The 55,801-nt window shown below is 62.4% G+C and carries 54 protein-coding genes and 8 tRNA genes (1 of these 62 cut by a window edge); 17 read left to right on the top strand and 45 right to left on the bottom strand.

Going from position 1 to position 55,801, the window contains the following annotated elements; all coding sequences use genetic code 11:
* Positions 1-302: the final stretch of a cytochrome c biogenesis protein DipZ gene (locus tag GJ699_RS24590; RefSeq protein WP_154381317.1), read on the top strand. It extends 1,624 nt beyond the left edge of the window; only the last 302 of its 1,926 coding nucleotides appear in the window; the start codon falls outside the window, past its left edge; its stop codon occupies positions 300-302.
* A 13-nt stretch (positions 303-315) separates the two neighbouring features.
* The gene (gene msrA / locus GJ699_RS24585) at positions 316-1,014 is read left to right on the top strand and encodes a peptide-methionine (S)-S-oxide reductase MsrA (RefSeq protein ID WP_154381315.1); all 699 of its coding nucleotides are present in this window, start codon (positions 316-318) and stop codon (positions 1,012-1,014) included.
* Here msrA and GJ699_RS24580 read toward each other — a convergent pair whose 3' ends face one another.
* Positions 1,015-1,995 carry an alpha/beta fold hydrolase gene (locus GJ699_RS24580; RefSeq protein WP_195763642.1) on the bottom strand — a complete coding sequence of 327 codons (981 nt, stop codon included), beginning with the start codon at positions 1,993-1,995 and terminating at the stop codon, positions 1,015-1,017.
* A 94-nt stretch (positions 1,996-2,089) separates the two neighbouring features.
* On the opposite strand from GJ699_RS24580, the gene GJ699_RS24575 reads away from it, so the two are divergent.
* Both GJ699_RS24575 and GJ699_RS24570 read left to right on the top strand, forming a co-directional pair.
* Positions 2,090-2,719 (top strand): hypothetical protein, encoded by a 630-nt coding sequence (locus GJ699_RS24575; protein WP_154381311.1) that lies wholly within the window; start codon positions 2,090-2,092, stop codon positions 2,717-2,719.
* 14 nt (positions 2,720-2,733) lie between these two features.
* A complete protein-coding gene (locus GJ699_RS24570; protein WP_154381309.1) occupies positions 2,734-3,495 on the top strand; it encodes a hypothetical protein in 762 nt (253 codons plus the stop codon).
* On the opposite strand, the gene GJ699_RS24565 is transcribed toward GJ699_RS24570, so the two are convergent.
* The 3 genes from GJ699_RS24565 to earP form a co-directional block, all read right to left on the bottom strand.
* The gene (locus GJ699_RS24565; RefSeq protein WP_154381308.1) at positions 3,492-5,093 is read right to left on the bottom strand and encodes an amidase; all 1,602 of its coding nucleotides are present in this window, start codon (positions 5,091-5,093) and stop codon (positions 3,492-3,494) included. The two genes, GJ699_RS24570 and GJ699_RS24565, sit on opposite strands and share 4 nt — an antisense overlap.
* A gap of 141 nt (positions 5,094-5,234) precedes the next feature.
* Complete coding sequence (locus tag GJ699_RS24560; protein WP_154381306.1) at positions 5,235-5,810, bottom strand: elongation factor P; 576 nt, start codon at positions 5,808-5,810, stop codon at positions 5,235-5,237.
* 112 nt (positions 5,811-5,922) lie between these two features.
* Positions 5,923-7,059 (bottom strand): elongation factor P maturation arginine rhamnosyltransferase EarP, encoded by a 1,137-nt coding sequence (gene earP, locus GJ699_RS24555; protein WP_154381304.1) that lies wholly within the window; start codon positions 7,057-7,059, stop codon positions 5,923-5,925.
* A 153-nt stretch (positions 7,060-7,212) separates the two neighbouring features.
* Here earP and GJ699_RS24550 point away from each other — a divergent pair, with 153 nt between their 5' ends.
* The 3 genes from GJ699_RS24550 to GJ699_RS24540 all read left to right on the top strand — a co-directional run bounded on the left by GJ699_RS24550 (position 7,213) and on the right by GJ699_RS24540 (position 10,364).
* Positions 7,213-8,118, top strand: a complete 906-nt coding sequence (locus GJ699_RS24550) for a hypothetical protein (RefSeq protein ID WP_154381302.1) — start codon at positions 7,213-7,215, stop codon at positions 8,116-8,118.
* Positions 8,119-8,188: 70 nt separating this feature from the next.
* Positions 8,189-8,491: a hypothetical protein gene (locus GJ699_RS24545; RefSeq protein ID WP_154381300.1), complete on the top strand. Its 303-nt coding sequence runs from the start codon at positions 8,189-8,191 to the stop codon at positions 8,489-8,491.
* A 10-nt stretch (positions 8,492-8,501) separates the two neighbouring features.
* On the top strand, positions 8,502-10,364 hold the full coding sequence (locus tag GJ699_RS24540) for a S8 family serine peptidase (protein WP_154381298.1): 1,863 nt from the start codon (positions 8,502-8,504) through the stop codon (positions 10,362-10,364).
* Between the two features lie 45 nt (positions 10,365-10,409).
* Here GJ699_RS24540 and GJ699_RS24535 read toward each other — a convergent pair.
* From GJ699_RS24535 to apbC, 18 genes are all read right to left on the bottom strand, one after another.
* Positions 10,410-10,485 (bottom strand) — tRNA-Glu (locus tag GJ699_RS24535).
* 35 nt (positions 10,486-10,520) lie between these two features.
* Positions 10,521-10,596 (bottom strand) — tRNA-Glu (locus GJ699_RS24530).
* 113 nt (positions 10,597-10,709) lie between these two features.
* Entirely contained in the window at positions 10,710-14,471 is a 3,762-nt protein-coding gene (locus tag GJ699_RS24525) for a DUF3857 domain-containing protein (protein ID WP_154381296.1), read from the bottom strand.
* 147 nt (positions 14,472-14,618) lie between these two features.
* Positions 14,619-15,191, bottom strand: coding sequence for a GNAT family N-acetyltransferase (locus GJ699_RS24520; RefSeq protein WP_154381294.1), 573 nt, complete (start codon positions 15,189-15,191; stop codon positions 14,619-14,621).
* A gap of 6 nt (positions 15,192-15,197) precedes the next feature.
* A complete protein-coding gene (locus tag GJ699_RS24515) occupies positions 15,198-15,704 on the bottom strand; it encodes a hypothetical protein (protein ID WP_154381292.1) in 507 nt (168 codons plus the stop codon).
* Positions 15,705-15,708: 4 nt separating this feature from the next.
* A complete protein-coding gene (locus tag GJ699_RS24510) occupies positions 15,709-16,032 on the bottom strand; it encodes a low molecular weight protein tyrosine phosphatase family protein (RefSeq protein WP_371867665.1) in 324 nt (107 codons plus the stop codon).
* A gap of 109 nt (positions 16,033-16,141) precedes the next feature.
* Positions 16,142-16,217 (bottom strand) — tRNA-Glu (locus tag GJ699_RS24505).
* A 36-nt stretch (positions 16,218-16,253) separates the two neighbouring features.
* Positions 16,254-16,329, bottom strand: a tRNA-Ala gene (locus GJ699_RS24500).
* Positions 16,330-16,375: 46 nt separating this feature from the next.
* Positions 16,376-16,451, bottom strand: a tRNA-Glu gene (locus tag GJ699_RS24495).
* A 36-nt stretch (positions 16,452-16,487) separates the two neighbouring features.
* Positions 16,488-16,563: transfer RNA gene (locus GJ699_RS24490), tRNA-Ala, on the bottom strand.
* Between the two features lie 40 nt (positions 16,564-16,603).
* Positions 16,604-16,679 (bottom strand) — tRNA-Glu (locus tag GJ699_RS24485).
* Positions 16,680-16,712: 33 nt separating this feature from the next.
* A tRNA-Ala gene (locus tag GJ699_RS24480) sits at positions 16,713-16,788 on the bottom strand.
* Positions 16,789-16,873: 85 nt separating this feature from the next.
* Positions 16,874-18,295 carry a glutamate--tRNA ligase gene (gltX, locus tag GJ699_RS24475; RefSeq protein WP_154381288.1) on the bottom strand — a complete coding sequence of 474 codons (1,422 nt, stop codon included), beginning with the start codon at positions 18,293-18,295 and terminating at the stop codon, positions 16,874-16,876.
* 29 nt (positions 18,296-18,324) lie between these two features.
* Entirely contained in the window at positions 18,325-18,732 is a 408-nt protein-coding gene (locus GJ699_RS24470; protein ID WP_154381286.1) for a VOC family protein, read from the bottom strand.
* A gap of 108 nt (positions 18,733-18,840) precedes the next feature.
* Positions 18,841-19,956 (bottom strand): alanine racemase, encoded by a 1,116-nt coding sequence (locus GJ699_RS24465; RefSeq protein WP_154381284.1) that lies wholly within the window; start codon positions 19,954-19,956, stop codon positions 18,841-18,843.
* A gap of 40 nt (positions 19,957-19,996) precedes the next feature.
* Positions 19,997-20,614 (bottom strand): TetR/AcrR family transcriptional regulator, encoded by a 618-nt coding sequence (locus GJ699_RS24460; RefSeq protein ID WP_154381282.1) that lies wholly within the window; start codon positions 20,612-20,614, stop codon positions 19,997-19,999.
* Positions 20,614-21,000: a DUF4399 domain-containing protein gene (locus GJ699_RS24455; RefSeq protein WP_154381527.1), complete on the bottom strand. Its 387-nt coding sequence runs from the start codon at positions 20,998-21,000 to the stop codon at positions 20,614-20,616. The genes GJ699_RS24460 and GJ699_RS24455 overlap by 1 nt, the downstream gene beginning before the upstream one ends.
* Positions 21,001-21,012: 12 nt before the next feature.
* Positions 21,013-22,101 carry an iron-sulfur cluster carrier protein ApbC gene (apbC, locus tag GJ699_RS24450; RefSeq protein ID WP_154381280.1) on the bottom strand — a complete coding sequence of 363 codons (1,089 nt, stop codon included), beginning with the start codon at positions 22,099-22,101 and terminating at the stop codon, positions 21,013-21,015.
* A gap of 66 nt (positions 22,102-22,167) precedes the next feature.
* Between apbC and metG the strand changes: the two genes are divergently transcribed.
* The 3 genes from metG to GJ699_RS24435 all read left to right on the top strand — a co-directional run bounded on the left by metG (position 22,168) and on the right by GJ699_RS24435 (position 25,261).
* Entirely contained in the window at positions 22,168-24,366 is a 2,199-nt protein-coding gene (gene metG / locus GJ699_RS24445; RefSeq protein WP_154381278.1) for a methionine--tRNA ligase, read from the top strand.
* Positions 24,367-24,376: 10 nt separating this feature from the next.
* Entirely contained in the window at positions 24,377-24,856 is a 480-nt protein-coding gene (locus GJ699_RS24440) for a GNAT family N-acetyltransferase (protein WP_154381276.1), read from the top strand.
* Positions 24,857-24,946: 90 nt separating this feature from the next.
* The gene (locus tag GJ699_RS24435; protein ID WP_154381274.1) at positions 24,947-25,261 is read left to right on the top strand and encodes a hypothetical protein; all 315 of its coding nucleotides are present in this window, start codon (positions 24,947-24,949) and stop codon (positions 25,259-25,261) included.
* A gap of 17 nt (positions 25,262-25,278) precedes the next feature.
* Here GJ699_RS24435 and GJ699_RS24430 read toward each other — a convergent pair whose 3' ends face one another.
* Together GJ699_RS24430 and GJ699_RS24425 are read right to left on the bottom strand one after the other, a co-directional pair.
* Positions 25,279-26,220: a pyridoxamine 5'-phosphate oxidase family protein gene (locus GJ699_RS24430; protein ID WP_154381272.1), complete on the bottom strand. Its 942-nt coding sequence runs from the start codon at positions 26,218-26,220 to the stop codon at positions 25,279-25,281.
* A 3-nt stretch (positions 26,221-26,223) separates the two neighbouring features.
* On the bottom strand, positions 26,224-26,847 hold the full coding sequence (locus tag GJ699_RS24425; RefSeq protein ID WP_154381270.1) for a glutathione S-transferase family protein: 624 nt from the start codon (positions 26,845-26,847) through the stop codon (positions 26,224-26,226).
* 109 nt (positions 26,848-26,956) lie between these two features.
* On the opposite strand from GJ699_RS24425, the gene GJ699_RS24420 reads away from it, so the two are divergent.
* A complete protein-coding gene (locus tag GJ699_RS24420; RefSeq protein ID WP_154381268.1) occupies positions 26,957-27,862 on the top strand; it encodes a LysR family transcriptional regulator in 906 nt (301 codons plus the stop codon).
* Here the strand turns inward: GJ699_RS24420 and GJ699_RS24415 are convergent.
* Together GJ699_RS24415 and GJ699_RS24410 are read right to left on the bottom strand one after the other, a co-directional pair.
* Positions 27,859-29,541, bottom strand: coding sequence for a hypothetical protein (locus GJ699_RS24415; protein ID WP_229262283.1), 1,683 nt, complete (start codon positions 29,539-29,541; stop codon positions 27,859-27,861). The genes GJ699_RS24420 and GJ699_RS24415 overlap by 4 nt on opposite strands.
* A 75-nt stretch (positions 29,542-29,616) precedes the next feature.
* The gene (locus GJ699_RS24410) at positions 29,617-30,519 is read right to left on the bottom strand and encodes a DMT family transporter (RefSeq protein WP_154381266.1); all 903 of its coding nucleotides are present in this window, start codon (positions 30,517-30,519) and stop codon (positions 29,617-29,619) included.
* 107 nt (positions 30,520-30,626) lie between these two features.
* Here GJ699_RS24410 and GJ699_RS24405 point away from each other — a divergent pair, with 107 nt between their 5' ends.
* From GJ699_RS24405 to panC, 3 genes are read left to right on the top strand one after another with little or no spacing between them, the layout of a single operon-like run.
* Positions 30,627-30,836, top strand: a complete 210-nt coding sequence (locus tag GJ699_RS24405; RefSeq protein ID WP_154381264.1) for a DUF3460 family protein — start codon at positions 30,627-30,629, stop codon at positions 30,834-30,836.
* A gap of 18 nt (positions 30,837-30,854) precedes the next feature.
* On the top strand, positions 30,855-31,844 hold the full coding sequence (locus tag GJ699_RS24400; protein WP_229262282.1) for a segregation and condensation protein A: 990 nt from the start codon (positions 30,855-30,857) through the stop codon (positions 31,842-31,844).
* Between the two features lie 26 nt (positions 31,845-31,870).
* Positions 31,871-32,710: a pantoate--beta-alanine ligase gene (gene panC, locus GJ699_RS24395; protein ID WP_154381262.1), complete on the top strand. Its 840-nt coding sequence runs from the start codon at positions 31,871-31,873 to the stop codon at positions 32,708-32,710.
* Here panC and GJ699_RS24390 read toward each other — a convergent pair.
* From GJ699_RS24390 to flhD, 16 genes are all read right to left on the bottom strand, one after another.
* Positions 32,707-33,144, bottom strand: coding sequence for a hypothetical protein (locus GJ699_RS24390; protein WP_154381260.1), 438 nt, complete (start codon positions 33,142-33,144; stop codon positions 32,707-32,709). The two genes, panC and GJ699_RS24390, sit on opposite strands and share 4 nt — an antisense overlap.
* 65 nt (positions 33,145-33,209) lie before the next feature.
* The gene (locus GJ699_RS24385) at positions 33,210-34,421 is read right to left on the bottom strand and encodes an EAL and HDOD domain-containing protein (protein ID WP_154381258.1); all 1,212 of its coding nucleotides are present in this window, start codon (positions 34,419-34,421) and stop codon (positions 33,210-33,212) included.
* A gap of 78 nt (positions 34,422-34,499) precedes the next feature.
* Entirely contained in the window at positions 34,500-34,889 is a 390-nt protein-coding gene (gene cheY / locus GJ699_RS24380; protein ID WP_028104141.1) for a chemotaxis response regulator CheY, read from the bottom strand.
* 123 nt (positions 34,890-35,012) lie between these two features.
* A complete protein-coding gene (locus GJ699_RS24375) occupies positions 35,013-36,083 on the bottom strand; it encodes a protein-glutamate methylesterase/protein-glutamine glutaminase (protein ID WP_154381256.1) in 1,071 nt (356 codons plus the stop codon).
* Positions 36,084-36,104: 21 nt separating this feature from the next.
* Positions 36,105-36,704, bottom strand: a complete 600-nt coding sequence (gene cheD, locus GJ699_RS24370) for a chemoreceptor glutamine deamidase CheD (protein WP_154381254.1) — start codon at positions 36,702-36,704, stop codon at positions 36,105-36,107.
* Positions 36,705-36,713: 9 nt separating this feature from the next.
* Positions 36,714-37,577, bottom strand: coding sequence for a CheR family methyltransferase (locus GJ699_RS24365; protein WP_154381252.1), 864 nt, complete (start codon positions 37,575-37,577; stop codon positions 36,714-36,716).
* A gap of 76 nt (positions 37,578-37,653) precedes the next feature.
* Positions 37,654-39,387 carry a methyl-accepting chemotaxis protein gene (locus GJ699_RS24360; RefSeq protein WP_154381250.1) on the bottom strand — a complete coding sequence of 578 codons (1,734 nt, stop codon included), beginning with the start codon at positions 39,385-39,387 and terminating at the stop codon, positions 37,654-37,656.
* Between the two features lie 109 nt (positions 39,388-39,496).
* Complete coding sequence (locus GJ699_RS24355; protein WP_154381248.1) at positions 39,497-39,991, bottom strand: chemotaxis protein CheW; 495 nt, start codon at positions 39,989-39,991, stop codon at positions 39,497-39,499.
* Positions 39,992-40,000: 9 nt separating this feature from the next.
* A complete protein-coding gene (gene cheA / locus GJ699_RS24350) occupies positions 40,001-42,184 on the bottom strand; it encodes a chemotaxis protein CheA (protein ID WP_154381246.1) in 2,184 nt (727 codons plus the stop codon).
* A 45-nt stretch (positions 42,185-42,229) separates the two neighbouring features.
* Positions 42,230-42,595: a response regulator gene (locus GJ699_RS24345; protein WP_154381244.1), complete on the bottom strand. Its 366-nt coding sequence runs from the start codon at positions 42,593-42,595 to the stop codon at positions 42,230-42,232.
* 35 nt (positions 42,596-42,630) lie between these two features.
* Positions 42,631-43,179, bottom strand: coding sequence for a chemotaxis protein (locus GJ699_RS24340; RefSeq protein ID WP_154381242.1), 549 nt, complete (start codon positions 43,177-43,179; stop codon positions 42,631-42,633).
* 23 nt (positions 43,180-43,202) lie between these two features.
* Complete coding sequence (gene motB, locus GJ699_RS24335) at positions 43,203-44,153, bottom strand: flagellar motor protein MotB (RefSeq protein WP_154381240.1); 951 nt, start codon at positions 44,151-44,153, stop codon at positions 43,203-43,205.
* Between the two features lie 37 nt (positions 44,154-44,190).
* A complete protein-coding gene (gene motA, locus GJ699_RS24330; protein ID WP_154381238.1) occupies positions 44,191-45,051 on the bottom strand; it encodes a flagellar motor stator protein MotA in 861 nt (286 codons plus the stop codon).
* A 131-nt stretch (positions 45,052-45,182) separates the two neighbouring features.
* The gene (locus GJ699_RS24325; protein ID WP_154381521.1) at positions 45,183-45,905 is read right to left on the bottom strand and encodes a class I SAM-dependent methyltransferase; all 723 of its coding nucleotides are present in this window, start codon (positions 45,903-45,905) and stop codon (positions 45,183-45,185) included.
* Positions 45,906-45,963: 58 nt separating this feature from the next.
* Positions 45,964-46,512, bottom strand: coding sequence for a flagellar transcriptional regulator FlhC (gene flhC, locus GJ699_RS24320; RefSeq protein WP_154381236.1), 549 nt, complete (start codon positions 46,510-46,512; stop codon positions 45,964-45,966).
* A gap of 16 nt (positions 46,513-46,528) precedes the next feature.
* Complete coding sequence (gene flhD, locus GJ699_RS24315; RefSeq protein WP_154381234.1) at positions 46,529-46,846, bottom strand: flagellar transcriptional regulator FlhD; 318 nt, start codon at positions 46,844-46,846, stop codon at positions 46,529-46,531.
* Positions 46,847-47,394: 548 nt separating this feature from the next.
* Here flhD and kynU point away from each other — a divergent pair.
* The 3 genes from kynU to GJ699_RS24300 are packed head-to-tail and all read left to right on the top strand — an operon-like array spanning position 47,395 to position 50,182.
* On the top strand, positions 47,395-48,645 hold the full coding sequence (gene kynU / locus GJ699_RS24310; protein WP_154381232.1) for a kynureninase: 1,251 nt from the start codon (positions 47,395-47,397) through the stop codon (positions 48,643-48,645).
* Positions 48,646-48,664: 19 nt separating this feature from the next.
* On the top strand, positions 48,665-49,516 hold the full coding sequence (kynA, locus tag GJ699_RS24305; RefSeq protein ID WP_154381230.1) for a tryptophan 2,3-dioxygenase: 852 nt from the start codon (positions 48,665-48,667) through the stop codon (positions 49,514-49,516).
* Between the two features lie 54 nt (positions 49,517-49,570).
* Entirely contained in the window at positions 49,571-50,182 is a 612-nt protein-coding gene (locus tag GJ699_RS24300) for a CHRD domain-containing protein (protein ID WP_154381228.1), read from the top strand.
* Here the strand turns inward: GJ699_RS24300 and GJ699_RS24295 are convergent.
* From GJ699_RS24295 to GJ699_RS24285, 3 genes are all read right to left on the bottom strand, one after another.
* Complete coding sequence (locus GJ699_RS24295) at positions 50,175-52,136, bottom strand: CocE/NonD family hydrolase (RefSeq protein WP_154381226.1); 1,962 nt, start codon at positions 52,134-52,136, stop codon at positions 50,175-50,177. The genes GJ699_RS24300 and GJ699_RS24295 overlap by 8 nt on opposite strands.
* A gap of 112 nt (positions 52,137-52,248) precedes the next feature.
* A complete protein-coding gene (htpG, locus tag GJ699_RS24290; RefSeq protein ID WP_154381225.1) occupies positions 52,249-54,159 on the bottom strand; it encodes a molecular chaperone HtpG in 1,911 nt (636 codons plus the stop codon).
* Between the two features lie 69 nt (positions 54,160-54,228).
* A complete protein-coding gene (locus GJ699_RS24285) occupies positions 54,229-55,692 on the bottom strand; it encodes an aminotransferase-like domain-containing protein (RefSeq protein ID WP_229262289.1) in 1,464 nt (487 codons plus the stop codon).
* Positions 55,693-55,801 lie beyond the last annotated feature (109 nt).

Raw genomic sequence — 55,801 nt, 5'->3', positions numbered from 1 at the left:
AGCCAGAGCAAATCACGCTACAGCAGGCCAACGGCAGCATCGTCTACCGCTTCCATGCGCGTGACCTGCACCTGGTGCTCGGCCCGACCAAGGACGGCAAACCGGTGCGCTTCCGCGTCACCGTCGACGGCGCCGCGCCGGGCCAGAACCACGGCAGTGACGTGGCGGCCGATGGCAGCGGTGTGATCGACAGCCAGCGCCTGTATCAGCTGGTGCGTCAGTCCGGCAACGTGACTGATCACACCTTCAACATTGAATTCCTCGATCCCGGCGTACAAGCCTACGCCTTCACCTTCGGTTAATTGGAGAGCCAACATGAACAGCATCAGCAAAAAACTGGGCGGCGCGCTCGCCCTGCTTACCCTCGCCGCCTGCCAGCAGTCGGCCATATCGGCGGAATCCGCCGTGGTGATCGCCGCGCCGGCGGTCGACGAACCGGCGCGCACCGACCATAGCGCCACCGCCGTCTTTGCCGGCGGCTGCTTCTGGGGTGTACAGGGCGTGTTCCAGCACGTCAAAGGCGTGACCAGCGTGGTGTCCGGGTACACCGGCGGCGATGCCCGCAACGCCAGCTACGAAGCGGTAGAACGCGGCGACACCGGCCACGCGGAATCGGTGAAGATCACTTACGATCCGACGCAGATCAGCTACGGCAAGCTGCTGCAGGTGTTCTTCTCGGTGGCGCACGACCCCACGCTGCTGAACCGCCAGGGGCCGGACAGCGGCACCCAGTACCGCTCTGCGATCTTCCCGCAGTCGCCAGTACAGTTCAGCGTCGCGGAAAAATACATCGCCCAGCTGAACGCATCGCATGCATACAGCAAGCCGCTGGCGACGCGGATTGAAAACGGCAAGCAGTTCTACCCGGCCGAAGGCTATCACCAGAACTACCTGACGCTGCATCCGAACGATCCCTACATCGTCTTCAACGACCTGCCCAAAGTGGTCAACCTGAAGCGCATCGCACCCGACCTGTACCGGGCGGATGCGGTGCTGGTACGCCAGGCGATGTAATCAGCGAACCTGGTGCACCACTTCCAGCACGGCGCTGACCACCGCTTCAGGCTTCTCGCCTTGAATCACGTGGCCGGCGCCGGCCACCACCCGCTGCGAAGCGCGCGGCGACAGCTTGGTGAACTCTTTCTGGATCGCGAAATTCTCATCCTCGACCGTCTTGTTCAAGGCAGTCTGCGGTTCCCCCGGTATCGCATAAGGGCTCACGCCGCGCGTCAGCACCAGCACTGGAATATCACCAAACGGTCGGCGCAGTTTGCGCAACTGCTCATCGCTGGTGCCCATGGCGGCGTATTCGTCGACGTTGGCCTGCCAGTAGGACGCCTTGCGTTCAGACGCGAGTAAAGCGGCGCCCAGCTTGGGGCCGAAGGTCTGCAGCGGTTCACCTATACAGTTACGCTCTGCCTCGCTATCTGTATCGAAACCCTTGCGAGCGGCATCCAGACAGTAAGTGCCCTGCCCGGCCACCATGGCATAGATCTGCCGGATCTTGCCGCCGCTGGCGCGATCCAGGCGATCGGTTTCGTCTTCATGCTGCGCCTCGACCAGCACCAGCCCTTTTACCTGCTCGGGGTGGCGATAGGCATAGACCTGCACATTGGCGCCGCCCAGCGAATTGCCAACCAGGACGTAAGGCCCTTTTTCGCCTGCGGCGCTCAGCAGCTTATGCAAATCCGCCGCCACACCCTCCGCCGTATTTGGCTGCGTGGCCGGGTCGCTGAAACCGAAGCCGGCGCGGTCGAATACACAGGCACGCGTTTGCCGCGCAACTTCCGGCTGCACGCGATACCACGCCCATCCGGCATCGCCAGCGGCGGCGTCAAACACCACCGTTACAGCACCCTGGCCGCTGCAATACAGATTCATCTTGCGGCCGCCGCCCACGTCGATTAACTGATGCGGAACCGAGAATTCCGCGCCCTGTTGCGCCCACGCGCAAGCACTCACCGCCAACAAAGCGGCCCCGTAAACCATTTTCATCGTTTCTCCCGGTTCGAGCGCAGCAAGACGTGCGCTACGGTGTTGCATTCTAAACTACAATGACACTCCGTGGTATTTTCGACAAGGAATAACGATGGCAAACCGCGTTTATCTCAGCTCCACCGCTTTTACCCATCTGCCCACCGACGCCGAATTCGACGATTTCTCGCGCCATTCCGGCGCCGAATACGAGGCCAAGGCCAGCGTGCCACTGTTCTGGATGTGTCTATTTGCCGCCGGCGACATCCGCCAGGTGCCAGCCAACGCCGAAGACGGCGGCCGCGCCTATCCCTATCTGCTGTGCGCCAAGGAAGACGCGCTGCGCCGCCTGCACGCGCTGTCCGCGCCGATGGCCGCAGTAATGAACGAAGAACGCCACGAACTGTATGAAGACTGGCTGCACCGCGTGGAAAACGAGCCCTATTCCAATCTACTGGTGCGCACCATCGAACTCGATTGGATGTGTGAGGACGGCGAGCTGGAAGCCGATTTGCGCCAGACCATCCAGGATCTGGACCACCTGCGCGATCACGGCAAATTCCACCTCAGCCCCGCCATGCGCAACATCACGGGCCTGATCTACGGCGACAACCTGAACGTCTACCCCGGCCCCGCCTTCGCCGGTTTCTTCAGCGGTGCCGAAAACTGGCCGCCGCGCCTGACGCCTCCACCACCCGCAGCGCCTCCTCCCTCCCGTCCGCGCTGGATGTTCTGGAAGCGATGACGCATAATCACGCCATGCAAAAACTGATCTCCGAACTCAAACGACTGTACCTGCACGACTTCCACGACGATGAGCAGCTGGCGCGACACCTGCGCGGCGAACATACCATCAGCGTGGACCTGGCCCGTGGCGATCTGCAGCGCGCCATCGTCATCGACTTCCACAAGGCCGAGGGCGAGCAGCACTGGCTGCGCCTGTGCGACGTGGCCAACGCCATCCAGCAGGAACTGGAGCTGCCGGCACCGGCGGTGAGCGTGTCGGGCGGCGACAGTTACCAGTTGTGGTTATCGCTGGCGCAACCGCTCTCGCCAGACCAGGCCCGCCAGTTCCTGGCCTTGCTGCATAAGGCTTACTTTGAAGATGAGATTATCGACCTGGGACGCACGGCGGTCGAACTGCCGCCCTGCCAGCACGTAGCGACCGGGCTGTGGGCTGCCTTCATCAATCCCAGCATGGGCGGCGCGCTGGCCGAAGACCTGGGGCTGGAAGTCACGCCCAGCGAATCCGCGCAAGCAGGCTTCCTGGAAAAGCTGGACAGCATCAGCGCCGAAGCTTTCCAGCACGCGCTGGACAAGCTGCAAGCCAAGCACGCAGCATCCGATAGCGTGCCGGCACCGCTGCCGCTATCGCCCACCGCAAGGCCAAAACAGTCACACCACGTCAACAAACCGACGCCGGACCACCTGCTGCTGAAGGACGCCACGCTGGAAGACATCGTGCGCCACCTGCACGCGATGGGCATCGAGCCCACCTTCCGCCACGTCCTGAAAGACTAGCGCACCGCCAGCGACACGCTCGGCGGGAACTGCGGCGCGCGCCGGTGCAGCGTCGCCTGTTCATACGAATACGCCATGCGGATCAGCGCCGCCTCGCTGTAGGCCGCACCGACGAAGGACAAGCCCACCGGCAGCCCATGCACATACCCCGCCGGCACCGTGATGTGCGGATAACCCGCCACCGCCGCCGGCGACGAGAAGCTGCCGGTGAAGTGGTCGCCGTTGATGAAGTCCGTCAGCCACGCCGGGCCGCCGGTCGGTGCCACCAGCGCATCCAGCTGATGCTCCTTCATCACCTGGTCGATGCCCTCGGCGCGCGCGTAGCGGCGGTTGTTCGCCAGCGCGTCCTTGTATGCCTGCGATTCCAGCCCGCCCTTGGCCTGCGCCTGCTCCAAGTATTCCTGGCCGAAGTAAGGCAGCTCCTGCTGGCGATGCTGCTGGTTGAAGGCTATCAGCTCCGCCATATTGGATACCGGCGCGTTCGGCGCATACTCCTTCAGGTAGGCCGCCAGATCGGTCTTGAATTCATACAGCAGCACTTCGGTTTCGCTGTCGTTGTACTTGCTGACGTTGGGGACGTCGGCATCGACCAGCGTCGCGCCCTGCGCCTTCAGGTCCAGCAGCGCTTTTTCAATCACTGCATCCAGCTCGGCGTTATGGCCGAAGAAGTTGCGTGCCACGCCGATGCGCGCACCTTTCAAGCCGCCCTTGTCCAGCGCGGCGCGGTAGTCGCCTACCTTACCCACGCTTTCCTGCGTCACCGCGTCCTTCGGATCGACGCCAGTCATGGCCGACAACATCAGCGCCGCATCGGCCACGCTGCGCGCCATCGGGCCGGCGGTGTCCTGCGAATGCGCGATCGGGATGATGCCGCTGCGGCTCACCAGTCCCAGCGTCGGCTTGATGCCCACCAGCCCGCAGATCGAGGCCGGCGACACGATGGAGCCATCGGTCTCGGTGCCCACCGCCAGCGTCGCCAGCCCGGCCGCGATGGCAGCGCCGGAACCGGAGCTGGAACCGCTGCAATTGCGATCCAGCGAATACGGATTCAAGGTCAGGCCGCCGCGCGCGCTCCAGCCGCTGACCGAATGCGTCGAGCGCATATTGGCCCACTCGCTCAAATTGGTCTTGCCGATGATGACCGCGCCGGCCGCGCGCAGCTGCGCCGTCACATGCGCATCGCGCGCCGCGCGCACGCCAGCCAGCGCCAGCGAACCGGCGGTGGTGCTCATGCGGTCGGCGGTGGCGATGTTATCTTTCAGCAGAATCGGGATGCCGTGCAGCGGTCCGCGCACGCGTTTGAGGTTACGCTCGCGGTCCATTTCCAGCGCGATCTTCAGCGCTTCCGGATTGATTTCGATGATGGCGTTGAGGCGTGGACCGGACTTGTCGATGGTCTTGATGCGCGCCAGATATTGCGATGTCAGCGCATGCGAGGTCAGCTTGCCGGCCTCCATCATCTGCTGCTGCTCGTGGACGCCGGCGTCGAGGATGCCGCCCGTGCCCAGTTTGGCTGTCGGCGTCGCCGCCAGCACCCGGTTGCCTCCGCCAGCGGCCCCCGCCGCCAAGCCGATTTTTACGAAATCCCTGCGATCCATGCCATCCCCGTGGTTATCACTAATGCGCCGAATTTGTTGCGTCGCATTAATATATCAGAGGTTAACACTTCCACCACAAAAATTGATAAAAAAAAAGCACGCCGGCTTGCGCGCGGCGTGCTTCCATAGAAAGATTGCGTATTAGTTACGCACAACTTTCTTGAATTCGTTGGTGCGGGTGTCGATTTCCACAACGTCGTCTTGCGACACGAACAGTGGCACCTGGATGGTGAACTGTTTCGATTCGATCGCGTTTTCGATCTTGGCTTCCTTGGTCACGTTACCCGAGGTGTTGCCTTTAACAGCTGGTTCCGAGTAGATGATCTGACGCTGGATGGTGGTTGGCAATTCAACCGAGATCGCTTTACCGTCGTAGAACACGGCTTCGCATTCCATGCCGTCTTTCAGGTAGTTCAGAGCGTCGCCCAGGTTTTCTTCTTCGATTTCGTACTGTTCGTAGTCAGCATCCATGAACACGTACAGTGGGTCGGCGAAGTACGAGTAGGTCACTGGCTTTTTGTCCAGAACCACCACGTCGAACTTGTCGTCACCGCGGAACACGCTTTCGAAAGGAGCGTTGGTCAGCAGGTTTTTCATTTTCCACTTGTAGGTGAAGCCGGTGCGGCTCGAGCCGTTGACGTCGGAACGCAGGACGATGAATGGCTTAGCGTCAACCATAATAATGTTGCCGACGCGAATTTCTTTTGCTGGTTTCATAGCGATTCTACTTAATAAGGTGGTTGCGTAAAGATCATCGTCGCCTGACGGTTGATCGTAAAAAGCGGTACAGAGCTGAACCCGGCATTGTACCTGTTTTTTCGCTAAGCGCCTATCTCAGCGTGGCGGCAAACGCTAGCAAATTGGTGGCCAGATCACCGTGCGCCAGCATTTGTTGCTGCCATGCTGCGGCGCGGGCGGTGGCGTCACCGGCTTCCGCCGCCAGCGCCGCCCAGGAGGCGGCCCAGTTGTCGGATTCACCATGCACCGGCGCGCCGTTCCAGCGCAGCGAAAAATCGGCCAGCGCCGGTAGTTGCGGCGCGTAGCGCTGCAGGAAGGCACGCAGCTTCTTGTGATGCAGGTTTTCGTCCTGCGGGTAGATGTGCCAGATGAAGGGCTTGCCGGCCCACTGCGCGCGCACGAAGGAATCCTCGCCGCGCACGAAATTCAGGTCGCACGACCACAGCAACCGGTCGTAATCCGGCTGCGGCACGAACGGCAGCACCCGCACCGTCAGCGCGCCGCGCGTGGCCACCGTGCCGGCCACAGCGTCGCCGCCCATGTGGGCACGCACCGCCTCGCTCGCCACGCCTTCCGGCACCAGGCAGGTCAATGGCTGCGCGCCGTTCTGCCACGCCTCAAACAGCGCCGACACCGGCGCGTGCGGATAGCAGAACAGCGACACCTTGGTGGCCGCGATCTCCGGCGCCGTCAGTCCCAGCGAGCGCAGGAAAGCCGCCGGTTCGCACTGCGCCTGCAACTGCGCCAGTTCCGCCTCGCGCAGCAGGCCGCCGGTGTTGGCGGTAAAGCCGGGGAAGAAGAAATGCTTCATCAAGCCGCGATTCTGCAGCGATGGCAGGCGGTGGCAACCCTCCACCCACTCCTCTGCCGTCAGTCCCTCCAGGTTGAACCACAGCGGACGCGGCTCGCACTGCGCCATGGCGTCGATGTAGCCGGGCGGAAGGTCGACCGCGAAGAATTCCACCACGATGTCCGCCACCTGGGCCGGCGCGTAGACGCCGTCCTGATCGCGCCAGTGGCGCACCGTCACGCCCTCCAGCTGCTGGCGCTCGGCCTGCGTATCGACCGGCGGGCAGATGCGGCGGAAGCTGACCAGATCGTCCACGTACAGCGTGACGGCCAGGCCATGCTCGCGCACCAGCTGGCGCGCCAGGCGCCAGCAGATGCCGATATCGCCGTAGTTGTCGACCACGCGGCAAAACAGGTCCAGGCGGTGGAATTTCATCATGTATTCGTGCAGGAAAAATCGAGGCTGGATGATACCCGATTAACGCCGGACGGCCACCAAGAATACCAAAACTTCAGGTTCGGGCTTCAGTCCAATCCTACCAGTGCGGCGCAAGGCGCCGGCTGTCCACGCTATCAATAACCAGGAGATGTCATGAACGAGTTTCAACAATATTACGGACAACAACTACTCCCGCAACAACTGGGTGAACTGGCTCCACAGGGCTTCTTTGGCGGCCTGCTGGGCGCGCCACTGGGCGGCCTGATCGGGCGCGGTATCGGCGGCCTGTTCGGTAACGCCAACCTCGGCCGCAGCATCGGCCAGGCGGCCGGTGGCATCGGCGGCTCGCTGCTTCCGTTCGGCACCGACCCGGTGGCCGCCGCCTACGCGCAACAGGCGCAGCAACAGCAACTACTGCAGCAGGCGCAGCTGGGCCAGTTGGGTCAACTGGCGCCGCAAGGCTGGTTCGGCAACATCATCAAGAATGTCGCGCGGCCGCTGGGCGGCGCGATCGGCGGTGCCTTCGGCAACTCGGGCCTGGGCAACACCATCGGCGGTATCGCCGGGCAGTTGGGCGGCATGCTGCCGTTTGGCGTCGACCCGGTGGCTGCGGCCTATGCACAGCAAGGGCTGGCGCCGCAAGGCTGGATCGGCGACCTGATCCGCAAAGCCCATCCCTACACCGGCATCATCAGCCCCTTCATTCCATCGCCGCACAATTTGCTGCCGTTCGGCGTCGATCCGGTCAGCGCCGCCTATGCGCAGCAGGAAGCGCTGGCCCAGCAGGGACTGGCGCCGCAGGGCTGGTTCGGCAACATCATCAAGAGCGTCGGCCAGCCGCTGGGCGGCGCCATCGGCGGCATCTTCGGTAACTCCGGCCTCGGCAACACCATGGGCGGCATCGCCGGCCAGTTGGGCGGCATGCTGCCGTTTGGCGTCGATCCGGTGACGGCGGCCTACGCGCAGCAGCAGGCACAACTGGCGCAGCTGGCCCAGCTGTCGCAACTGGCGGCCCAGCAAGGCAACAGCGCGCTCTACGGTCAAACCACGCTGCATTGACGCAGCACATTCCCTTCAACCCTCCGGCGGCCCTGGCTGCCGGAGGGCGCTGCCTTTTTAGGAGAGCTTCATGCCCGATCCCTTCCCCGATGCACCGGCGCAACCCGACAAGGCCCGCTTCCTGGTCCATGCCGCGCGCGGTGCGCCGCTCAACGATTTCCTCACGGTGGCCGCGATCGATCCCGACATCGCCGTGATCGATCTGATCGGCCCGCGCGAACGGCCGCACACCGCCGTGGTGGAAATCAGTCTCGACAAGGCGCGCCTGCTGGATCAGCACTTTCGCCAGACCGGCTCGCCCACCCATCAATTAACGATAGAACCGGACCGGCCGTTGTCGCTATTCGACAGCGGCCCCTTCGATTCCTTTTGAAAGGAACATCATGCCCAAGACTACCAATGGCGGCAGCGTCACGCCGCCCGATCCCACCAGCGGCGGCGAGGCCCGCCCCACCGCCGTGCCAGCAGACGCGGTCAGCGCCAGCGCCGACAACAGCGACACCACGCCACACACCAACGGCCGCGCCGACACCAGCGGCCGCAACGTCAGCGCCCGCAAGAAACAGTATGTGATCGCGCCGCGCCAGGGGCAGGACGGCTTGCAGACGCTGGGACTGCAACCCCTGCAATTCGCCGCGCTGGAGCAGGCGCTGCGCGACAGCAGCGATATCGAAGTGGTCGACAAAGTCGGCCCCAAATCCGTGCTGGGCACGCTGGCCGATGGCATGGGCGGCGGCCAAGGCGTGCTGGTGGCGCGCATGACGGAGCAGAAAGCCGTCGCCCTGCACCAGCAAGGCCAGGGCCGGCTACTGGTCGAACACGATCAGCATCTGAACCTGATGGACCCGCAACTGCGCCAGCCGGTCATGGTCACCGGCGTGGCGCCCACCGATAGCAGCGGGCCGGTGCTGAACGCCATCATCAGCGTGATCGGCAAGGATGGCGCGCCGCAGGCCAACGCCGAAGTGTCGCTGTTCGGCAGCATGCTACCGGCCAGCGGCGTGACCGACGTCAACGGCCAGGTCACGCTGTCGCTGTTTGGTGAAACCCGCGACACCGTGCGTGGCCTTTATGTCAAACCCAAGGCCGACTACTGGAGCTTTTACCAGAGCGATCCCGACATCAGCAACGAGCAAGCCAATGTGGTGGCGCTGCGCGCGCTGTCGGATTGGCCGGCGCTGGCCGGCTTTCCGCGTCAGCGCGCCTACGGCTGGGGACAGAAAGCGATGCGACTGGATCAGCTGCCCGGCAACTATCGCGGCCAGGGCGTGAAGATCGCCATCATCGATTCCGGCGCCGCCACCAGCCACGACAATCTGCACGGCATCCACGCCGGCTTCGACGTGATCAACAAGAAGACCAATCCCAACAGCTGGGACCAGGACACGCTGGGCCACGGCACCCACTGCGCCGGCGTGATCGCGGCGGCCGACATCGCCAGCGGCATACGCGGCTTTGCGCCGGACGCCGAAGTCCATGCCTGCAAGCTGTTCCCTGGCGGCCAGGTCAGCCAGTTGATCGACGCGCTGGAATACTGCATCGAAAAACAGATCGACGTGGTCAACCTGTCGCTGGGCGGGGCCGACGTGTCGGAAGCGCTGGAACAGCAGATCCTGCGCGCCAAGCGGGCCGGTGTGGCGTGCATTGTCGCGGCCGGCAACTCGGGCGGCGCGGTGCAGTATCCGGCCTCGTCGCCCAATGTGCTGGCGGTGGCCGCCATCGGCAAGCTGGACGAATTCCCGGCCGACAGCTATCACGCGCAAACGCTGGACAGCAACGTCGACGCCTACGGCTACTTCACTGCCAAGTTCAGTTGCTTCGGACCGCAGGTGGCGGTGTGCGCGCCGGGCGTGGCCATCACCTCCTGCGTGCCGCCGAATAACTTCGCGGCCTGGGATGGCACCTCGATGGCAACACCACACGTGACCGGGCTGGCGGCGCTGACGCTGGCCCATCATCCGGAATTGCAGACGCCGCAGTACAAGCCGCGCGGCCCCGAACGCGTGGAGCGGCTGTTCCAGATCATCCGCGCCAGCGCGCGCCGGGTCAGCCAGGGCGACCCAAGCCGGGTAGGCTACGGCTTGCCGGACGTGTTACTGGCGGTGGGGCTGCAAACGCAGCCGGCACAGCCGGCCATGCAACCGCAGCAGATGATGCCGATGATGATGCCAGCCTACGATCCGTTCGCGCTGGGCATGTTGCCCTACTACCGGCCGCCGATCGGCTACGCGCCGCTGGCGTGGTGAGGGCTGAAATGCAAAAAGCCGCACTAGGCGGCTTTTTGCATGATTTGGCGTCCCCACGGGGATTCGAACCCCGGTACTCACCGTGAAAGGGTGATGTCCTAGGCCTCTAGACGATGGGGACAGAAACTGTCCGTACTGGCCATTGGAAATGTCTTTTGGCGTCCCCACGGGGATTCGAACCCCGGTACTCACCGTGAAAGGGTGATGTCCTAGGCCTCTAGACGATGGGGACATTTCCAAGGCGCGTATTATGGCAGCGTCATTCCCCGAACGCAATAGCAAACCCTTGTTTTTGCTGAAAAAACACAGCAAGATTGGCAGGTCTGCAACGCCTGCCCGCTCCGCTCAGTGCGGCGCCGCCTCGGTGCTGGCCGCACTGGCAACCTTGCCGGTCGCCAGCTTGGCCCAACGCTCGGCCTGGCCCGCATCTTTCGCCACGCCGATGCCATTCGCGTAGTATTGGCTGAGCAATTCAGCCGCATTGGCCACACCGGCGTTGGCCAGCTTGGTGAAGGAATCAATCACGCGCTCCACCTCCTTCTTGCCCGGATCATCGCGCATCACCAGATCGTCAAAATAGATACGGCCGTAGAGGTTGCCCGCGTCGGCGGCCTGGCGCAGGAAGTTGCGCGCCTTGCGGCTATCTTTCTCGACACCGAGACCATTGGAATACGCCAGCCCCAGCTGGAACTGCGCCATCGAATCGCCCGAGGCGGCGGCCGACTGCCACAGCCCCACCGCCGTGGTCGCATCCTTCTTCTCGCCACGGCCGTAGGCGTACAGGTAGCCGAGGATAGCCTTGCCGTGTACGCTGCCACCATCGATGGCGCGACGCGCCCAGTAATTCGCCATCGGGTAATCGACCGCCACGCCCTCGCCGTTCAGGAACACGTCGGCCAGCTCGCTCTGCGCATTGTCGTTGCCCAGCTCGGCGGCATCGGTGAGATAGCGGCGCGCGATCGCTCCATCCATCGGCACGCCGGTGCCGCGACGGTAGCGCCAGCCAATATTACGGGAAGCATAAAAATCGCCAATCTCGGCAGCCTTGGAGATCCATTCGATACTCAGTGCTTCCGAGCGCTCGACGCCCTCGCCGCTTTCATACATCACACCCAACGAATTCATCGCGCCGGTATCGCCGTGCTCGCCGGCCTGGCGGAACAGCGCCGCCGCCCGCTGCACATCTTTGGAAACGCCGCTGCCGTCCTGATACTTGGCCGCCAGCGCTTTCATGGCCGCACCGTGGCCGCGTGCCGCCGCGCGTTCCAGCAATTCCAACGCCTTGCGCGATTCACCCTCCTGATCAGCGATCATGCCGTTGCGATAATCGGCGTCGCCATAATCCGCGTGCCACAGTTCCCCCAATGCCTGATGCAACTGCGGCGTGCCGAAAATGCCGTGCATGCGCACCCAGTTCAAGGCCTTGCGCGCGCCCGCCACATCGCCGCCCGCATAACGCTGCTGGGCGATGTAGAACCAGGCATCGCTGAGCATGCGGTCGCGCTGGTCAAACTGCTGACGATCGGCGTACGCCAGCAAGGCATCCTCCTTGAGCTTGCCCAACTGATAGGCCAGCACCGGGCGCGGCCACGGCCCCTCGGCATAGCGGGCGGCGCGGTTACGCAGATCGGCCGGCAGCGGCTTGCCGGTACGCGCATACAGCGCCAGCACCTGCGTCAGGTCGTACACATCCAGCGCGCCCGATTTGATGCGCGCGGCGATGTAACGCTGACTGGCCTCGAGCGCGCCATCGGCATTGCCGGACAAGGCTCGCGCCCAGGCCAACTCCGCCAGCAAGGCATCATCATCCTTCAGCGGCGCGTCCGCCTCGTAAAAGGTCTGGGCGCGTTCGTAGTCTCCCCAGGCAAAGTCCAACTGCGCCAGACAGCGGCGGATGCCGCGCTGTTGCATGTATTTTTCCATGGCCGTCACCCCCTGGCGCAGCAGACGACCGGCCGCGCCGTTGATGGGACGCAGGTCCACCGCGTCGGCGGCCGCAGCGCAGAACTGCTGCAACTGCGCCGCGTCACCGAGTTGCGAGAAGTCGAAATGGCGCATGCGCTCGCCATCGACGATGGCATTGCGCACTGCGGCCAGATGCCGCAGCGGGATGGTGCGCCCATCCTCTTTCACCGTCGCATACTCGGGCAAGCGGAAGCTGGCTTCCATCGCCGTATTCAGTTGCTTGGCGGCTTGCTGCAGGGCTGGCACATCGGCGGCAGGCACGGTGCTGCTGCTGACCATGTAATCCACCAACAGCTCGGTGCGATTGCCGATGATCGAATACTCCTGATGCATGGAGAAATGCGGATTCTCGATATCCCGCGCAGCAGACGAACCCACCATGCGCATGTCGCCCGGCCAGTCGATCTGCAAGCGATAGCGGTGATGGGTGGGCGCCAGCGCCAGTGGGAAGTTGCGCGTCACCTTGCCCGGCACCTGCAAGGTGCCGGCGACTACCTTGGTGTCGTAATCGATGGAGTAGACGTCATCCTTCTTGGTAATCGGCTTGGGCAGGTCGTACTGGACGATCACCTGATAGGTATTGGCCTCCGCATCATCGACAAAGCGCGGCTTGCCGTTCAGCGTCGCGCCCGGATACTGTTTGTCCAGCAGCGCGATCAGCTCATTGCGCGTTTCGCGCTCGGACAGGCCCGCATAATGCTCGCGTGCCCAGTTGGCCCAGCGTGCGCGGTAGGTCTCGGTCAGATCCAGCTTGCCCGGACCGTCCATCGCCACCACGCTGATTTTTTCGGTGACATCGAAGGTCGGCTGCTCCAGCCGCTCCGGCGGCAGTGGCGCCAGCGCGGTGGTGGCGCCATCCACCACCAGGCCCAGGCCATCCGGCAACACCACCGGACGCTGACTGATCGGGCCACGCTCGCTGCTGCGGGTGGGATCGACAAAGTAGACCTTGCCATCCAGCTCCAGGCGCACGATGGCATGGTCGAACCAGGTCGCGGTCGGCAGCACCTTGCCCGGCACCTTCGGCCCCTGCGCATTGACCAGCACCGGCCGGGCCGCAATACCCAACTGATTCAACATGGTCGTCAGCAGATAGCTCTTGTCCTTGCAATCGCCGTAGCGATGCTTGAGCACCACATCCGGCGCCTGCGGACGGTGCGAGTTCTCGCCGATCGACACGCTGAAATAACGAATCTCATCCTGCACCCAGCGCAACGCCTCGCTGGCCTGCGCTTCCAGCGTGGGCTGCTTGCGGAAGGTCGCCACCAGCTTGTCCAACTCCGGCGAACGGCTCGGCTGCGGGAACAGCGTATTGGCCCACGCGGCGACGCCGTGCCAGTCCGCGTAAGGGCTGAACTGGATCATGCGAATCGGGAGATAGTCCGAACTGATCGCCGCCTCGGACTCCACCGCATCCACGCCGCGCAGCTCGAAGCGCAAGCGCTCCTGATTGCCGACCGTGTCGACTTCGGGTTTGATTTCATCCTTGCGGAAATCGCCTAGCTGGCGCCAGTACAGCGGCTTGTCCTTGGGATGCGTGACCGTCAGCCGTATCAGCTCGATCGGCTCATCCGATTCCAGCGAAAACTCGCCCGACCACGCATTGCCGAACACCGGGTTCTCGCCCTCCACGCTGTACACCACCCACAACGCATCACCGATGCGCACATCATCCATCAGCAACTGCGCCGAGCGGGCGCCGCCATACATGCCCTGCTCCAGTCCCTGCTCGCGGTCCAGCAAGCGGATATTCACCGTCGCGGTACGATCCAGCACCTCGCCGCCGCGCAGGATCGCCACCTTGTGCAGCGACAGCTTCTGATGCTTGGGCAAGTAATTAATCGCAAACTGCCCGATGCGCGACAACGAACTGCGCTCATTCACCTGAATGACGCGACTGCGCAGCACCACCGGCGTCGGCGCCACCCGCACTTGCGTGTCCGACAGCCGCAACACCACCGGATCTTCGCGCTTGGTGGCGGGCGCATCGGCCAGCGGCGCCGCCCAGGCCGGGACCGGCGTGCCGCGAGCAAAGGTGGGATCATCACTGGATTTAGTCGCCGCAGGCTTGACCGGCGCGGCGTGAAGGACAGATGCGCCAGACAACAGCGCGGAAAGCAGAATCAGGGAAGGAATACGCATCAGAAAATAGTTTGCCTCTGGGTTGGAGCCATACAGCCCATACCACCCAGCATAACATATTGCCAAAATGGAAAAATGCGTACTTTGTCACGCCTGGTGGCGCAAATATACTAGTTCGACTCGGCAACTATCGTGATAGGCCCGTATTCAATCCTCGATGGTTCGCGGATTAATCAAGGAGGTGAGCACGTGATCGGACCAGCGCCCATTAATTTTCAGGTAGCTCTTCGCCAGCCCTTCCCTCTCAAACCCTAGTCGCTGAAGCAATATCTCGCTCCTGCGGTTTTCAGGCTGGTAATTTGCCATTATCCGATGCAGCCCATGCGTTTGGAAAACGCTCGGAATCGCTGTCTTCAGCGCCTCAAACATCAAGCCACTGCCCTGATGCCGCTGCCCAAGGGAGAAACCGAGGTGGCACGCTTGGAAAGGACCATAGACGATGTTCGTGAAGCCACACTGACCAATAACTTCTAAGCTCCCGTGCCTCTTGATGAGCCAATGCACAACGGTCCCGTTGGCGATTTGCGCTACCAAATCGTGCATCTGGAGCTCGACACTAGAGGTTGTATAAAATTCTTCTGAACGAAGAGGCTCCCATGCGCTTAAGTGATCGCGGTTTAATTTACGGTATTCCAATACAGCAGCGCAGTCATCCAGCGTCGGGTACGCCAGTACTAGACGCTCTGTTCCCATTGCGAGGAAAGGTCCTTTGATTTTCATGGCTGATTAGACACTGCGGCCAGCACGTCGGCTTAAATCGATGCCGAGTGCGGCTTTGCGCAGGCGGCGATTGCGCAGCACATAACGCACCGACGCTGAAGTGTCGTACATGAGTTGGTAGTGGTAATAGTTGATATGCTCTAGCACGGCGAACAGGAAAATCCCGAGCGGCCATGCCAATTGCGCGCTCCACCCGGAACGCGCTATCTCGACAATGAATCCGAGCGCGACTGCGCCGAACAGCACAAGATTGGATACTTTGAATGAGTTGAACAACTGCTTAAAGTAACCTGGCAACGGGGCCGACGCGGACAGCGCGCTATGTTTCAGTTGCCAATACAGCGCGCCCTGCACCAGCAGGTAGCTGACCGAGAACAGCGCCGACAGCCCCAGCGGCCAATGCACACCCGCCTCAGACTTGCGCCAATCCAGAATGAAAACAATCGGCAACACCACCGCGGCCAAGGCTTCCATCCCGCGCAAGTAGTTGAATCGGCTGCTCAGTCTATGCATGGAGTTAGCCCAAAAATCTGCCAGCCTTCGCCTTCAGCAGACGGATCAACTCAGGCTGCATGTATTCGTAGTCGTCTGGAATATCGAGACAGATCACGCGCTTGCCGTTCAGGTGCCTGGAGAATTTTGCGGACAGCCGGTTGCGATGCGCTTTTTCCATCACAAAAATCAGATTCGCCCATTCGATTTGCTCAGACGACAGCGGCACGTTGGCGTCATTGCCCAGTCCTGCCGAGTCGGTTTCCACGCCCGGCCAACTGGCGAATACATTTTCCGCAGTCGGACTGCGCAAGCGGTTTTGGGTACAAATGAATAAGGCGCGTTTGATCTGCATATCGGGCAAGCTTATCATTTCGATCAGCTTGAAGATGCACGCATTGTCACGGCGCTAAAAACAAAAAAGCCGCTACATGGCGGCTTGATCACTTACGCTGTTTTGGCGTCCCCACGGGGATTCGAACCCCGGTACTCACCGTGAAAGGGTGATGTCCTAGGCCTCTAGACGATGGGGACCAAGGAACTGCTGATTGACTGTATTCTACGCGATATTGGTGGAGGTAAGCGGGATCGAACCGCTGACCTCTTGCATGCCATGCAAGCGCTCTCCCAGCTGAGCTATACCCCCCGGGCGTAGAAAACATTTACTGCAAACCGACCAACGTTGGCATCGCTGGCGTCCCCACGGGGATTCGAACCCCGGTACTCACCGTGAAAGGGTGATGTCCTAGGCCTCTAGACGATGGGGACCTCGGAACTACCTTACTGCTATCATCCTCTGTGCGGTGGTGGAGGTAAGCGGGATCGAACCGCTGACCTCTTGCATGCCATGCAAGCGCTCTCCCAGCTGAGCTATACCCCCTCTGGCACAGATTGTTACTACTAACCAGCCTTGGCGAAGCTGGCGTCCCCACGGGGATTCGAACCCCGGTACTCACCGTGAAAGGGTGATGTCCTAGGCCTCTAGACGATGGGGACCTTGGAACTACCGTACTACTTTCTCTGCAAACTTGGTGGAGGTAAGCGGGATCGAACCGCTGACCTCTTGCATGCCATGCAAGCGCTCTCCCAGCTGAGCTATACCCCCGTTTGCGCGAGAGACAAGAGTATAGCAGAGGCGCCGTATATTGCAAATACCCTTTTGCAACTTTGCCCCTGCTTCAATCAACAAATCAGAGGAACTTTGCCAAGCGCGCCACAACCGTGTCGCGACCGAAGATTTCCAGCACGGCGTCGATTGCCGGCGTCTGCAGCTGACCAGTAATAAAGAGACGCAGCGGCATCGCGATTTGCGGCATCTTCAGACCATGCGCAGCCAGCACTTCTTTAATCATCGCGGCCAGCGCGGCCTTGTTCCACTCCACCGTTTTGCAGCGCTCGGCGAAATCGGCCAGCGCCGGTTTGACTGCATCGGTGACATGCTGGGTCAGCAGCGCGGCATCCGGTTGCGGCTCGCGGTAGAACAGCATGGCGGCATCGGCCAGTTCGTTAACGGTGTTGGTACGCTCTTTCAGCAGACCCAGCACGACCGCCAGCGCCGGCGCGCCGTCGAACACGGCGCCGTTGGCCTGCATGCGCGGCTGTGCCAGGGCAGCCAGGCGTTCGTTGTCGGCCTGCTTAATATAGTGGTTGTTCAGCCAGTTCAGTTTTTCGATATTGAATTGCGCGGCCGAGTTGGACAGGTGGCTGCCATCGAACCACTGGCACACCTGCTCCATCGAGAATACTTCGTCGTCGCCGTGGCTCCAGCCCAGACGCGCCAGGTAGTTCAGGATGGCTTCCGGCAGATAGCCTTCGGCCGGATATTGCATGACGTTGACCGCGTCCTTGCGCTTGGACATCTTGGCGCCGTCCGAACCCAGAATCATCGGCAGGTGGCCGTACTCAGGCAGCTCGGCACCGATGGCGCGCAGGATGTTGATCTGGCGTGGCGTGTTGTTGACGTGGTCGTCGCCGCGCAGCACGTGGCTGATCTGCATATCCAGGTCGTCGATGGCGACGCAGAAGTTGTAGGTCGGCGTGCCGTCCGGGCGGGCGATCACCAGATCGTCCAGCTCTTTATTACCGATGGTGATCGGGCCTTTGACGAAGTCGTTCCAGGTTACCTCGCCATCCAGCGGGTTCTTGAAGCGCACCACTGGCTTGCGGCCTTCCGGAATCGCCGGCAGCACTTTGCCCGGCTCTGGACGCCAGGTGCCGTCGTAGCGCGGCTTTTCGCCGGCGGCGGTGGCGCGGTCGCGCATCGCCTGCACTTCTTCCGGCGACGAGTAACAATGATAGACGGTGCCGGCTTCCAGCATCTGCGCCACCACTTCGCGGTAGCGGTCCATGCGTTTCATCTGATAGAACGGGCCTTCGTCGTGACTCAGACCCAGCCATTCCATGCCTTCGATGATGGCCTGCACCGCTTCCGGGGTCGAGCGCTCCAGGTCGGTGTCTTCAATCCGCAGCACGAAAGTGCCGCCGAAGTGACGGGCGAAGGCCCAGGAGTACAGCGCCGTGCGGGCGCCGCCGAGGTGGAGATAGCCAGTCGGGCTAGGAGCGAAACGGGTGCGGACTGGCTTGGCTGGTGCCGGTGTTGGAACATTCGTCATCGAAGTAAAAAGCTGAGATATAAAAGCAGCTATTTTACAGCGTCGGCGCGGGCTTGGCGTTCAAAGCTGGCGCGGTACCGCTGCTCGGCGTCGGCACGGGTGTTCATTTCGAACAACAGACCGCCGGGCGCTTCGCAGAAGAAGCGCGTGCCGCGTTCGTGGTGGAACACCTCGGTTTTCATGGTCACGCCCTGCGTCCGCAAGCGTTGATACAGTTCGCGCACCGCGTCCGCCGACGGTAATTCAAAGCCGAGATGGAAGTTGTGCGGCCACGTCACCGTGTGGTCCTTGGCTTCGATGACGATGTCGAAGCCGCCGCGCTTGAGCATGGCGGCGGCCGGACCGAGGTACTCCTGCGTGCAATCGAGGTGGCGCACGAAGAAAGCGGCGGTGGCGGGCACATCGCTGGAAGGGAAGCTGAGATGGTTGAATTTCATGGGTCTGACTCCTGTGGTTGAAGTCATCAGAATAAGACCCGGACGCCCTGCCCTCAACTCGCTTTCCGGCGCCCTGCCGCACGGGCCGGGACGCCGCTTTGCTCACATTTACCAGCCGCTGAAGCGCGGCCAGACCTGCCAGTCGCCGCCGTTTTGCGGGATCACGTGGTACTGACCGTGCTGCGCGGCGGTGGCGCAGGCGTGGTTCGGCAGCACGCGCAGGCTGGTGCCGACCGGGTAGCGCTGGGCGACGCTGACGTCCGGCGCGCCACGCCATTGCAGCACGCCGTGTTCCTGATTGGCCTTGCCGAAACCCAGCTCGGGCAGTGGCTGGCCATCGGCGTCGCAGACCATGCCGTAGCCGTGGTGGTCGTGGCCGAGGTCGCGGCTCATCGCCATCCAGCCGCCATCGGTGATGATCCAGCCCTTGTCCTGCTGGTGGCCGATGACGGTGCACAGCACGCTGATGGCCACTTCGTCGACGCGGCATACGCCCACGTCCACCATCACCATGTCGAAGAACACGTAGACGCCGGCGCGCACCTCGGTCACGTCTTCCAGATGGGCCGCGCTCAACGCGGTGGGCGTGGAGCCGACGCTGACCACCGGGCAGGCGTGACCGGCGGCGCGCAGACGCGTAGCCGCCGCGACACAGCGCGCGCGTTCCTGCTCAGCCATCGCGGCCAGCGCTTCGGGGGTATTGAGATCGTAGGATGCGCCGGCGTGGGTCATCACGCCCTTCAGGTGCGCACCGCCGTTCAGCGCCGCAGCGATTTCCAGCAGCACCGGATCATCCGGCTTGACGCCGGAACGATGGCCGTCAGTATCGATTTCGATCAGCGCCTCATAGCAGACGCCGTGCTCGGCGCCATGCGCAGCCAGTTGCTGCGCCATCGCCGACGATTCCACCAGCAGCGTCAGGCGCAGGCCAGCGCGGATCAACTTGAGCGCGTGGTTCAGCTTGTTCGGCACGATGGCCACCGCGTACAGGATATCGTCGATGCCGGCGCCAAAGAACTCCTCAGCCTCTTTCAGCGTCGAGACGGTAATGCCGCGCGCACCCGCCGCAAGCTGACGCCGCGCCACTTCCAGGCATTTGCTGGTCTTGACGTGCGGCCGGAACGCCACGCCCAGCTGATCCATGCGCCCCTGCATGCGCGCGATATTGCGCTGCATGCGTGCCTCATCCAGCAACAAGGCCGGCGTTTCCAATATAGCGTCCATACTCAACTCCCCTATCCGAATTTAGATATTTTATCCAAATTTAGATAAATCCGCCAATTCTGTGCAAATAACCAAAAGCGGCGGCCTGGACGCGAAGCGCCAGATCCGCCACATCGCGCTCACCGCGCTGGCCAGCAGCATCGACCAGGCCACGAATGATGATGAACAGATCGGCCGCAGCCACATTGCGACGCGCCGGATCGCGCAAGGCGGCTGGCGCATCCGGCTTGTCCAGCGCGGTTTGCAGCAACTCGGCAAAGCCGGACTTGCCATCCATTGCGGCGCGAATCTCGGCGCGGTCTTCCTCCTGATCCAGCAACCGCGCCAGATTCGGTCGTGTCAATTGCTGGCGCACACCGGCGTCGATGAAGGCCGCCAGCGCTTCGCGGCACGCGGGCAAGGCCGCCGCTGCGGCGGCGTCCGCATGCGCCTTGGCCTCCTCGCGCTGTAGTAGCGCCAGGGTCAAGGCATCTTTACTGGGGAAATATTGATACAGTGAGCCGATGCTGGCGCCGGCGCGGCGCGCGATCGCGTTGGTGTTGAAGCCTTCCAGCCCCTCTTCCTCCAGCACCAGCGCCGCCGCTTCGAGGATGGCGTCGACGGTGTGGGTGGCGCGACGCTGGCGAGGCGCCTTGCGCGGGCCGAGTGCGGCTGGCATTACTTGACGGTGATTTTGATTTCCTTGTTCATGCCGGCGCCGTAAGCCTGGTGCAGACCGTTGGCAAATTGCATGGTCAAGGTGTAGTTCCCCGGTGGCAGATTCAGCTCGGTTTCGGTCTGGCCCTTGCCAAAGTGAATGTGCTTGTCGTCGACCGGAATCACCTCGCCGGCCTTGATGGGCACGGCGTTAATCAGCAGATGATGATGGCCGGTATTGGCGGTCATGTCCCCGGCCGGCTTGATGCTCATGCCGGACACGGCGAACTTGACCTTGAACGGACTGCTGACCGTCGCGCCATTGGCCGGCTCGACAAACGACACCGATTGTTGCGCCAGCGCGCCAGCACTCAGGCTCAGCAGGACCGCCGCCAATAACGGCTTCATCATGATGCCTCCTTAGTCGTTTTTAACGACGATGGTCGGGAACTTGCTGGTCATGTCCTTGGCTTTTTCCGCCACCTGCACCGCCACCTTGCGCGCGATGGCCTTGTAGATTTCGGCCACTTTACCGTTCGGATCGGCCACCACGGTCGGCTTGCCGGAATCGGCCTGCTCGCGGATCGCCATGGTCAACGGCAGCGCGCCCAGGAAGTCGACACCGAAGTCCTGACACATCTTCTCGCCGCCGCCATGGCCGAAGATCTCTTCCGCATGGCCGCAGTTGGTGCAGATGTGCACGCTCATGTTTTCCACCACGCCCAGAATCGGGATGCCGACTTTCTCGAACATCTTCAGACCCTTGCGCGCATCCAGCAGCGCGATGTCCTGCGGCGTGGTCACAATAACCGCGCCGGTGACCGGCACTTTCTGCGACAGGGTCAGCTGAATGTCGCCGGTGCCCGGCGGCATGTCGACGATCAGATAGTCCAGATCGCGCCAGTTGGTCTGCTCCAGCAGCTGTTGCAGCGCCTGGGTGACCATCGGGCCGCGCCACACCATCGGCTCGTCCGGATCAATCAGGAAACCAATCGACGACACTTGCACGCCGTAGTTCTCCAGCGGCTCCATCGACTTGCCATCCTTGGTCTCGGGACGACCGGACACGCCCATCATCATCGGCTGCGACGGGCCATAGATATCGGCGTCCAGCAGGCCGACCGAGGCGCCCTCGGCGGCCAGCGCCAGCGCCAGGTTGGCGGCGGTGGTCGATTTGCCGACGCCGCCCTTGCCGGAGGCCACGGCAATGATGTTCTTCACGTTGACCATCGGCTTCAGGCCACGCTGCACAGTGTGCGCGATGATCTTGCTATACACGCTGACGCTGATGTTGCCCGCGCCCGGCAGGGTTTTCAGGCCGGCGATCACGCTGCTGCGGATGGCATCGATCTGGCTGTTGGCTGGGTAACCCAATTCTATGTCCAGCGAAATATCGCTACCGTCGACCTTCAGATTCTTGACCGACTTGCCGGACACGAAATCCTTCGTTGTATTTGGATCAACAATTTTGGACAGGGCTGCCTTGACGTCTTCTACTCCGATGCTCATGTAACTCTCCGTTAAATATGTCGCCATTCTAGCGCAACCTGCGCAATCACCGCATCCGCTGTTAAAATGCTCCTTTTCCACCCAAAAAGTGCAACAACCATGACCCGCAAGCTGTTCGTCACCACTGCCCTGCCCTACGCTAACGCCGCTTTCCATATTGGCCACATGATGGAGTACATCCAGGCCGACATCTGGGTACGGTTCCAGCGAATGCAGCGCGACGGCGACGCTCCACGCGAGGTGCACTTTGTGGGCGCCGACGACACCCACGGCACGCCGATCATGATCGCCGCCGAAAAGGAAGGCATCACGCCACAGGAATTCGTGGCCAAGATCGCCGCCGGCCGTGCCCAGTATCTGGACGGCTTCCATATCGCCTTCGATAACTGGTACTCGACCGATTCACCGGAAAACGTCGAACTGTCGCAGGGCATCTACCGCAAGCTGCGCGATGCTGGCCTGATCCAGACCAAGACCGTGGACCGTTTCTTCGACCCGGTCAAGGGCATGTTCCTGGCCGACCGCAACATCAAGGGCGAATGCCCGAAATGCGGCGCCAAGGACCAATACGGCGACAACTGCGAGGTGTGCGGCGCGGCCTACCAGCCGACCGACCTGGTTAATCCATTCTCGGTGTTCACCAACGCCACGCCGGTGCTCAAGCCGTCGGAACAGTATTTCTTCAAGCTGTCGGACAAGCGCTGCTACGAGTTCCTGAAGGAATGGCTGAACACCCCGGGCCGCTTGCAGCCGGAGATGGTCAACAAGGTCTCCGAATGGCTGGGCGAAGCCGGCGAAAAGCTGGCCGACTGGGATATCTCGCGTGACGCGCCCTACTTCGGCATTCCGATTCCGGACGCGCCGGGCAAGTACTTCTACGTCTGGCTGGACGCGCCGGTTGGCTATCTGGCCTCGCTGAAAAATTACTTCGACAAGAAGGGCCTGGACTACGACGCCTTCCTGCGCGATTCCAACACCGAACAGATTCACTTCATCGGCAAAGACATCGTGTCGTTCCACCTGCTGTTCTGGCCGGCGATGCTGAAGTTTGCCGATCACCCGACCATCGAGCGCATGCGCGTGGCGGTGCACGGTCACCTGACGGTCAACAACGAAAAAATGTCCAAGTCGCGCGGCACCGGCATCTCGCCGCTGCGTTACCTGAACCTGGGCATGAATCCGGAATGGCTGCGTTACTACATCGCCTTCAAGCTGAACTCCAAGGTGGAAGACCTGGACTTCACCGGCGAAGACTTCGTGGCGCGTGTGAATTCCGACCTGATCGGCAAGTACGTCAACATCGCGTCGCGCTGCGCTGGCTTCATCGCCAAGAAGTTCGACGGCAAGCTGGCGTCCAGCCTGTCCGACAACGCGCAGACGTGGATCAAGCGTGCGCTGGTCAACGAGCAAGGCGTCGAGCGCCAGGCCAATATCGCCGCCAACTTCGAGGCGCGCGAATTCGGCAAGGCGCTGCGCGAAATCATGGAAATCGCCGACTTCGCCAATCAGTACGTGGATGAAAACAAGCCGTGGATTCTGGCCAAGGACGAAGCCAAACTGGCCGAGCTGCACGATGTCTGCACCACTGCGCTGATCCTGTTCCGTCAACTGTCGATCCTGCTGTCGCCGGTGCTGCCGGGCGTGGCCGCCAACGTGGCCAAGTTCCTCAACGACGACCAGTTCGTCTGGACCGATACCGACGTCGCCAGCGGCGTGGTGTCCAGCAAGCTGCTGGGCCGCACCATCGGCGCTTACGATCACCTGATGAAGCGCGTTGAGCCGAAAATGATCGAAGACCTGTTCGACGCGCCTGCAGCCGGCGCCGCGCAAGCCGCAGCGCCAGCCGTCAAAGCCGAGAAGCCAGCTAAAGCCAAGGCCGCGCCAGCAGTGGCCGTGACCGAAACCGGCATCGAAGTGATGGCGCCGGAAATCACCGTGGACGACTTCTTCAAGGTCGACCTGCGCATCGCCAAGATCGTCAACTGCGAACACGTGGAAGGCTCGGACAAGCTGCTGCGCCTGACGCTGGATGCCGGCGAAGGCCGTCACCGCAATGTGTTCTCCGGCATCAAGTCGATGTACCAGCCGGAAGACCTGATCGGCAAGCTGACCGTGCTGGTGGCCAACCTGGCACCGCGCAAGATGAAGTTTGGCGTGTCGGAAGGCATGGTCATGGCAGCCTCGGCGGCGGATGAGAAAGCCAATCCAGGCATCTACATCCTGAATCCATGGCCGGGCGCCGAGCCTGGCATGCGCATTCGTTAAGGACCATGGCATGGACCTGCGAGTGCGTGAAGCAACGAAGGATGATGCCAGACTGATCGCCGAGCTCACGCGTGCCGCGTGGGCCGGCAAGGTGAGCGTCACTTCCAGTGGACACCGCGAAACCGCCGTCATCGTCGCAGAGAACCTGCGCGATGGCGGCGGTTTTGTTTTGGAGCTGGACCAGCGGGCGGTGGGGTCGGTGCGCTGGCTGCCGCTGGAGGCCGAGCCCGGCGTGTGGGAAGTGTGCCGCATGGGCGTGCTGCCCGAGCATCGCGGCACCAATCTGTCGCAGCATTTGCTGGAGGCGGTGATTCACCACGGCCTGGCGGCCGGCGTGCAGGAGGTGCGGCTGGCGGTGCGCGCCGACCAGCCCAAGCTGATCGACTTCTACACCGCCTACGAGTTCGAACTGGCCGAGGCGCTGGAGTATTCACACGCCAATCCGCTGGAACCGGCTCCGTTCGTCATGCGGCGCTCGCTGCGGCACTGACCGCCTGCTGTCTGACCGCATCACAGGGCGTGCTCCTACGCGCCCGGCCCGCTCCACGCCTCACAATGAGCACTTCGTATGGAGGTCATCATGAAGATGCACATTGCAATCCTGGTCGCCTGCCTGAGCACTGGCGCCTGGGCACAGAGTGAGCCCGATCCGGCCGTGAAAAGCGCTGATGGCAAGACCACGCCAGCCAAGCAGAAAGCGGCCAAATCACCCTGCGCCGGCATGCAGGGCGGCGTAGACGCCAGCGGTGGCGAAAGCGTCGAGCAGCACAGCAAGACCAGCAAGGCCACCGCCAACAACAGCGCCGCCTGCGGCAAGCATAATGGCAAGGCAGACAAGCCGGAGGCCGCGCCCACTACCGCCAATCCGCAAGACGATCCGGTGACACGCAAATAGCTCGGCACCGCCACGCCTTACCAGGTGCCGGTGCGCATCAGTTGCGCGGCGGGTACCGGGGTGGTCCAGCGGAACGGAAGCGCCCCGGCGTTGCGCACCACTTCGCGCACTTGGAAGCGCAGCAGGCGTTCGGCGCCGGCAAACCCTTCTACCTCCGGACCATCCCAGACGATCTCCGCGTCCACCGTCACATGCAGCAAGTCGCCGCTGCTGAAGTCGATGAATAGCAGGCCGGCACGCGGCTCGGCGGCCAGGTTGCCGAGCGTGTTGAAGAAGAAGTTGCCGATGAATTCGGGTGAGGTCAGCGTGTGGTCGTCGTCCACGCGAACGAAGCCAGGTCGGCCGCCGCGATGCGACACGTCCACGCCGCGCCCGCGCCCTGCATTGGCCGCCACGTTGGCGCTGGCGATGAAGAAGGTGTCGGCGCGCGCGATCAATTCGCGGTCGGCGGCAGACAATGCCGCGCGGCGCTGCACCTGCACTTCACGGCCAGCAGATGGCACCGCCGTGTGCTCGCGCTGCTGGATGTATTTTGGGCAGTTGCCAAAGCTTTGCCGGACGGCGATACGCATCCCTGGCTGGTCCAGCGCTACGATCTCGCCGTTGACGCGATTGCGGCGGCGCGTCTCCGGCGCCATGCCCAGCCCGCCAACATGGGCTCCCACATGCAGCTGGCCTTGCAGCGGATCGCCCGCCAGCAGGCCGCCGCTGATGCTGAGCGTGCCCGCGTCCGGCGTGTGGATGAAGCCGGGGTCGCCGGCCAGCACGGTCGCCCACGGCTGACCGGCCGCGTCCAGCGCGCCCAGGAAGAAGAACGGCAACTCGGCGTAAAACTCACGGTGCTGCTCTGGCATGTGATCGCGGATGAAGGGTTCGACGCGAACGGTATGCTCGCGCGCGCCAACGCGCTCCTGGATTTCAATCTCATGCGCGTGGAACGGGGACGAGATCGCATTCATTGCTTATGCCTCCTCGGGCGCGAGACCGGCAGGTGTGGCGCGCATCGGCACAAAGCCTGGCAGCGCGCGGATATTGCCCAACCATGCGCGGATGTTGGGATACGGTTTCAGCGACACGCCGCCCTCCGGCGCGTGGGCGATGTAGCTGTAACCAGCGATGTCGGCAATGCTGGCGTGTTCGCCCACCAGCCAGCGGCGCCCGGCCAATTCCTGCTCAAGCACGTCGAACAATCGCACCGCCGTGATTTGGGCGCGCTCGTGGTCCAGCGGCGCGCCAAACACCGTCACCAGCCGCGCGGCTGCCGGGCCGTAGGCGACTTTGCCGGAAGCGGTCGATAGCCAGCGCTGCACGTTGGCGGCCGCTACCGGATCACGCGGCAGCCAGCGCCCGCTGTCGTCGTATTTCGAGGCCAGGTAGACCAGAATGGCGGTGGAATCGGCCAGCACCACGTCACCGTCTTCCAGTACCGGGATTTCACCGAAGGCGTTGCGGGCCAGATGCACGGCGCCACGGTTTTCGCGCGCGGCCATGTCGATCTCGATGAACTCGTAGGGCAGCCGCAGCAGGTTGAGCATCAGCTCGGCGCGGTGGCTGTGGCCGGACAGGTGGAAGCCGTACAGTTTCATGTTGTTTTCCCGAATGGTGGTTGGATGAGGCCAGTATAGGCAGCCGCCATCGTGCTGATAAGCCGGACAAAATCGGAATCACTGTCCACTCAAAGTGTACAATTGATGCATGATCGATCTGAATACCATCAACCTCAATCGGCTGACGACCTTTGTCGCCGTGGTCGAGGCCGGCTCACTGACGGCGGCGGCCGAACGGTTGGGCCTGGCCAAGTCCATGGTCAGCAAGCATATGCAGTTGCTGGAGCAGGAAATCGGTGTCGGCTTGCTGCTGCGCTCGACGCGCAAACTCAGCCTGACCGAGGCGGGGCGCGACTTTTACGACGCCAGCAGGCAAGTGCTGCAGGCGGCGCAACAGGCCGTGGAGCAGGCGCGCAGCGGCCGCACGGCGCCGCAAGGCACGCTGCGGGTGGCGGCGCCGATCGATTACGGTGTGATCGTGGTGGCGCCGGTGCTGGCGCAGCTGCGGGCGCGTTACCCGGCGCTAAAGATCGACCTGATTTGCGGCGACCATGTCATCGACCTGATCGCGGAAGGCATCGATGTCACGGTACGACTGGGCAAGCTGGCCGATTCCGGCCTGATGGCGACGCGGGTCGATACGCTGACGCGCTGGCTAGTGGCCAGCCCGGACTTCATCGCCCGCCACGGCATGCCAACGCATCCCGAGGAATTGCCGCCGCTGCCGCACGTCGCGCTGTCGGTGCTACCGCAGCCGGCGCGCTTCACATTCAGCGATGGTGCCGGCAATGCGCTGGAGGTACGGATGCGCAACACTGTATTTTCATCGAACACCGCCTACGCCACGCGCGCCGCCGCGCTGGCTGGCGACGGCATGCTGTTCGCCACTGTGTTCTCGGTGAAGGAGGACGTGGCGGCCGGACGATTGGTGCGGCTGCTGCCGGAATGGTCGCTGCCGGAGAGCGATATCCACGCGGTGTATCCGGCCAGCGCGCACCTGCCACAAAAGGTGCGCGTGTTTATCGATGCCTTAAAGGCGGCGACCGGCGGCTAATCCCGCGCCGGCGGCTTCACAGCGGCCCGCGCGCGGCGTCGGCGCAGCGCCAGCGTGCTGACCAGCGCCAGCGAGGCCGCTACGGCGCCCCAGATCCAGGTGGCTTTGACCGAGGCGGGCCGGCGTTCGCGCGGCGCGGTGGGGTCTTTCAGCGCGGCCGGAAACAGACGTGGCGGCACTGGCACAATTTGCCAGTCGGCGCGATTGGCTGGTGCGCGCTGTTCGTATTCGCGCAGCGACAGCACCGGATCGCTGCCAAATGCCCGCGAGGATGGAAATTGCGGAATCCGTACGAACAGCAACGCTTCCAGATCGTCGGCCAGTTGCGCCTCCAGGCGGCCGCTGGCCTGCCCCGCCGTGACGCGGCCAAGCAGGTCGCTTCCGATGGCATTGAAGGCGGCGAACGGCAGCAGTTCGGTGCGCTCGGTCTTCAGGTAATCGTAAGCGGTCTGGCCGCTGGCGAGGCTGACTTCTTTCAATGCCATGTAGGGCAAGGCTAGCGCGGCTTTCAGCGGGTTCTCGCCGCCTTGGCGTGGAATATTCCAGCCCAGCGTGCGCAGGGTTTCCATGCTGATGCCGGCGCAGTTGGTGCTGGCGTGGCGATAGTGAAAATCCTGGCGGTAGAAATGGCTGAACACGCGGCTGATGGCTTCCTGGTACAGCGCCGGTGCGCGCTGGTCCTTCAGCACGGCGATCAGCATGTAGGATGGCCGATACCACGACTGCCCGCTGTTGAGGTCGGCCATGTAGGCATCCATCGGCAAGGTGGAAGCGATGATACCTTTTTCGCTGATCGAGGCCAGGCTGTAGAAGTTGTTGACCAGCCAGTTGTCCCACTCGCCCGCCGCGCCAAAGCGGCCGGTGGCGACGGCGAAGTGGCCGCCCCAGGCTTCGTCATCATCGCCCTGGGCGCCGTTCAGCACGAAGGCCAGGACTGGCTTGCCGGCCAGCGGTAGCGGCTGGGTGCCACCGTCGCGCCGCCACAACGTGCGCACGGCGTACGGTGCGGTGGCGCCGCCCTGCTGCGCGCGTACCAGGCTTTCGACGGTTTCGCCGGCCATCAGCGGCTGGCTGGGCGCGGCGGCGCGGATGGCGTAGCGCTTGGGCCACAGCGTGCGTGCCACGAAGCTGCCTTCGCGCAGCACGCCACGGGCTTTAACTTCGCTGTCAGCAAAGAAGTCCAGGCTGCTGCTGTCGACATAGGAGCGGTTGCCGGCCAGACGCGGCGTCAGCTCGACCTCGCGCACCGCACCGCCGCCCTCCAGCAGCACCCCGTCGCTTCCGCGCACAGCGGCGCGGGTGAGCCGGCCCTCGGCCACGTGTGGCGAGCCGATCCACAATAACGACGGCGGCTGATTGCGCGGCTGGCCGCCGGTGGCCGCCAACCAGGCCCGCACATCATCCTGCGCGCGCAGGCGCGGCGCATAGTCGGCCGCGTCGGCCTTGGCGACGGCAATCATCTCATCCTGGAAGTACCACAGCGCCTGCTCCGGCGCCAGGCAATCATGGCAGCGACCGGTCGCCAGCCGGAAGCGCTCGGTCGAATACAAGCCGAGCAAACCCGGCGCGAGCGCGTCGCGGATGCTGGGATCGGGCTGCTGAGCGGCAGGCGTAGGCATGACCACACTGTACAACAGGGCTGCGGCCGTCAGTGCGGCAATCATGGAACGAGGCAACATACTGTGGCTCCGTGGATGACGGAGTTGCAGTGTAGAACGCCTCGCGCGTCAATTCGTTACGCTACGTCAAGCTTTCTAGCCTCGCCGGGCCGACACCACGATGCCGCCGACGATCAGCACAAACGCCGCCGCGTGGTAGCCGTGCGGCGCCTCGCCCAGGAAGGCCGACGACAGCACGGCGGTGAACAAGGGCGTCAGGTTGACGAAGAACGAGCCCACCGACGGTCCCGCCTCGCGCACGCCGGCGCCCCAGCAGCCAAACGCGACGATGGCCGGCCCGGTGGACACGTACAGCAGCGCCGCCACCAGCGGCCAGCCCCACTGCACCGGCATGCTGGTCAAGGCCCACTCGCCGGCCGCGAACGCGCCCGACCACAGCACGCCAAACGCCACTTGCGCCAGCAGGAAGCTGGCCCAGTTGGCGCGGATCTGTGCCGGTTCGGTGGCGCGCGTCAGCAGCCAGCTGTAAAACGACCAGGCGATGGTGGCCAGTATCATGAACAGATCGCCCGGCACCAGCCGCAGTTCCAGCACGTGGCGCCATTCGCCGCGCGCCAGCACCAGCAGCACGCCAGCGATCGACAGCACCGCGCCAACCACCTGCTTGCGGCTGACCGGCACACCGAAGAACAGCCAGCCGCTCAGCATCATCCACACCGGCATGCCGGACGCCACCAGCGTGACATTGATCGGGGTCGAGCTTTGCAGCGCCAGATATTGCAAGGCGTTGTACATGCCGATCCCCAGCAGGCCCAGCACGGCGTAGCGCCGCCAATGAGGCCACAGCCCGGCCTCGCGCCGGAATACCGGCCCGGCCAGCGGCAGCAGGATGCAAAAAGCGATGCTCCAACGCAGGAAATTCAGCAACACCGGCGGCAGCATGTCGTGCACCAGGCGGCCGACAATGGCGTTGCCGGCCCACAGCAGCGGCGGCAGCGTCAGCAGGAAGATGGTTCGGGACGTCAGGCGTTGGGTCATTTTTGATATTCGTGCAACATCACAGGCGGCAGCATACCCGAAGAATTAGCCCCGGAGCGCCGGAGCGCGGTAAAATACCCGCTGCTGATCCACCCCAATTCGAGAATATGAAACTTTCTAAACAACATTCGATGTACGAATCCGACCACACCCTGTTCATCAAGGCGTTGAAGGAAAAGAATCCGCAGATTGACGAAGGCCAGCAAAAAGGCCGCGCCCTGCTGTGGGACCGTCCGCCGATCTCGCTGGATGAACAGCAACGTCAGCTGGAATCGGCCGTCAAGCAACAAGCTTACGTCTACCAGAACAAACTCTAAGTATTTGGGGCGGCAAGGATGTTGCCAGACGATACGGCTGACCTGCAGCCGCCAGCGCCGGAAGCCGAGGACGGCGAAACCGGCGCAGGCGTTGCTGTACCTAGCGTCGCCGCCAGTCTGGGTGAGGCCATCCAGGCCGCCAACGATGCCGCCTCGCTGAGCGCCGACGCAGTGCCGTCGGACGCGCCTGGTGACGCAGCGGCCGAGGCAGCTGCCGTCACCACCGAAATCGCCGCCCACGCCCGCCTGTACGGCGAGCCGCTGCTCAAGCTGCCGACCGACCTCTACATCCCGCCCGACGCGCTGGAAATCTTCCTCGACGCGTTTGAAGGTCCGTTGGACTTGCTGTTGTACCTGATCCGCAAGCAGAATTTCAACATCCTCGATATTCCGATGGCGCAGCTCACGCTGCAGTACCTGAAGTACGTCGAGCAAATCCGCCTGTCCAATCTGGAACTGGCGGCCGAATACCTGCTGATGGCGGCCATGCTGATCGAGATCAAATCGCGCATGCTGCTGCCGCAACGCCAGGCCGATCTGGACGTGGAAGCGGACGACCCGCGCGCCGACCTGGTGCGCCGCCTGCTGGAATACGAACAGATCAAGCTGGCCGCCTACGACCTCAACGCGCTGCCGCAAGTCGAGCGCGATTTCGTCCGCACTCAGATCTTCATCGAACAAAGCCTGATCCCGACCTGGCCGCAGGTGGAAGCGATCGACCTGCAGCAAGCCTGGCTGGACGTGATGAAACGCGCCAAGCTTACCCAGCATCACAAGATCAGCCGCGAGGAGCTGTCGGTGCGCGAGCACATGACCGCCATTCTGCGCCGCCTGCAATCGAGCCGCTTCGTCGAGTTTGCCGACCTGTTCGAGGTCGGCGGCGGCGTACCGGTGGTGGTGGTCAACTTTGTCGCGCTGCTGGAGCTGGCGAAAGAAACCCTGATTGAAATTACCCAGGCCGAGCCGTTCGCACCGATCTACGTGCGGCTCGCCTACTCACCGGCATAAGCCGGCAATAAGAACGAGCCTACACCATGAAAATCATCACCACCATTGAAGAATTGCGCGACCAGCTCAGCGGTCAGCTGCGTACCGCCTTTGTCCCGACCATGGGCAATCTGCACGAAGGCCATCTGTCGCTGATGCGCCTGGCGCGCAAGCATGGCGATCCAGTGGTTGCGTCGATCTTCGTCAACCGCCTGCAATTCGGCCCGAACGAGGATTTCGACAAATACCCGCGTACCTTCCAGGCTGACGTGGAAAAACTGGAAAAGGAAGGCGTGTACGTGCTGTTCGCGCCGACCGAGAAGGATCTGTATCCGGAGCCGCAGGAGTACCGCGTGCAACCGCCGGATGGCCTCGGCAATATCCTGGAGGGCGAGTTCCGTCCGGGCTTCTTCAACGGCGTGTGCACCGTGGTGACCAAGCTGTTCTCGTGCGTGCAGCCGCGCGTGGCGGTGTTCGGCAAGAAGGATTATCAGCAGTTGATGATCGTGCGTAACATGACGCGCCAGTTCGCGATGCCGACCGAGATTATCGCCGCTGAAACCTGGCGCGCGGATGATGGTCTGGCGCTGTCGTCGCGCAATATGTATCTGTCGGAAACGGAGCGCGCTGAGGCGCCGGCGCTGTATCAAACGCTGAACTTCGTCGCCAACGAGATGCGTTCGGGCCATCTGGACGTGTTCCAGCTGGAGCACAAGGCGATGGACGATCTGGCCAAGCGCGGCTGGAAGCCGGATTACATTTCGATCCGCAAGCGCAACGATTTGCAACCGCCTAACGCCGGCGATCTGGCACAAGGCGCGCCGCTGGTGGTGCTGGCCGCCGCCAAGCTGGGCACGACCCGTTTGATCGACAATCTGGAAGTCTAAGGCTTCCCACCCGCAGGCACGGCCGGCGTAATGGTCGCGCCCTGTGGCGATAGCTGGATAATCACCGCCGGCGTGCTAATCACCGGCGCCGGCGCGGGTGCGGTCACCGCCACTGGCGCCGGCTGACGCAACACCAAATTCATCACCACGCTCGACAGCCCGACCACCACTACGATCAGCGTGACAAACAGGCCGACCACCCACTTGATCATCTCGGATACGCCTTTAGCGACCGCACTATCGATCTTGACGTCAAAGGCATCAAACCGCGCATGAATGGCGGTGAAACGCTCGTTCATGGTCAAGCGCAAATCGTCAATGGCGGTGCGAGTAGCTTCGGATCGTTCGTTCATCACGACGCGCAAGTCATCGACGGCGGTGCGCACGTCGCCTAACTTGTTGTCGATGTACTCTCTGTCAGAATTGGCGTTCATGATGGCCGATCATGCGCCGCGCAAGGGGGCGCGTCAACGGCCCGACGTACGGTGTTTGATGCAGATCAGGCGGCGACGTTTTGCGCCCAAGCCAAGGCCGACAGGTGGGCTTTGTTGACGTCCAGCGGGCTCAGCTTGAGGTTAACGGCCAGCGAGGCCACCAGGTCGGAATTCAGTTCGCACGCCTCGGCCAGCGCCAGATAGGGGCCGTATTTGCCGCTGCGCGTCAGCAGCGCCACCACCACGTCTTCCGACAGCTGGATATTGGCCAGCACTTCTTCCATCGGAATCCCCAGCAAACGATCCAGCAGCGAAAACATGCCGGCCACGAACACATTCTCGGCCTCGCTCTTGCCCAGCGCGGCCTGCGCCAGCAGCTCGGCCAGGCGGCCGCGTACCACCGCCGTTTCCAGCAACACCGGCGAATAGCCCGAGGTGCTGGCGGTCGCCAGCAGCAGAGTCAACCAGCGATACAGCGGCTGATAGCCCAGCAAGGTCAAGGCCTGACGCAGCGACTGCACTTCCCTGCCCGCGCCAAAGCCGGCCGAGTTGATGAAGCGCAGCAGCTTGTACGACAGCGTGGCGTCGCGCTTGAGCACCGCCTCCAGCTGGGCGATGTCGGCATTCTGCCGCACCATCTGCATCAATTGCATGATGATGGTCTGGGCCGGATTCATGCCCTTGCTATCGCTCGACGGACGCGGCGTCAGGTGCAGCTTGCCGACAAAGGCATTCAGCCCCAGCGCCGCGCAAGCGTCGAAATCGGCCCAGTTGCTGACCGGGCGCGCAATCATGCCCACCGTCGACTGCTTCAGCGCCGCATAAGTGCGCGCCTGGCTGCCGACGTCGGCACCGGTAAATCGCATTTCCACATAAGAAGCCATGGTCGGCAGCCGGGTGCCGATGCGCGGCAGATCGGCCTCGCGCAGCAGAATGCCGACGCCGCCGGCGCGCAAGCCTTGCACCGCAGCCATGGTATCGGGATTGGCCAGTTCAGCGGCCTTGATCGACAGCACCGTGTGTTGCGGCGGCATGTCGTACAGCGCATCGGCCGACAGCATGGCCGGCACGGCGTCCAGGAACAGGGTTTTGTCGCGTAACAGCCAGTCGCCGTCCTCGTTGTTGACCTGGCCGGCGACAAAGCCGATCAGGGCATCGAGCGCGGCCGGGGTCGACGCGGCGCCGGTGCTGTCCTGGCGCCAGGACAGCTCATACCCGACCACGCGCTGCTTGGGGTCGAGCAAGGGTTCACGGACGAGAAAGTTAGTCTGATGCATTGCTTTATCTGAGTAGCCGGGCGGCGCCCGCGTCCGCGCCGCCCGCTTGCGGCGGGCAGTGCTCCCGCCACGGCAGGATCAAGCTCCGAGTTTCTCGAAGATCTTGTTCAGCTTTTCGTCCAGCGTAGCCGCGGTAAAAGGCTTCACCACGTAGCCGTTGGCGCCGGCCTGGGCCGCCGCAATGATGTTTTCCTTTTTGGCTTCGGCGGTCACCATCAGCACCGGCAGCTTGGCCAGTGCCGGATCGGCACGAATGTTTTGCAGCATGGTCAGACCGTCCATGTTCGGCATGTTCCAGTCGGACACGACGAAGTCGAACTGCTCCGCACGCAGCTTGGCCAGCGCCATCACGCCGTCTTCTGCCTCGTCCACATTGGCATAACCCAGTTCTTTCAACAGATTCCGGACGATGCGGCGCATCGTCGAAAAATCGTCAACAACTAAAAATTTCATCTTTGGATCAGCCATGAATTGCTCCGTTGATTCTCTACGCGGTTGTTAATAGTGCCTACAATTGGCAACAAGTTGTAGGATAGCATTTTCGTTGCTTGAAGGCGAACAAAGTAGCAGTAAAACGTCACAGTTGTACATTTAAACACGCAAGGCGCGCATCCCGTGCTGGGCCAGATAACCCAGTACCATGCCCGGCAATGCCTGCAATGCACCGACTTCGTGCGCGCCGCCCATCGCAATCGCCTCGCGCGGCATGCCAAACACCACGCAACTGGCTTCGTCCTGAGCGAAATTATACGCCCCGGCGTTTTTCATCTCCAGCATGCCGGCCGCGCCATCCTTGCCCATGCCGGTCAGGATAACCCCAACCGCGTTTTTACCCGCGCACTGCGCGGCTGAACGGAACAGCACGTCCACCGACGGCCGGTGGCGGTTGACCGGGTCGGCCTGGTCGATGCGGGTCATGTAGTTGGCGCCGCTACGGGTCAGATACAGGTGCGAATGGCCGGGCGCGATGTAGGCGTGGCCCGGCAGCACCCGTTCGTTGCCCTGGGCTTCCTGCACCGAGATCTTGCACAGCGAATCGAGGCGCTTGGCGAACGAGCGGGTAAAGCCTTCCGGCATGTGCTGCGCGATCAGGATGCCGGGACAGTCGGACGGCATCTGCATCAGGAATTCGCGGATCGCCTCGGTGCCGCCGGTGGAGGCGCCGATGATGATCAGTTTTTCCGACGACAGCAGCGGATTGCGCAACGCCGACAGCGGCGCGTGCCCTTCGGCACCCGGCTGCGGCAGGCGGCGCGCCTGCACCCGCGCCTTGGAGGCGGCACGGATCTTGTCGGTGATCAGCTCGGTGTATTCGCGCATGCCGGCCTGGATCGAGATCTTCGGCTTGGTGACGAAGTCGACCGCGCCCAGCTCCAGCGCGCGCATGGTGATTTCGGAGCCGCGCTCGGTCAGCGAGGACACCATCAGCACCGGCATCGGTCGCAGCCGCATCAGTTTTTCCAGGAAATCGAGGCCGTCCATTTTCGGCATCTCGACGTCCAGCGTCAGCACGTCGGGATTGGTCTGTTTGATCAGCTCGCGCGCGACCAGTGGATCGGGCGCCACGCCCACCACTTCCATATCAGGCTGCGAGTTGATGATCTCGCTCATCACGCTGCGGATCAGTGCGGAGTCGTCGCACACCAGGACTTTGATCTTCATACACTACCTTCTTGCTGTTATTTAAAACAAATCGATCTCGCCACCCACCGGCGCCACCTTGAGCCGGCTGGCGTATTCAATTTCGCGTTTGACCAGGGTGTCGTTATGGCTTTGCATCAGCTTCTTGACCAGCACCTTGCCGGTGCGCGGGAAAAAGTACACCTTGCGCGGATAGATGTCGTTCAAGTCTTCCGCCACCACCCGGATGCGCTCCACCTTGAGGAAATTCAGCACAAACGCGGCATTGCGTTCGCCGACGTTGATGGCGGTGAAGCCCTTCAGCACGGCGCCGCCGCCAAACACCTTGGCTTCCAGATTCTCGCGCTTGGCGCCGGCCTTGAGCAAATCGTTGATCAGGATCTCCATCGCATAGGTGCCATAGCGCGCCGAGGCCGACACCGGGCTGCCGGCATCGCCGCCACCGTCCGGCAGCATGAAGTGGTTCATGCCGCCCAGGCCGGTGGTGCGGTCGCGGATGCAGGCCGACACGCAGGAACCCAGCACGGTCACGATCAACATGTCCTTGTTGGTGTGGTAATACTCTCCCGGCAGGATTTTGGCGGCCTGGCAGTCGAACGTCCTATCGTAATAAACGTTCGTGGCAAATTGTTCGAGGTCCATGTTCTATTCTCATGTGCGTTGCGGTGCTTTGCGGGCCGCAGCGGTATCGTCCAGTTCGTAGACGGTCTTGCCGCGCAGTTTCAACGACTCCGAGACATACAGGAAGTTCTCCGAATGCCCGGCAAACAGCAGCGCATCCGGTTTCATCAGCGGCACAAAGCGCGCCAGGATCTTGCGCTGGGTCGCCTTGTCGAAGTAAATCATCACGTTGCGGCAAAAGATGGCGTCGAACTGGCCGCTGATCGGCCAGCTGTCGGCCAGCAAGTTCAACTGCTTGAACGTTATCATATTACGCAACTCGGGACGGATGCGCGCCATCCCCTCGCGGTCGCCCTTGCCCTTCAAGAAGAAGCGGCGCTGGCGCTCGGGCAGCATCTTGTCCAGCCGGTCCATGGTGTAGACGCCGTTCTCGGCGGTCGCCAGCACATTGGTGTCGATGTCGGTGGCGATGATCTGACAATTCGGCGTCAGCGTGTTGAAGGTCTCGCACACGGTCATCGCGATCGAATACGGTTCCTCGCCGGTGGAGCTGGCCGAACACCAGATGGTCAGCGGCTCGCGCTTGCCCTTGATGTGGTCGGCCAGCAGCGGGAAGTGGTGCGCCTCGCGGAAGAACGAGGTCAGGTTGGTGGTCAGGGCGTTGGTGAAGGATTCCCACTCCTCGCCCAGGTGACCGGCCTCCAGCTGGTCCAAGTACTTGGCAAACGAGTCGATGCCGGTGGCCCGCAAGCGCCGCGCCAGCCGGCTGTAGACCATTTCCTGTTTGCTGTCGGCCAGAGAGATGCCCGCGCGCTTGTAGATCAAGCCGCGCACGCGCTCGAAGTCGCGGGCGTTGAAGTCAAATTCCTTGACGGTGTCTTTTGATTGCGGCATATGTTGAACCTTTATGTGACTACACTATGCCAACCGTGATCCCGCCGCAGCGGGTGCGGTGGGACCACGTACAGCTTTAAAACTCTTCCCACTCGTCGGCGCCCGAAGACGCCGCTGCGGCCTTTTTGGCGGAGGCCGGACGCGGTGCGGCTGCCGGCGCGGGCGCCGGTTTCGGACGTGGCGCGGCGGCAATCACCGCCCTCGTCGCCTTCGCCGGTGCCGCTGCGGCCTTGGCCACCGGCGCCGGACGGCGCAGCCCTTCCTCATGCGACAGCTTGAAGATGCTGACCGCCTGCGACAGCAGCTCGGCCTGCTCCTGCATGCTTTCCGCCGCAGCGGCCGCTTCTTCCACCAGCGCCGCGTTCTGCTGCGTCATTTCATCCATCTGCGAGATCGCCTGGTTGACTTCCTCGATGCCATTGCTCTGTTCCTGGGTGGCGGCGGTGATTTCGCCCATGATGTCGGCCACCTGGCGGATCGAGGTCACGACCAGGTCCATGGTCTGGCCGGCTTCATCCACCAGCTTGCTGCCGGCATCGACCTTGTCCACCGAGTCGGTGATCAGTTCCTTGATTTCCTTGGCCGCGCCGGCCGAACGCTGCGCCAGATTGCGCACCTCGGACGCCACCACCGCGAAACCGCGGCCTTGCTCACCGGCGCGCGCCGCCTCAACCGCCGCGTTCAGCGCCAGAATATTGGTCTGGAAGGCGATGCCGTCAATGACCGAAATAATGTCGGCGATCTTGCGCGACGATTCGGTGATCGAGCCCATGGTCTGCACCACCTGCGACACCACGTTGCCGCCCTTCTCCGCCACCGACGACGCCGTCACGGCCAGTTGATTGGCCTGGCGCGCGTTGTCGGCATTCTGCTTGACGGTCGAGGTCAGTTCTTCCATCGACGACGCGGTTTCCTCCAGCGAGCTGGCTTGCGACTCGGTGCGGGCCGACAGATCGGCATTGCCGGACGCGATTTCCTGCGACGCGGTCGAAATCATCACGGTACCGGCGCGCACATCGCCCACGGTCTTGGCCAGGCTGTCGTTCATGTCCTTCAGCGCCTGCAGCAGTTCGCTGGTTTCATCCTGGCCTTCGACCTGCACATTCGAGGTCAGCTCGCCGGATGCCACCTTTTGCGCCACGCCGACCGCGCCCGACAGCGGCAGCGTGATCGAACGGGTGATGATGGTGGCGCACACCACGCCCAGCACCACCGCCACGCCGCCCAGCACGAACAGCACCACCATCAGGCTGCGATCGGACGACACCGAGCCATCCATCACATCCTTGGCATTGGCCTGCTGCATCTCGACCATCTTGTTGATCAGCGCCAGCGTCTGGGTATTCAGCGGGTCGATGCGGCCGGAAATCACCTTGATGCCGCCCTCGCTGTTAAACGCCAGGATCTGGCCGATCGCTTCCTTGAACGCCGCCGAGGTGTCGGCATCCAGCGCCGCCAGCTCGGACAAGACTTTCTGTTCCGCGTCGTTCAAGCCCAGCGCCTTCAGATCGCCGACCGCCTTTTCATAGCGGGCACGCTGATCCTTGACCTTTTGCTCTTCCTTCTGCATCAGGCTGACGTCCGACTGCAGGCCGATGTTACGCATGGCGATGCCGGTTTCCAGCATCGCGCTTTTCATGATGCTGGCTTGCAGATTCTTGGCGGTAGCGTTTTCCAATCCCTTGGTCAGCTTGTTCTTGTTGCTGTAGTTAAGGTAATTGGTCATCAGCACGATGCCCACCAGGATCAGCAGGATAATGCCGAACCCGATGCGCAAGCGCGCGCCGATTTTGAAATCGCGTAAATTCATGTGCTGCTCCCCTCTTGTCTTTGCTCTATCGTGTGGCGGCGCGGCCTTCTTTTTGGGACGCGTCCTTGGATGCGCTGGCGCGACGTTGTGGCGCCAGCGGGGCGGCGGATCAGGCCGCCAGTTGATCGATCAGGCCCATTTCAGGGCTGGACATCAGCTTGTCGATGTTCACCAGGATCAGCATACGCTCATCAATGGTGCCCAGGCCAATCATGTAATCGGTGCTGAAGGCGGTGCCCATTTCCGGCGCCGGCTTGACTTGTTCCGGCGTCAGCGTGGTCACGTCCGACACCGAATCCACCACCATACCAACAATGCGGCCGTTGATGTTGAGGATGATGACCACGGTGAACTGGTCGTACACCGGCTCGCCCAGGTTGAACTTGATGCGCATGTCCACCACCGGAATGATGATGCCGCGCAGGTTGATCACACCCTTGATGAAATCCGGCGCGTTGGCGATGCGGGTCACCGCCTCGTAGCCGCGGATTTCCTGCACTTTCAGGATGTCGATGCCATACTCTTCCGTGCCCAGCTTGAAGGCCAGGTATTCGTGACCGGCGATTTCATTGGCTGCCGTCGCCGTGGTTTGTACCTCTGCCATGTTGGCCCCCTATGAAGAAAAAATCGATTCGTCGGCAAGCTGGCGCGACGAGCGTATCAGTGCGGCGACGTCCAGAATCAGCGACACGCCACCGTCGCCAAGGATGGTGGCACCGGAAATCCCGGCCACCTTGCGGTAATTCGATTCCAAATTCTTGACCACCACCTGCTGCTGGCCGACCAGTTCGTCGACGAACAGACCGGCCTTGCGGCCGTCGGTCTCGACGATGATGACGATGCCCTGGCAGGGGTCGTCGAAGCGCGGCGCGATGTCGAACATCTGGTACAACGGCACCAGCGGCAGATACTCGCCGCGCACCTTGATGACCCGGCCCTTGCCGCTGATTTCCTTGACGTCCTCCGGCACCGGCTGCATCGACTCGATGACAAAGCCCAGCGGCAGGATATAAATTTCCTCGCCGACCCGGATCGACATGCCATCCAAAATCGCCAGCGTCAGCGGCAGCGAAATCGAGATGGTGGTGCCGAAGCCCTTGGCCGAGCGGATATCGACCACGCCGCCCATGGCGGTGATGTTACGTTTGACCACGTCCATGCCGACGCCACGGCCGGACACGTCGGTCACGGTCTCGGCGGTGGAGAAGCCAGGCGCGAAGATCAGTTGCCAGACTTCGGCGTCGCTCATGGTGTCGCTGACCGCCAGCCCGTTCTGCTGCGCCTTGGCCAGGATCTTCTCACGATTCAGGCCGCCGCCGTCGTCCGATACCTCGATGATGATGTTGCCGCCCTGATGCGAAGCCGACAGGAACAAGCGGCCGGCATCGCTCTTGCCGCCGGCGCGCCGCACCTCCGGCATTTCAATCCCGTGGTCGATCGAATTGCGCACCAGGTGGGTCAGCGGATCGACGATGCGTTCGATCAGGCCCTTGTCCAACTCGGTGGCGGCGCCGTTGGTGATGAAATCGACTTTCTTGCCCAGCTTGTGCGCCAGGTCGCGCACCATGCGTGGGAAGCGCGAAAACACGAAGTCCATCGGCATCATGCGGATCGACATCACCGCTTCCTGCAAGTCGCGGGTGTTGCGGGTCAGCTGGCTGACGCTGCTGAGCAGGCGCTGGTGCACCATCGGGTCCAGCGTGTCGACGCGCTGCTCGATCATCGCTTGCGTGATCACCAGCTCGCCGACCAGGTTGATCAACTGATCGACCTTTTCGATCGAGACCCGGATCGATGACGATTCGGCGCCCTGGGCCGGCGCTTTTTCCTTCTCTTCCTTCTTGACCACCACCTTCTTCTCTTCTTCCGGCGGGGTCTCGATGACGATGCCGGCGGCGGCGCGGATCTGCTCCACCGGCTGGAAGAAGCCATAGCCCTGCGCGTCTTCCGAGGCGGCGCTGGCGTTGGCGCGGATTTCGTCCAGCGGCTGGAAGAAGCCGTAGCCCTGGCCGGTGGCACCGGCTGGTTTCAGCTCGGCGCTGTCGAAGAAGCCATAGCCGAGGTCGTTCTCGACCTGGTCGCGCGCGGTCTTTTCTTTTTGCGCCTGCGCCTCATCCAGCGCCGGCAGCTCGGTGACTTTCATCTCGTCCGGATTCAGCACGAACGAGCAGATCGCGATGATATCGTCCAGACTCTCATGGGTGGTGACCACCATCGCGTTGCGGTCCTTGTCCAGCGGCGTGATCGAGACGTGGCCCATCAGGCCCAGTTCCTCGCCCAGCGCGGTCACTTCGCGGTGCGCCATGGCCGGCAGTTCCAGCCGGTAGCGGCGGCCGCCGCTGTGATCGACCACCTTGGCGTCGGCCGCGTTGTAGGCCGGCGCCACCGGCGCCAGCGCCACCACCGGCACATCCTGCGCCAGCGATTGCAGCATCATGCGCACGTCGCCCACCGCGTCCTGGTCGACCTCGCTGCCCAGACGGTGGCCGTCCAGCTGCATTTTGAGGGTGTCCTTGGCGGCCAGGAAGGCGTCCACGTGCTCGCCGGTCAGCGCCATCTCGCCCTTGCGGATGCGGTCCAGCAAGGTTTCCAGAACGTGGGTGATCTCGCTCATGTCGGTCACGCCAAAGGTCGACGCGCCGCCCTTGACCGAATGGGCGGTGCGGAAGATCGCGTTCAGATCCTCGGCGTCGGGCGAGTCGACATCGACGGCCAGCAGCAGCCGCTCCATTTCAGCCAGCAGTTCCTCGGCCTCATCGAAAAAGACCTGATAAAACTGGCTTATATCGATGGTCATGGTGATACTCCGTAACGTGCACTCAGCATCATTGTCCCCGTCGTATCAGCCGATGACCTTCTTGACCACCTCGATCAGCCGCTGGGGATCGAAAGGCTTGACCAGCCAGCCATTGGCGCCGGCGGCGCGGCCCTTGGCTTTCATCTCGTCGGACGATTCGGTGGTCAGCATCAGGATAGGGGTCTTGGCGTAGCTGGGCAGTTCGCGCAGCAGCTTGATCAGTTCCAGTCCGTCCATGCGCGGCATGTTCTGGTCGGTGAGGACCAGGTCGACGTTCTGCAGCTTGGCTTTTTCCAGGCCATCCTGGCCGTCCACCGCTTCCACCACTTGGTAGCCGGCGGCTTTCAGGCTGAAGGCCACCATCTGGCGCAGGGAACTGGAATCATCAACCGCAAGTATAGTCTTGGCCATCTTCTTATCTCACTCAGTAAATCGTTGTTTAGTTATTAGAACAGCTCGATGTCGCCGCTCTCCAGGTGTTGCTGACTGACTGCTTTGCGCAACACACTGCGCAACTCCAAACTCTGTATCGCCAGCGCCATGCTGACCTTGCCCAGCAGGTCGACGATTTGCTCGTTGTCGCTGTCGGGCAGCAGCTCGTCGCCGTGGGCGCCCAGCGTGCCGAGGAACTCGCGCAAGCCGGTCACGCGTTTCAGCGTGCGGTCCAGCAACTGGCTGGTCATGTCCTGGAATTGCAGGCTGGTGATGGCGGCATTCACATAGCCGCCCACCTGGCCCTGCAGCGCTTCCAGCTGGGTGCGCTGCTCGGGGGTGGCGGTGCCGCCATCCAGCAGCAACTGGATGGTGGCTTGTTCGGCCTCCACCGTTTTATGGATGGCCATGAAGTTGTAGGACAGCTTTTCAATCGCTTCCTCCAGCAACAGGCCGGTCTGGATCAGGTCGGTCTCGACTTCGGTCAGGTGCCGGCGACCGTGGTCAGACACGCCGGACAGCAGGCGTTTGACATGGGAACCCAGAATCTTTTTTCTTGTCATAACAGTCTCGGTCTTTACTACTCTTATTTGCGTACCGGTGGGCCGGCGGGCGGCGTTGGCGCGGCGGCCGGAATCGCCGCCGCGTCCTCGGTGTCGCCCACCTCGATCTTGCGGCCGTCGCGCAGCACGTTTTCCTCGGCGCGCTTGTTCATCACCACGATGCTGATGCGGCGGTTGATCGGATTGAACGGATCGGCGCGGTCCAGGTTGATGGCCGAGGCCAGCCCCACCACCCGCATCACCTTGGCGTCGTTCATGCCGCCGACGATCAGCTCGCGGCGCGAGGCGTTGGCGCGGTCGGCCGACAATTCCCAGTTGCTGTAGCCGGTTTCACTCATATACGGGGTCGAATCGGTGTGGCCGGACAGGCTGACGCGGTTCGGCACATCGTTCAGCACAAAGCCGATCTCGTGCAGGATTTCCTTGGTGTAGGGCTGCAGCTCGGCCTTGGCCAGCGCGAACATCGGACGGTTCTGCTCGTCGACGATCTGAATCCGCAAGCCTTCGCTGGTGATGTCCAGCAGCAGCTGGTCCTTGTATTTCTTCAGCAGCGGATTGGCTTCAATCTTGGCTTCGATGCGTTCCTTCAGCGCCTTCAGGCGCTGGTTTTCTTCCGCTTCCATGGCTTGCTTGGCGGCGGTCAGGTTGAAGGTTTTCTTGGTGGCCGGATCGTCGCTGGCCTTGACCTGGCCGTCGGTGCGGGTCAGATCCTTGCCGCCGCCCTTGATGATGGACGAGCTGTCGCCGCTGCCCGAGCCGCCTTCCATCGCCACCTTCAGCGGCGTCTTGAAGTATTCGGAAATGCCGTTGAGGTCGCCCTTGGTGGTCGAGCCGAGCAGCCACATCAGCAGGAAGAAGGCCATCATCGCCGTCACGAAGTCGGCGTACGCGATCTTCCAGGCGCCGCCGTGGTGACCACCGCCGCCCTTCTTGATGCGCTTGACGATAATAGGCCGCAAGCCCTCTTCAGCCATGATTCTTCCTTAAGCTAATAACTGTTGCCGGCATGGCTTACTTCGACTTCGATTTCTTGATGTGGTCTTCCAGCTCGTTGAAGGTCGGACGCTCGGTCGAGTACAGCACTTTGCGGCCGAATTCCACCGCCAGCGCCGGCGCATAGCCGTTCAGGCTGGCCAGCAGCGTGACTTTCACGCATTGATACATCTTGGTCGACTCTTCCAGCTTTTGCTCCAGCAGGCTGGACAGCGGACCGACGAAACCATAGGCCAGCAAAATACCGAGGAAGGTACCGACCAGCGCGTGCGCGATCAGAATCCCCAGCTCGGCCGGCGGCAGGCCCACCGATTCCATGGTGTGCACCACCCCCATCACCGCCGCCACGATACCGAACGCCGGCAGGCCGTCGCCCAGCTTGGCGATGGCGTGGGCCGGCGCGGCGCCCTCGTGGTGGTGGGTTTCAATCTCGATGTCCATCAGATTCTCGATCTGGAACGCGTCCATGTTGCCGGACACCATCAGCCGCAGGTAATCGGTCATGAATTCGACGATATGGTGATCTTCCAGCACGCTCGGGTACTTGCTGAACAGCGGGCTTTGCTCCGGGCTGTCGATGTCGCCTTCGATCGACATCAAGCCCTCTTTGCGCACTTTGGACAGCACGTCGAACAGCAAGGACATCATTTCCATGTACAAGTCCTTGGTGTAGCGCGAGCCCTTGAACAGGGTGGGAATCGAGCCCAGCGTGGCCTTGATGGTCTTGCCGTTATTGCCGACAAAGAATGCACCCAGCGCGCCGCCGCCGATCATCACCACTTCCAACGGCTGCATCAGGGCGGCCAAATGCCCGCCGTTCATGGCAAAGCCGCCGAACACGCCGACGCAGACCACTACATATCCGATGATGACTAACAAGTGTCCTGACTCCCCAGAGCGAAAACCGGTCGAATTGTTACGCCATGTCGACCGGCTTTTCAATAATTTACATATAGAACTACTCTAGCCGAGTAGGCAGAGGCGGGCAAGCGAATAACGTCAAATGATGCTTAAAAGTACCATATGTAGAGGGGAATCTCGGTCGGTGTGGCACGAATGATGCTATCTGATGTTCTTTCCGTAATGATAAATTCATAGCTACAGAGCATCGAACCAGGACGCATTTCGGCCGCCGCCTTGCGCCACAATCCGGACATGGCGGCCGGCGACAGGTAGGCAAACACCAGATCGAACTGGCTGAAATCGAGTTTTTCATAGTCGCCCAGCAGGAAACGGGCACGGCTGCGGGCCAGTTTGGCGCGCAGCCAGCTGACCAGCCATGGCAGCGGCGCCAGCTCGATGCCGACGGCGTCGGCGTCCGGCCGCACCCGCGCCAGGTACAGCGTCAGGCCGCCGAGGCCGCTGCCGATGTCGATCACCCGTGGCGCCCTGTCGCGTGGCAGCAGCTGGCGCACCGCATCCCACACCACCGGGCCGGACGGGTAATACGGCACCTGAGTGCGGAAAGTCGACCAGTACCAACCCAGCAGCAGCACAAAGCCGGCGCCGAACAGCCAGGACGGCAGCTGCAGCGCCAGAGCGGTCAACAGCGCCAGCGGGAACAATAGTTGGATCGCGCGCCACCAGGCCGCCAGCCCGAACTTCCAGGCCAGGCCGGCCGCGACCAGCCCCTGCACCAGGGCCAGCCGCACATAATCGACCGGTAAACGGAAACTGGCCATCACGTAGAGGATGGCCAGGGTCAGCGGCAAGGCGCCGCACTGTATCAGCATGGCCCGCACGGCGGGCGCGCGGGCAAGACGTTGTAGATAAGGTAAGGTCACGCCGGCATTATGCCGCCAATGCTTCCAGTTCGCGAGTTTTCTTGGTCTTGCCGGCGCGCGAAGGCATGTGGCACAGGCCGCAGACATAGCTGCCGTGCAGGTCCATGGCGTTGACCACGTATTTGCCCTGGCATTTGGTGCATGGCGCCAATTCCAGCATTTTGCTGCTGAAGAAGCGCACCAGGGTCCAGGCCCGGGTCAGCGACAGCAGCGGCTCTTCGCCCGGTTCCGGCGGCATTTGTTCGAGGTACAGCTTGTACGCCTTCATCACCGCTTCGACGCCGGTGGCGCCGGCATGCGTCACCAGGAAGGCATGGATGTTGATGAACAGCGAGGAATGGATATTCGGCTGCCAGGTCAGGAACCAGTCGGTCGAGAACGGCAGCATGCCTTTCGGCGGCGACACGCCCTTCAACTCCTTGTACAGCTTGAGCAGGCGTTCGCGCGACAGCGACACTTCCGACTCCAGCAGCTGCAGGCGGGCGCCCAACTGGATCAGTTCGATCGCCAGCTGGATCTCCTGGGCTTCCGATACGACACTTTTCTTGGCGGCCATGATCTGTGCTCCCGACTTAAACGATCTCTTCAACCGGCTGACCGGCCATCAGGATGGCGGCATGCGATTGCGCCAGCACGCGGTCCTTGTTGTAGTTGGTCAGCATGGCCAGGATGGCGCTGTCGTCAAAGCGGAAGCGCGCCAGCATCATGTTGCCGCCTGCCAGTTTCAGGATTTGGGCGTTGCTCATGCCTTCAATCAGGTCAGCGATTTCGGCCGAGATGCCGAGACGGAAAATCGCGGTGACTTTGTCGGCACGAATCATTTGCTGAGCCAGCATCAGGTAGCTCAGGTTGGCATCACGGATCTCAGCCATCATATCGTTAGCGGTCATTTCCCTCTCCTTGCGGTTTTCTCTCTGTCGGAACACATGTGCGTTTCCGTTGAGATACATTCTGCTTGAGCAACAAATGCAACAGAAGAGGTGACACTCCGTATTTTCAGTCGGGGAATAGCGGACGCGACCTGTCGGTGTTTGTCTTACAAACACTCGCAGATCGGCTATCTACGCCCTTGCGGCGCAGCTTTGATGGGGTCCAGAAGCTTCAAAAAACTCCCGTTTTAAATCGAAAAATAAAGTGGTAAAGCGACTCTTTTTTGCGACATCTAACTCGGTAACGGCAGCCCTGCGGAGAACTTTAGGGTTTTTCGAAAAAATTTTTAAATATTTTTCGAGGCCGTTCGGTGCACGGTTTCCCGCGCATCTAAGAACGGTAACGGCGGCGCTTGAGGGAACTTTAGGGACTTTTTGCTCAAACCAGTAAAATTTTTAAAAATAAGCGCAAGTCCGTCATTCATTCGAAGGATTAACCTAAACTGCCGTCGATAAAATGGCTGGACTCCGGTTACACTCACTGCTTTAGATCTCAATCACTGACCCAAATGACAACTCGCAACCACTGCCTGGAGCGCGATGCGCAGGATACTCTGGCCCCGCTACGCGACCAGTTCGACCTGCCTGCCGGCGTTATTTATCTGGATGGCAACTCTTTAGGCGCCCGTCCGAAAGCCGCTCTGCCCCGCGCCCAGCAGGTCATTGCCCAGGAATGGGGCAACGATCTGATTCGTAGCTGGAATAGCGCCGGTTGGTTCGACCTGCCGAAGCGCCTGGGTGACCAGCTGGCGCCGCTGATCGGCGCCGAAGCCGGTGAAGTGGTCGTCACCGACACCACCTCGGTCAACCTGTTCAAGGCGCTGGCCGCCGCGCTGCTGATGCAGGCGCACGACCCGGTGCGGGCCGGCCGCCGCGTCATCGTCACCGAGCGCGCCAACTTCCCGACCGATATCTATATGGCACAGGGACTGACCTCGTGGCTGGACCGCGGCTACACGCTGCGCCTGATCGACAGCCCGGAGCAACTGACCGAGGCGGTCGACGCCGATGTCGCGGTGGTCATGCTCACCCACGTCAACTACCGCACCGGTTATCAATACGACATGCGCGCCAGCAGCGCCCTCGCCCACGCGTCCGGCGCGCTGGCGATCTGGGACTTGGCACACTCGGCCGGCGCAGTGCCGGTCGACCTGAACGCCGACGGCGCCGACCTGGCGGTGGGCTGCACCTATAAATACCTGAACGGCGGTCCCGGCGCGCCAGCCTTCATCTGGGTGCCGAAAAAACACCAGCCGCGCTTCCAGCAGCCGCTGTCCGGCTGGTGGGGTCACGCCACGCCGTTTGCGATGACGCCCGACTTCCAGCCGACCGATGGCATCGGCCGCGCGCTGTGCGGCACCCAGCCCATCGTCTCGCTGGCGATGGTCGAGTGCGGGCTGGAGGTGTTCGGCCAGACCAGCATGGCGACGATCCGCGCCAAGTCGCTGGCGCTGACCGATCTGTTCATCGCGCTAGTGGAGGAACGCTGCGCCAGCCATCCGCTGGGACTGGTGACCCCACGCGAACATGCGCGGCGCGGCAGCCACGTCAGCTTCACCCATCCGCACGGCTACGCGGTGATGCAGGCGCTGATCGCGCGCGGCGTGATTGGCGACTACCGCGAGCCGGCCATCATGCGTTTCGGCTTCACCCCGCTGTACACCAGCTATGCTGATGTATGGGATGCGGTGGAAATCCTGCGCGATATCCTCGACCGCCAAGACTACAACGTCGACGCCAAACGTGACGCCGTCACTTAAAACGAACTAAATAATATATATGAGCGATCAAAACAAGTGCCCGATGCATGGCGACGCCCAATGGCACGGCGCGCAAATGGACTTCAGCAAGGACATGAGCTACGGCGACTATCTGGGCCTGAACCAGATCCTGCACGCCCAGCACCCGCTGTCGCCCAACCATAACGAGATGCTGTTCATCATCCAGCACCAGACCAGCGAACTGTGGATGAAGCTGATGCTGCATGAAATGCGCGCGGTGCGCGTCCACCTGCGGGCCGACGACCTGCCGCCGGCGTTCAAGATGCTGGCGCGGGTGGCGCGCATCATGGATCAGCTGGTACACGCCTGGGACGTGCTGGCCACCATGACGCCGCCCGAGTACACCGCCATCCGGCCGTATCTGGGCGCCTCGTCCGGCTTCCAGTCCCACCAGTACCGCGAAATTGAATTCATCCTCGGTAACAAGAACGCGGCGCTGCTGAACGTGCACGCCACCACGCCGGAACACGTGCTGCTGCAGGAATCGCTGCGCACGCCATCGCTGTACGACGAGGCCATCCAGCTGCTGGCGCGCAACGGCCTGCCGATTTCGGCAGCGCGCCTGAACGCCGATCCGACCCAGCCGACCACGGCGGACGACTCGGTGCAGCAAGCCTGGCTGCAGGTCTACGGCGATACCGAACGTTACTGGGCGCTGTATGAGCTGGCCGAAAAGCTGGTCGACCTGGAGACCGCGTTCCGCTTCTGGCGCTTCCGCCACGTCACCACGGTCGAGCGCATCATCGGCTTCAAGACCGGCACCGGCGGCACCGCCGGCGTCAGCTATCTGCGCAAGATGCTGGACGTGGTGCTGTTCCCCGAACTATTTGCTTTACGCACTGAGTTGTAAGGAACTTGTGCATGGTGCCCCTCTCTAAGTTATACACAACAAGGGAGGGACACCATGAAACGACACATCTTCACATCGGCAGCAGCAGCTCTGCTGCTGTGCGCCGCCTCGGCAACTGCCAGCACCGCCAGTTACGCCACCATCCTCACCGGGCCGGCCGAAGCGCCGGCCAACAGCTCACCCGCAATCGGCGCGGCCGTCGTCACCTTCGATCTCGGCAGCCACGCGCTCAACGTCAGCACCGCCTTCAGCGCGCTGGTGGGTGACAGCACGGCCGCCCACATCCACTGCTGCACCACGCTGGCCGGCGACGGCACGGCGGGTGTGGCCACGCAAACACCCTCGTTCAGCGGTTTCCCGCTTGGCGTGAAGACCGGCGCCTACAACCAGAGTTTCAATACCTCGCTTTCCTCCAGCTGGAGCGCAGATTTTCTCAGCGCGAACGGTGGCACCACCGCCGGCGCCGAAGCCGCCCTGCTCGCTGGCCTGAACGCCGGCAGCGCCTACCTCAACATCCATAGCAGCGCCTATCCGGGCGGAGAAATCCGCGGCTTCCTCAAGCTGGCCACAGCGGTGCCAGAACCAGGTACGCTGGCCATGCTGGCGCTCGGCCTGCCGCTGGTGGGACTGGCACTGCGCCGTCGCGGCAAGACTGGCGCTACCTGACGCTGGCGCCCACCAGCGGCAGCTCGATATAGCTGTCGTGGTAGATGCGCTGGGTCGCCTTCTTGTAATCCGCAGGCTGAGCGTAAAAGATGTTCGGCACGAAGGTCTGCGGGTTGCGATCGTACAGCGGGAACCAGCTGGACTGAATCTGCACCATGATGCGGTGCCCCGGCAGGAACACGTGGTTAGCGGTCGGCAGCGCAAAGCGGTAAGGCAGCGCCGTGTTGGCGGCGATGGCCTTGGCTTTGTCGGGGCCTTCGCGGTAGCGGCCACGGAAGATATCGGCCGACACCATCAGCTGGTAGCCGCCCAGTTCCGGCTGCGCGCCCACCTGGTCCGGGTAGACATCGATCAGCTTGACCACCCAGTCGGAATCGGTACCGCTGGTGGATGCCAGCAGATGCGCGACCGGCTCGCCGCTGATTTTTACCGGCGCGGTCAGCACACCAGTGGTGTAGGTCAGCACGTCAGTACGGCCGGAGGCTTCGCGCTGATCGTCGACCAGCCAGCGCGGCCAGGTCTGGCCCTTGGCCTCATCGTAGCCCACCGGTGAAATCGGACGCTGGCGGTATGGCACCGGCCGGGTCGGATCGGACACGTATTCATCATAGCCCTCCTTCTGCGCCGGCTTCGCCAGCGCGACGGGGGCGGCATTGCTCAGGCTAAGCTTGGCGTTCGGCGCCAGCTTCAGCGTGGCCGGCGCAGTGATGCAGCCGCTGACGCAGCCGCTCGGCCATACATCCAGCGCGCGCCATTTATTGGTGCCGGTCTCGAACGCCGTCACCGGCGCGATCTTCGCCGCCAGCGTTTCTGGCGACGGCTCATCCTTCAGATAACGATCGAGGAAAGGCAGCAGGATCTGCTCGCGGAAATACAGGCCGGTATCGCTGCCGAATTTGATCGGCCCGAGCTTGCTGCCATCGCCGTCCTGGCCGCCGTGATTCCATGGCCCCATCACCAGGAACACCTTGTTGTCCTTGTCATTAGGCTTGATCGCCTTGTAGACCGCGATGGCGCCATAGATATCCTCGGCGTCCCACAGACTGTGCACCAGCAGCGTCGGCACCGTGACCGGCTGCTTGGCCAGGATCTTGTCGACAGCCTGCGGCTGCCAGAACTCATCATAGGCAGGATGCGCCACCACCTTGCGCCAGAAGCCGGCCTGGTCGACGCCGCGCTGACGCGCCAGCTCGCCAGCCGAACCGGCACGCATAAAGGTATCGTAATCGTCGTAATGACTAGTGAACCAGCGCGCCTCGTTGCGGCGCGTGACCACCTGTTCCAGAATATAGGACAGATTCACCTGGCGGAAAGCGCCGTGGTGGAACCAGTCATCGCCGCGCCAGCCATCGACCATGGGATTCATCGGCACCGCCACCTTCAGCGCCGGATGCGGATTAACCAGCGCGATCAGCGGCAGGAAGCCGTCATACGAACCGCCGATAATGCCCACCTTGCCATTCGACTCCGGCACATTCTTGCTCAGCCACTCGATGGTATCCCAGGCATCGGTGGAATGATCGACCGCTGTTGGATTAAGCGCAGTGCCGGCCATCGGCCGGTTCATCACATAATCGCCCTCGGAGCCATACTTGCCGCGCACATCCTGCACCACACGGATATAGCCACCCTGCGCGATCACGTCCGGCTGATTGTCATAGCCCTGCAGGATGGACTCCATCTGCGAGCTTTCCGCGTGCGCGGTCATATCAACGGCGTTATAGGGAGTGCGGGTCAGGAGCATCGGCGCATTGCGCGCCTTGCGCGGGATGACAATCACCGTATTGAGCTTGACGCCATCGCGCATCGGAATCATCACCGTGCGTTTAACGTAATCAAAACTATCGACCGGCGCCTTGAATTCATCCGGCGTTTCGCTGGGCAGCGAGGTCTGCGCGTGAACAGATACAAAAACGCCGGCGATCAACGCCAGCGTCAAAGCGGTTTTCTTCATGTGAACTCCGGGGTCAGGTCCATCAATTCTACACGGCCTCAGCACTCATTTGTCATAGTGCAGAGCTCGTGTAGAAATGATGGACCTGACCCCGGAGTGGGGTGAAAAAAAATTATTTCGCCAGCAGCAGTTCGTTCAGGCGCTTGACGAAGGTGGCGGGGTCGCTCAGGGCGCCGCCTTCGGCCAGCAGGGCTTGATCGAACAGCAGGTTGGACCAATCGCTGAACGAGCTGGCCACGTCTTCGTTTTTCAGACGCTGTACCAGCGGGTGGTCCGGATTGATTTCCAGGATGGGCTTGGATTCCGGAGCGGCCTGGCCGGCGGCTTTCAGCATGCGCAGCAGGTTGCCCGACAGCTCGTGCTCGTCCGCCACCAGGCAGGCCGGCGAGTCGGTCAGACGGAAGGTGACGCGCACGTCTTTGGCTTTGTCGGCCAGTACTTCCTTCATCTTGCCAACCAGATCCTGGTACGAGCTTTCGGTTTCTTCGTGCTCTTTCTTCTCGGCTTCGTCTTCCAGCTTGCCCAGATCCAGGCCGCCCTTGGCCACCGATACCAGTTCCTTGCCTTCGAATTCGGTCAGGAAGGACAGCATCCATTCGTCGACGCGGTCGGTCAGCAGCAGCACTTCGACACCTTTTTTGCGGAAGATTTCCAGGTGCGGGCTGTTTTTGGCGGCGATGTAGTTATCGGCGGTGACGTAGTAGATCTTGTCCTGGCCTTCCTTGGCACGCGCCAGATACTGCTCCAGCGAGGTGATTTGCTGGTCGCTGTCGTTGGCGGTCGAGGCGAAGCGCAGCAGCTTGGCCAGACGGTCCTTGTTGGTGGCGTCTTCGCCGATGCCCTCTTTCAGCACCTGACCGAATTCACCCCAGAAGGTGGTGTACTTGTCTTTCTTTTCCTGCTCGTCGGCGTTGGCCAGTTCTTCCAGCATGCCGATCACGCGCTTGGTCGAGCCGTCGCGAATCACTTTGACGTCGCGCGACTCCTGCAGAATCTCGCGCGAGACGTTCAGCGGCAGGTCGGCCGAGTCGATCACGCCTTTGACGAAGCGCAGGTAAGTCGGCATCAACTGCTCGGCATCGTCCATGATGAACACGCGCTTGACGTACAGCTTGATGCCGCCACGCTTGTTGCGATCCCACAGGTCGAACGGTGCCTTGGCCGGGATGTACAGCAGTTGAGTGTATTCGCTGCGGCCTTCAACCCGGTTGTGGGTTTGGGTCAGCGGCGCCGCGAAGTCGTGCGACACGTGTTTGTAGAATTCGTCGTACTGCTCTGGCGTGATGTCGGATTTGCTGCGGGCCCACAGCGCGCTGGCCTGGTTGACGGTTTCCAGTTCGTCCTTGAGGACAGTCTCGCTCTTCTCTTCGTCCCACTCTTCTTTCTGCATCACGATCGGCAGCGAGATGTGGTCGGAGTATTTGCGGATGATGGATTTGATCTTCCACGACGACAGCAGCTCGTCCTCGCCTTCGCGCAGGTGCAGGATGATGTCGGTGCCGCGGCCGGTTTTCTCGATCTGTTCGACCGAGTAATCGCCCTCGCCGGCCGATTCCCAGCGCACGCCTTCCGAGGCGGCGGCGCCAGCACGGCGCGATTCCACGGTGATTTTGTCGGCAACGATGAAGCCGGAGTAGAAGCCCACGCCGAACTGGCCGATCAGCGCCGCGTCCTGCTGCTGGTCGCCGGACAGTTTGCCGAAGAATTCCTTGGTGCCCGACTTGGCGATGGTGCCCAGGTGCGAGATGGCTTCGTCACGGCTCATGCCGATGCCGTTGTCGGAGATGGTGATGGTGCGCGCGGCCTTGTCGAACGATACCTTGATCTTCAGTTCATGGTCGTTGCCGTACAGGGCGTCGTTGTTGATCGCTTCAAAACGCAGCTTGTCCGAGGCGTCGGAGGCGTTGGAGATCAGCTCGCGCAGGAAGATCTCTTTGTTCGAGTACAGGGAGTGAATCATCAGCTGCAGCAGCTGTTTCACTTCGGCCTGGAATCCAAGGGTTTGTTTTTCAGTATCAGCCATTTTTGAATAGTCTTTTGGTTAAGATTTCAGGAAAGTGGGGATTATAAGAGGCTTTTCAAGTCCGGCCGCTTATTTACCAAGTTCTCGCTCAAGGAAGCGCCACACGGCCGGGTCCTGCATCGCCGCCACGTTGAGCCGCATGCGGGTCGACGGCAGCTGTTTGGGCGAGAACAGGCTGCCCGGCGCCAGCAGCAGATTGTGGGCCATGGCTTTTTCGGTCAGCAGATTGGTGTCGCAGCCGGCATCGGCCCAGACGAACATGCCGGCCGGCGGCGAGCCGTCCACTTTCAGGCCGACGCGCTCCATCTGGCGCAGCGTTTTGGCGCGGATGCCGTCCAGCCGCCCGCGCATGCGGTCGGCGTGCTTGCGGTAGGAGCCTTCGGACAGCACTTTATACACCACGCGTTCGCCGATTTCGCTGCAGGTCAGCGTCGACAGCATCTTGCGGTCTGCCAGCCGTTCGGCGCGTTCCGGCGAGGTGGCGATGAAGCCGACCCGCAGATTGGCCGACATGGTCTTGGAAAAGCCGCTCAGATAGATCACCCGCTGCAGCTGGTCCAGCGCCGCCAGCCGGGTGGCCGGCTGCACCGCGCTGCCGGGATGGAGGTCGCAATAGATATCGTCTTCGACGATGATGAAGTCGTGCTCCTCCGACAGCCGCAGCACCTGGAATGCCTTGGCCGCCGACAGCGAGGTGGAACTGGGGTTGTGCAGCACCGAATTGATGATGTACAGCTTGGGCTTGTGCAGCGCGGCCAGTTCGGCCAGCCGCGCCACGTCCGGGCCATCGGCCAGACGCGGGATGCCGATCACTTTGGCGCCCAGCGCGGCAAAGGAACCGAACATCAGGAACCAGGCCGGATCGTCGACGAAGATGGTGTCGCCGGGCCGGGTGAATTCACGCGCCACCAGGTCCAGCGCCTGGGTGACGCCGGTGCTGGTGACGATTTGTTCGGGCGCGGCGGCGATTTCAAGTTCGGCCAGTTTGTGCTGCAATTGTTGGCGCAGCGGCAGGAAGCCCTGCGGCAGGCCATAACCCAATAACAGATTCGGATTCTGGCGGCTGACGGCGCGCAGCGCGTTGGCGACCGCCGGACCGTCCAGCCATTCGGGCGGCAGCACGCCGGAGCCGGGCATCTGCTGGTGCGGCATCTGGCGGAACATATTCCGCACCAGCCAGACCACGTCGATCGGTTTGCTGTCAAAGCCGGATTGCGCGGCCTTCAATGCGGCGGCGGTGGCGGCGGCAGTGGCGCCGGAGCCGCCGCTCGCACCGGCATCGGCCGCGTTCAGCGCCATCGCCGGCCGCTCGCGCACGAAGAAGCCGGCGCCACGCCGGGATTCGAGGTAGCCGGTGGCCACCAGCTTGTCGTAAGCCGCCACCACGGTGAAGGCCGATACGCCGTGGGTGCCGGCAAAGGCGCGGATCGACGGCATGCGGGCGCCGCCACGCAAAAGGCGGTCGTCGATGCGCGCCGCCACCGAGCGCACGATCTGGTCGATCAGCGTTTCACCCGATTCGCGCAGCAGCAGGCCAAATACGGTTCCGCCGACGCCGGCACTGGCGCCAGCGCGCCCCGCAGCGGACGCCGAGCGGCTGGCCGTCCCGTCACCCGCCGCGCGCGGCGCGACGCTGGGCAGC

It is taken from the genome of Duganella guangzhouensis (genome assembly GCF_009674535.1).
Classification (GTDB): Bacteria; Pseudomonadota; Gammaproteobacteria; order Burkholderiales; family Burkholderiaceae_D; genus Rugamonas; species Rugamonas guangzhouensis.
This window is presented reverse-complemented; position numbering and strand designations above follow the sequence as displayed.

Excerpts from the sequence above, each read along its gene's own strand:
- GJ699_RS24580 (WP_195763642.1), bottom strand. The coding sequence starts at position 1,995 with ATGAAAATGGTTTACGGGGCCGCTTTGTTGGCGGTGAGTGCTTGCGCG.
- gltX (WP_154381288.1), bottom strand. The coding sequence starts at position 18,295 with ATGACGAATGTTCCAACACCGGCACCAGCCAAGCCAGTCCGCACCCGT.
- GJ699_RS24410 (WP_154381266.1), bottom strand. The coding sequence starts at position 30,519 with ATGACCCAACGCCTGACGTCCCGAACCATCTTCCTGCTGACGCTGCCG.
- GJ699_RS24460 (WP_154381282.1), bottom strand. The coding sequence starts at position 20,614 with ATGCCAGCCGCACTCGGCCCGCGCAAGGCGCCTCGCCAGCGTCGCGCC.
- GJ699_RS24420 (WP_154381268.1), top strand. The coding sequence starts at position 26,957 with ATGATCGATCTGAATACCATCAACCTCAATCGGCTGACGACCTTTGTC.
- GJ699_RS24355 (WP_154381248.1), bottom strand. The coding sequence starts at position 39,991 with ATGGCAGAGGTACAAACCACGGCGACGGCAGCCAATGAAATCGCCGGT.
- GJ699_RS24415 (WP_229262283.1), bottom strand. The coding sequence starts at position 29,541 with ATGTTGCCTCGTTCCATGATTGCCGCACTGACGGCCGCAGCCCTGTTG.
- GJ699_RS24515 (WP_154381292.1), bottom strand. The coding sequence starts at position 15,704 with ATGCATAGACTGAGCAGCCGATTCAACTACTTGCGCGGGATGGAAGCC.
- GJ699_RS24295 (WP_154381226.1), bottom strand. The coding sequence starts at position 52,136 with ATGAAGAAAACCGCTTTGACGCTGGCGTTGATCGCCGGCGTTTTTGTA.
- GJ699_RS24385 (WP_154381258.1), bottom strand. The coding sequence starts at position 34,421 with ATGCATCAGACTAACTTTCTCGTCCGTGAACCCTTGCTCGACCCCAAG.
- GJ699_RS24325 (WP_154381521.1), bottom strand. The coding sequence starts at position 45,905 with ATGCTGATACAGTGCGGCGCCTTGCCGCTGACCCTGGCCATCCTCTAC.
- GJ699_RS24400 (WP_229262282.1), top strand. The coding sequence starts at position 30,855 with ATGTTGCCAGACGATACGGCTGACCTGCAGCCGCCAGCGCCGGAAGCC.
- GJ699_RS24435 (WP_154381274.1), top strand. The coding sequence starts at position 24,947 with ATGAAGATGCACATTGCAATCCTGGTCGCCTGCCTGAGCACTGGCGCC.
- cheD (WP_154381254.1), bottom strand. The coding sequence starts at position 36,704 with ATGGACCTCGAACAATTTGCCACGAACGTTTATTACGATAGGACGTTC.
- msrA (WP_154381315.1), top strand. The coding sequence starts at position 316 with ATGAACAGCATCAGCAAAAAACTGGGCGGCGCGCTCGCCCTGCTTACC.
- GJ699_RS24345 (WP_154381244.1), bottom strand. The coding sequence starts at position 42,595 with ATGGCCAAGACTATACTTGCGGTTGATGATTCCAGTTCCCTGCGCCAG.
- GJ699_RS24425 (WP_154381270.1), bottom strand. The coding sequence starts at position 26,847 with ATGAAACTGTACGGCTTCCACCTGTCCGGCCACAGCCACCGCGCCGAG.
- GJ699_RS24540 (WP_154381298.1), top strand. The coding sequence starts at position 8,502 with ATGCCCAAGACTACCAATGGCGGCAGCGTCACGCCGCCCGATCCCACC.
- GJ699_RS24560 (WP_154381306.1), bottom strand. The coding sequence starts at position 5,810 with ATGAAACCAGCAAAAGAAATTCGCGTCGGCAACATTATTATGGTTGAC.
- GJ699_RS24520 (WP_154381294.1), bottom strand. The coding sequence starts at position 15,191 with ATGAAAATCAAAGGACCTTTCCTCGCAATGGGAACAGAGCGTCTAGTA.
- GJ699_RS24550 (WP_154381302.1), top strand. The coding sequence starts at position 7,213 with ATGAACGAGTTTCAACAATATTACGGACAACAACTACTCCCGCAACAA.
- GJ699_RS24575 (WP_154381311.1), top strand. The coding sequence starts at position 2,090 with ATGGCAAACCGCGTTTATCTCAGCTCCACCGCTTTTACCCATCTGCCC.
- GJ699_RS24360 (WP_154381250.1), bottom strand. The coding sequence starts at position 39,387 with ATGAATTTACGCGATTTCAAAATCGGCGCGCGCTTGCGCATCGGGTTC.
- GJ699_RS24470 (WP_154381286.1), bottom strand. The coding sequence starts at position 18,732 with ATGAAATTCAACCATCTCAGCTTCCCTTCCAGCGATGTGCCCGCCACC.
- GJ699_RS24405 (WP_154381264.1), top strand. The coding sequence starts at position 30,627 with ATGAAACTTTCTAAACAACATTCGATGTACGAATCCGACCACACCCTG.
- GJ699_RS24340 (WP_154381242.1), bottom strand. The coding sequence starts at position 43,179 with ATGACAAGAAAAAAGATTCTGGGTTCCCATGTCAAACGCCTGCTGTCC.
- kynU (WP_154381232.1), top strand. The coding sequence starts at position 47,395 with ATGACAACTCGCAACCACTGCCTGGAGCGCGATGCGCAGGATACTCTG.
- earP (WP_154381304.1), bottom strand. The coding sequence starts at position 7,059 with ATGATGAAATTCCACCGCCTGGACCTGTTTTGCCGCGTGGTCGACAAC.
- metG (WP_154381278.1), top strand. The coding sequence starts at position 22,168 with ATGCTCCTTTTCCACCCAAAAAGTGCAACAACCATGACCCGCAAGCTG.
- cheY (WP_028104141.1), bottom strand. The coding sequence starts at position 34,889 with ATGGCTGATCCAAAGATGAAATTTTTAGTTGTTGACGATTTTTCGACG.
- flhC (WP_154381236.1), bottom strand. The coding sequence starts at position 46,512 with ATGGCCGCCAAGAAAAGTGTCGTATCGGAAGCCCAGGAGATCCAGCTG.
- GJ699_RS24375 (WP_154381256.1), bottom strand. The coding sequence starts at position 36,083 with ATGAAGATCAAAGTCCTGGTGTGCGACGACTCCGCACTGATCCGCAGC.
- GJ699_RS24565 (WP_154381308.1), bottom strand. The coding sequence starts at position 5,093 with ATGGATCGCAGGGATTTCGTAAAAATCGGCTTGGCGGCGGGGGCCGCT.
- GJ699_RS24430 (WP_154381272.1), bottom strand. The coding sequence starts at position 26,220 with ATGAATGCGATCTCGTCCCCGTTCCACGCGCATGAGATTGAAATCCAG.
- kynA (WP_154381230.1), top strand. The coding sequence starts at position 48,665 with ATGAGCGATCAAAACAAGTGCCCGATGCATGGCGACGCCCAATGGCAC.
- GJ699_RS24525 (WP_154381296.1), bottom strand. The coding sequence starts at position 14,471 with ATGCGTATTCCTTCCCTGATTCTGCTTTCCGCGCTGTTGTCTGGCGCA.
- apbC (WP_154381280.1), bottom strand. The coding sequence starts at position 22,101 with ATGAGCATCGGAGTAGAAGACGTCAAGGCAGCCCTGTCCAAAATTGTT.
- GJ699_RS24455 (WP_154381527.1), bottom strand. The coding sequence starts at position 21,000 with ATGAAGCCGTTATTGGCGGCGGTCCTGCTGAGCCTGAGTGCTGGCGCG.
- cheA (WP_154381246.1), bottom strand. The coding sequence starts at position 42,184 with ATGACCATCGATATAAGCCAGTTTTATCAGGTCTTTTTCGATGAGGCC.
- panC (WP_154381262.1), top strand. The coding sequence starts at position 31,871 with ATGAAAATCATCACCACCATTGAAGAATTGCGCGACCAGCTCAGCGGT.
- GJ699_RS24465 (WP_154381284.1), bottom strand. The coding sequence starts at position 19,956 with ATGGACGCTATATTGGAAACGCCGGCCTTGTTGCTGGATGAGGCACGC.
- GJ699_RS24365 (WP_154381252.1), bottom strand. The coding sequence starts at position 37,577 with ATGCCGCAATCAAAAGACACCGTCAAGGAATTTGACTTCAACGCCCGC.
- GJ699_RS24545 (WP_154381300.1), top strand. The coding sequence starts at position 8,189 with ATGCCCGATCCCTTCCCCGATGCACCGGCGCAACCCGACAAGGCCCGC.
- flhD (WP_154381234.1), bottom strand. The coding sequence starts at position 46,846 with ATGACCGCTAACGATATGATGGCTGAGATCCGTGATGCCAACCTGAGC.
- motB (WP_154381240.1), bottom strand. The coding sequence starts at position 44,153 with ATGGCTGAAGAGGGCTTGCGGCCTATTATCGTCAAGCGCATCAAGAAG.
- GJ699_RS24390 (WP_154381260.1), bottom strand. The coding sequence starts at position 33,144 with ATGAACGCCAATTCTGACAGAGAGTACATCGACAACAAGTTAGGCGAC.
- GJ699_RS24440 (WP_154381276.1), top strand. The coding sequence starts at position 24,377 with ATGGACCTGCGAGTGCGTGAAGCAACGAAGGATGATGCCAGACTGATC.
- GJ699_RS24300 (WP_154381228.1), top strand. The coding sequence starts at position 49,571 with ATGAAACGACACATCTTCACATCGGCAGCAGCAGCTCTGCTGCTGTGC.
- htpG (WP_154381225.1), bottom strand. The coding sequence starts at position 54,159 with ATGGCTGATACTGAAAAACAAACCCTTGGATTCCAGGCCGAAGTGAAA.
- GJ699_RS24570 (WP_154381309.1), top strand. The coding sequence starts at position 2,734 with ATGCAAAAACTGATCTCCGAACTCAAACGACTGTACCTGCACGACTTC.